Annotated in this window: 42 protein-coding genes and 2 pseudogenes (1 of these 44 cut by a window edge); 22 read left to right on the top strand and 22 right to left on the bottom strand. The window is 69.9% G+C overall.

Going from position 1 to position 55,783, the window contains the following annotated elements:
- On the bottom strand, positions 1-1,387 hold the 5' portion of the coding sequence (locus ACFYXH_RS12485; protein WP_389562042.1) for a penicillin acylase family protein. 1,052 nt of this gene lie to the left of the window's left edge; 1,387 of the gene's 2,439 nt are visible here — the first part of the coding sequence; the start codon lies at positions 1,385-1,387; its stop codon lies beyond the left edge, outside the window.
- Positions 1,388-1,471: 84 nt separating this feature from the next.
- On the opposite strand from ACFYXH_RS12485, the gene ACFYXH_RS12490 reads away from it, so the two are divergent.
- A complete protein-coding gene (locus ACFYXH_RS12490; RefSeq protein WP_389562043.1) occupies positions 1,472-2,974 on the top strand; it encodes an acyl-CoA synthetase in 1,503 nt (500 codons plus the stop codon).
- Here the strand turns inward: ACFYXH_RS12490 and paaK are convergent.
- A complete protein-coding gene (gene paaK / locus ACFYXH_RS12495; RefSeq protein WP_389562044.1) occupies positions 2,961-4,247 on the bottom strand; it encodes a phenylacetate--CoA ligase PaaK in 1,287 nt (428 codons plus the stop codon). The two genes, ACFYXH_RS12490 and paaK, sit on opposite strands and share 14 nt — an antisense overlap.
- Positions 4,248-4,572: 325 nt before the next feature.
- On the opposite strand from paaK, the gene ACFYXH_RS12500 reads away from it, so the two are divergent.
- Positions 4,573-5,109 carry a VOC family protein gene (locus ACFYXH_RS12500; RefSeq protein ID WP_389562045.1) on the top strand — a complete coding sequence of 179 codons (537 nt, stop codon included), beginning with the start codon at positions 4,573-4,575 and terminating at the stop codon, positions 5,107-5,109.
- Between the two features lie 89 nt (positions 5,110-5,198).
- On the opposite strand, the gene ACFYXH_RS12505 is transcribed toward ACFYXH_RS12500, so the two are convergent.
- Together ACFYXH_RS12505 and ACFYXH_RS12510 are read right to left on the bottom strand one after the other, a co-directional pair.
- A complete protein-coding gene (locus tag ACFYXH_RS12505; RefSeq protein ID WP_389562046.1) occupies positions 5,199-6,584 on the bottom strand; it encodes an FAD-binding oxidoreductase in 1,386 nt (461 codons plus the stop codon).
- 150 nt (positions 6,585-6,734) lie between these two features.
- Positions 6,735-8,414 carry a LuxR C-terminal-related transcriptional regulator gene (locus ACFYXH_RS12510; RefSeq protein WP_389562047.1) on the bottom strand — a complete coding sequence of 560 codons (1,680 nt, stop codon included), beginning with the start codon at positions 8,412-8,414 and terminating at the stop codon, positions 6,735-6,737.
- A gap of 236 nt (positions 8,415-8,650) precedes the next feature.
- On the opposite strand from ACFYXH_RS12510, the gene ACFYXH_RS12515 reads away from it, so the two are divergent.
- Positions 8,651-9,250: a chorismate mutase gene (locus tag ACFYXH_RS12515; RefSeq protein ID WP_389562048.1), complete on the top strand. Its 600-nt coding sequence runs from the start codon at positions 8,651-8,653 to the stop codon at positions 9,248-9,250.
- A gap of 52 nt (positions 9,251-9,302) precedes the next feature.
- On the opposite strand, the gene ACFYXH_RS12520 is transcribed toward ACFYXH_RS12515, so the two are convergent.
- Positions 9,303-10,925, bottom strand: coding sequence for an acyl-CoA synthetase (locus ACFYXH_RS12520; protein WP_389562049.1), 1,623 nt, complete (start codon positions 10,923-10,925; stop codon positions 9,303-9,305).
- A 178-nt stretch (positions 10,926-11,103) separates the two neighbouring features.
- Between ACFYXH_RS12520 and ACFYXH_RS12525 the strand changes: the two genes are divergently transcribed.
- The 5 genes from ACFYXH_RS12525 (at position 11,104) to ACFYXH_RS12545 (ending at position 15,491) form a co-directional block, all read left to right on the top strand.
- Positions 11,104-11,928, top strand: a complete 825-nt coding sequence (locus tag ACFYXH_RS12525) for a crotonase/enoyl-CoA hydratase family protein (RefSeq protein ID WP_385301050.1) — start codon at positions 11,104-11,106, stop codon at positions 11,926-11,928.
- A gap of 16 nt (positions 11,929-11,944) precedes the next feature.
- Positions 11,945-12,898 (top strand): Zn-ribbon domain-containing OB-fold protein, encoded by a 954-nt coding sequence (locus ACFYXH_RS12530; protein WP_389562050.1) that lies wholly within the window; start codon positions 11,945-11,947, stop codon positions 12,896-12,898.
- On the top strand, positions 12,898-13,950 hold the full coding sequence (locus ACFYXH_RS12535) for a thiolase domain-containing protein (protein WP_389562051.1): 1,053 nt from the start codon (positions 12,898-12,900) through the stop codon (positions 13,948-13,950). The genes ACFYXH_RS12530 and ACFYXH_RS12535 overlap by 1 nt, the downstream gene beginning before the upstream one ends.
- A complete protein-coding gene (locus ACFYXH_RS12540) occupies positions 13,947-15,128 on the top strand; it encodes a thiolase domain-containing protein (RefSeq protein ID WP_389562052.1) in 1,182 nt (393 codons plus the stop codon). The genes ACFYXH_RS12535 and ACFYXH_RS12540 overlap by 4 nt, the downstream gene beginning before the upstream one ends.
- A 132-nt stretch (positions 15,129-15,260) precedes the next feature.
- Positions 15,261-15,491: a DUF397 domain-containing protein gene (locus ACFYXH_RS12545; RefSeq protein ID WP_362685183.1), complete on the top strand. Its 231-nt coding sequence runs from the start codon at positions 15,261-15,263 to the stop codon at positions 15,489-15,491.
- A 3-nt stretch (positions 15,492-15,494) separates the two neighbouring features.
- Here ACFYXH_RS12545 and ACFYXH_RS12550 read toward each other — a convergent pair whose 3' ends face one another.
- Positions 15,495-16,067: a hypothetical protein gene (locus ACFYXH_RS12550; protein ID WP_389562053.1), complete on the bottom strand. Its 573-nt coding sequence runs from the start codon at positions 16,065-16,067 to the stop codon at positions 15,495-15,497.
- A gap of 276 nt (positions 16,068-16,343) precedes the next feature.
- On the opposite strand from ACFYXH_RS12550, the gene ACFYXH_RS12555 reads away from it, so the two are divergent.
- The 3 genes from ACFYXH_RS12555 (at position 16,344) to ACFYXH_RS12565 (ending at position 20,321) form a co-directional block, all read left to right on the top strand.
- Positions 16,344-16,691 (top strand): hypothetical protein, encoded by a 348-nt coding sequence (locus tag ACFYXH_RS12555; RefSeq protein ID WP_389562054.1) that lies wholly within the window; start codon positions 16,344-16,346, stop codon positions 16,689-16,691.
- Between the two features lie 146 nt (positions 16,692-16,837).
- Complete coding sequence (locus tag ACFYXH_RS12560; protein ID WP_389562055.1) at positions 16,838-19,753, top strand: ATP-binding protein; 2,916 nt, start codon at positions 16,838-16,840, stop codon at positions 19,751-19,753.
- A 67-nt stretch (positions 19,754-19,820) separates the two neighbouring features.
- Positions 19,821-20,321 carry a hypothetical protein gene (locus tag ACFYXH_RS12565; RefSeq protein ID WP_327321566.1) on the top strand — a complete coding sequence of 167 codons (501 nt, stop codon included), beginning with the start codon at positions 19,821-19,823 and terminating at the stop codon, positions 20,319-20,321.
- A gap of 138 nt (positions 20,322-20,459) precedes the next feature.
- On the opposite strand, the gene ACFYXH_RS12570 is transcribed toward ACFYXH_RS12565, so the two are convergent.
- The 3 genes from ACFYXH_RS12570 to ACFYXH_RS12580 all read right to left on the bottom strand — a co-directional run bounded on the left by ACFYXH_RS12570 (position 20,460) and on the right by ACFYXH_RS12580 (position 26,331).
- Positions 20,460-22,682, bottom strand: a complete 2,223-nt coding sequence (locus ACFYXH_RS12570; protein ID WP_389562056.1) for a germacradienol/geosmin synthase — start codon at positions 22,680-22,682, stop codon at positions 20,460-20,462.
- Between the two features lie 171 nt (positions 22,683-22,853).
- The gene (locus tag ACFYXH_RS12575; protein WP_389562057.1) at positions 22,854-24,779 is read right to left on the bottom strand and encodes an N-acetylmuramoyl-L-alanine amidase; all 1,926 of its coding nucleotides are present in this window, start codon (positions 24,777-24,779) and stop codon (positions 22,854-22,856) included.
- Positions 24,780-25,206: 427 nt separating this feature from the next.
- Positions 25,207-26,331: an aminoglycoside phosphotransferase family protein gene (locus ACFYXH_RS12580; protein ID WP_327321563.1), complete on the bottom strand. Its 1,125-nt coding sequence runs from the start codon at positions 26,329-26,331 to the stop codon at positions 25,207-25,209.
- Between the two features lie 233 nt (positions 26,332-26,564).
- On the opposite strand from ACFYXH_RS12580, the gene ACFYXH_RS12585 reads away from it, so the two are divergent.
- Positions 26,565-28,058: a hypothetical protein gene (locus ACFYXH_RS12585; protein WP_389562058.1), complete on the top strand. Its 1,494-nt coding sequence runs from the start codon at positions 26,565-26,567 to the stop codon at positions 28,056-28,058.
- A 119-nt stretch (positions 28,059-28,177) separates the two neighbouring features.
- Here ACFYXH_RS12585 and ACFYXH_RS12590 read toward each other — a convergent pair whose 3' ends face one another.
- Together ACFYXH_RS12590 and ACFYXH_RS12595 are read right to left on the bottom strand one after the other, a co-directional pair.
- Positions 28,178-29,614 carry a PP2C family protein-serine/threonine phosphatase gene (locus ACFYXH_RS12590; protein WP_389562059.1) on the bottom strand — a complete coding sequence of 479 codons (1,437 nt, stop codon included), beginning with the start codon at positions 29,612-29,614 and terminating at the stop codon, positions 28,178-28,180.
- 368 nt (positions 29,615-29,982) lie between these two features.
- On the bottom strand, positions 29,983-30,555 hold the full coding sequence (locus ACFYXH_RS12595; protein WP_389562060.1) for a DM13 domain-containing protein: 573 nt from the start codon (positions 30,553-30,555) through the stop codon (positions 29,983-29,985).
- Positions 30,556-30,758: 203 nt separating this feature from the next.
- Between ACFYXH_RS12595 and ACFYXH_RS12600 the strand changes: the two genes are divergently transcribed.
- The 3 genes from ACFYXH_RS12600 to ACFYXH_RS12610 all read left to right on the top strand — a co-directional run bounded on the left by ACFYXH_RS12600 (position 30,759) and on the right by ACFYXH_RS12610 (position 33,869).
- On the top strand, positions 30,759-31,319 hold the full coding sequence (locus ACFYXH_RS12600) for a GNAT family N-acetyltransferase (RefSeq protein ID WP_389562061.1): 561 nt from the start codon (positions 30,759-30,761) through the stop codon (positions 31,317-31,319).
- Between the two features lie 346 nt (positions 31,320-31,665).
- Complete coding sequence (locus tag ACFYXH_RS12605) at positions 31,666-32,316, top strand: TMEM175 family protein (protein ID WP_389562062.1); 651 nt, start codon at positions 31,666-31,668, stop codon at positions 32,314-32,316.
- A gap of 329 nt (positions 32,317-32,645) precedes the next feature.
- The gene (locus ACFYXH_RS12610; RefSeq protein WP_389562063.1) at positions 32,646-33,869 is read left to right on the top strand and encodes an alpha/beta hydrolase family protein; all 1,224 of its coding nucleotides are present in this window, start codon (positions 32,646-32,648) and stop codon (positions 33,867-33,869) included.
- A 25-nt stretch (positions 33,870-33,894) separates the two neighbouring features.
- Here ACFYXH_RS12610 and ACFYXH_RS12615 read toward each other — a convergent pair whose 3' ends face one another.
- Positions 33,895-34,890 carry an NAD(P)-dependent alcohol dehydrogenase gene (locus tag ACFYXH_RS12615; protein WP_389562064.1) on the bottom strand — a complete coding sequence of 332 codons (996 nt, stop codon included), beginning with the start codon at positions 34,888-34,890 and terminating at the stop codon, positions 33,895-33,897.
- A gap of 243 nt (positions 34,891-35,133) precedes the next feature.
- On the opposite strand from ACFYXH_RS12615, the gene ligA reads away from it, so the two are divergent.
- On the top strand, positions 35,134-37,266 hold the full coding sequence (gene ligA / locus ACFYXH_RS12620) for an NAD-dependent DNA ligase LigA (RefSeq protein WP_389562065.1): 2,133 nt from the start codon (positions 35,134-35,136) through the stop codon (positions 37,264-37,266).
- Between the two features lie 21 nt (positions 37,267-37,287).
- Here the strand turns inward: ligA and ACFYXH_RS12625 are convergent.
- A pseudogene (locus ACFYXH_RS12625) lies at positions 37,288-37,497 on the bottom strand (GNAT family N-acetyltransferase); the annotation flags it as partial.
- A 122-nt stretch (positions 37,498-37,619) separates the two neighbouring features.
- Here ACFYXH_RS12625 and ACFYXH_RS12630 point away from each other — a divergent pair.
- The gene (locus ACFYXH_RS12630) at positions 37,620-38,345 is read left to right on the top strand and encodes a siderophore-interacting protein (RefSeq protein WP_389562066.1); all 726 of its coding nucleotides are present in this window, start codon (positions 37,620-37,622) and stop codon (positions 38,343-38,345) included.
- 170 nt (positions 38,346-38,515) lie between these two features.
- On the opposite strand, the gene ACFYXH_RS12635 is transcribed toward ACFYXH_RS12630, so the two are convergent.
- Positions 38,516-39,250: a TioE family transcriptional regulator gene (locus tag ACFYXH_RS12635; protein ID WP_389562067.1), complete on the bottom strand. Its 735-nt coding sequence runs from the start codon at positions 39,248-39,250 to the stop codon at positions 38,516-38,518.
- Between the two features lie 58 nt (positions 39,251-39,308).
- Here ACFYXH_RS12635 and ACFYXH_RS12640 point away from each other — a divergent pair, with 58 nt between their 5' ends.
- Positions 39,309-40,529, top strand: coding sequence for an erythromycin esterase family protein (locus ACFYXH_RS12640; protein WP_389562068.1), 1,221 nt, complete (start codon positions 39,309-39,311; stop codon positions 40,527-40,529).
- A gap of 87 nt (positions 40,530-40,616) precedes the next feature.
- On the opposite strand, the pseudogene ACFYXH_RS12645 reads toward ACFYXH_RS12640, so the two are convergent.
- The 4 genes and pseudogenes from ACFYXH_RS12645 to ACFYXH_RS12660 form a co-directional block, all read right to left on the bottom strand.
- Positions 40,617-41,040 (bottom strand): annotated as a pseudogene (locus tag ACFYXH_RS12645) (site-specific integrase); the annotation flags it as partial.
- Positions 41,004-42,899: a Xaa-Pro dipeptidyl-peptidase gene (locus ACFYXH_RS12650; protein ID WP_389562069.1), complete on the bottom strand. Its 1,896-nt coding sequence runs from the start codon at positions 42,897-42,899 to the stop codon at positions 41,004-41,006. The gene ACFYXH_RS12650 and the pseudogene ACFYXH_RS12645, both read right to left, overlap by 37 nt.
- Before the next feature lie 158 nt (positions 42,900-43,057).
- Complete coding sequence (locus ACFYXH_RS12655; RefSeq protein ID WP_389562070.1) at positions 43,058-44,650, bottom strand: multicopper oxidase family protein; 1,593 nt, start codon at positions 44,648-44,650, stop codon at positions 43,058-43,060.
- Positions 44,651-44,816: 166 nt separating this feature from the next.
- Entirely contained in the window at positions 44,817-45,266 is a 450-nt protein-coding gene (locus ACFYXH_RS12660) for an SgcJ/EcaC family oxidoreductase (protein WP_389562071.1), read from the bottom strand.
- Positions 45,267-45,453: 187 nt separating this feature from the next.
- Between ACFYXH_RS12660 and ACFYXH_RS12665 the strand changes: the two genes are divergently transcribed.
- From ACFYXH_RS12665 to ACFYXH_RS12680, 4 genes are all read left to right on the top strand, one after another.
- Positions 45,454-45,630, top strand: a complete 177-nt coding sequence (locus tag ACFYXH_RS12665; RefSeq protein ID WP_389562072.1) for a VOC family protein — start codon at positions 45,454-45,456, stop codon at positions 45,628-45,630.
- Between the two features lie 5 nt (positions 45,631-45,635).
- Complete coding sequence (locus tag ACFYXH_RS12670) at positions 45,636-46,103, top strand: GNAT family N-acetyltransferase (RefSeq protein ID WP_389562073.1); 468 nt, start codon at positions 45,636-45,638, stop codon at positions 46,101-46,103.
- Between the two features lie 292 nt (positions 46,104-46,395).
- Entirely contained in the window at positions 46,396-47,997 is a 1,602-nt protein-coding gene (locus tag ACFYXH_RS12675) for an adenosine deaminase (protein WP_389562074.1), read from the top strand.
- Positions 47,998-48,042: 45 nt separating this feature from the next.
- Entirely contained in the window at positions 48,043-49,005 is a 963-nt protein-coding gene (locus ACFYXH_RS12680; RefSeq protein ID WP_389562075.1) for an alpha/beta fold hydrolase, read from the top strand.
- A gap of 65 nt (positions 49,006-49,070) precedes the next feature.
- Here ACFYXH_RS12680 and ACFYXH_RS12685 read toward each other — a convergent pair whose 3' ends face one another.
- The 4 genes from ACFYXH_RS12685 to ACFYXH_RS12700 form a co-directional block, all read right to left on the bottom strand.
- Positions 49,071-52,790 (bottom strand): hypothetical protein, encoded by a 3,720-nt coding sequence (locus ACFYXH_RS12685; RefSeq protein WP_389562076.1) that lies wholly within the window; start codon positions 52,788-52,790, stop codon positions 49,071-49,073.
- Complete coding sequence (locus ACFYXH_RS12690) at positions 52,787-53,359, bottom strand: hypothetical protein (RefSeq protein ID WP_389562077.1); 573 nt, start codon at positions 53,357-53,359, stop codon at positions 52,787-52,789. Before ACFYXH_RS12690 ends, ACFYXH_RS12685 begins: the two co-directional genes overlap by 4 nt.
- Positions 53,360-53,849: 490 nt before the next feature.
- A complete protein-coding gene (locus ACFYXH_RS12695) occupies positions 53,850-54,314 on the bottom strand; it encodes a hypothetical protein (RefSeq protein WP_389562078.1) in 465 nt (154 codons plus the stop codon).
- Between the two features lie 173 nt (positions 54,315-54,487).
- Positions 54,488-55,438, bottom strand: coding sequence for an NAD-dependent epimerase/dehydratase family protein (locus ACFYXH_RS12700; RefSeq protein WP_389562079.1), 951 nt, complete (start codon positions 55,436-55,438; stop codon positions 54,488-54,490).
- Between the last annotated feature and the right edge of the window lie 345 nt (positions 55,439-55,783).

Raw genomic sequence — 55,783 nt, forward strand, 5'->3', positions numbered from 1 at the left:
TGATCCGGGGCAGCACCTGCGACTGCGAGAAGAGCGTGTGTCCCTTCGAGTCGGCGGCGATCGTGTTCACCCACGGCAGACCCTGGGTGCGCTTCAGCGCCTTCACCATGTCGTCCGTGGAGCGCGCCTTGCCGAAGGCCAGGGCGGTGTCGGAGCCGCGCAGATTGGTGGCGTTGGGGTCGTTGAGCGCGTACGCGGTCGTGGCGGACCAGGGCAGCGGCAGCGTCGGACCGAGCGAGGTGACGACCGGTCCGTACCGCGTCCACCACTGCGTACGGGTCACGGGTGCGCCGTCCTTGACCGGGACGCTCACGGTCCGCTTCGTCATCCGCTCGGGCTTCCCGTCCACCAGATACGCGGTCGGATCGGCCGGATCCAGCGTCAGCTGATGCAGATTCAGCGTGACACCGGTCGCGACAGTATGGCTCCAGGCGACCTTGTCGTTGAAGCCGATGTTGACCACGGCGGTGCCGAGCAGCGAGCTGCCGGAGACATTCAGCTCACCGGGGATGGTCTGCTGCGACTGCCAGAAGCGGCGGCCGCCCTGCCACGGGTAGTGCGGATTGCCGATCAGCAGTCCTCGACCGTTGGCGGTTGTACTGCCGCTGAACGCGACGGCGTTGGAGCCCATGTCGGCGTTCCCGGCGGCGAACAGCTCCCGCGCGGCCTTGGCCGTCCCGGCGGCGTCGGGTGCGCCGACCGGGGTCGTACCGGGCGGCTGCGCCGCGGTGATGCCGTCGATGCCGCGCCCCTGCCCGCCGAGTACCGATACGGCGAAGCCGCGCCGGGCCACGTCGAGCGTGGTCACCGGCCGGACCCAGTCGGCGTTCCTGCAGGCCGGATCGGTGATGCGATTCTGCTTCAGCCAGGCGTTGTAACCGGCCGCCCAGCCCCGCATCAGTTCCTTGACCTGTCTGCCGGCACCGGCCGGAGCCGGAGTGGCGAGCAGCTTCTCGACGGTGCCCGCGTCCCGTACACCGCGGAAGTAGAGATCGCTGGAGAGGTTCTTCGTCGCCGAGGAGAGCGAGCCGTCCGGGGCCCCGTCCGGGCCGAAGTGGCGCGAGCGCTCGCCTCGTACGGTGAGGAAGCCGTCGGCGAGTACGCACACCTGGTCGGCGGCCTGCGCCCAGCCGCTGCCGAAGCCAAGACTCGCGTAGTCCCTGGCGACAATGTGTGGAATGCCGTGCTCGGTGTAGCGGATGACGGCGGACAGACCGCCGCCGGAAGGATGCCGGCCGGGCCGGTCACGGGAATCGGCGGCCGCGGTCGGCGGCAGCGCGGCGGCTGCGGTCACCAGGGCTGTGCAGGTGAGTGCGAGCCGTCTCAGGCGGGTGCGGAAGAGCAACGTGCCTCCCAACGTGACTGCGGTGAAAGCTGGTTGGTCCATGCAGTCAGCCGGGGCAGGCGGTGTCAACATCCCGTTCGGTATCCAACACTTGACCGGCCGGTCGCCGCCGCCCAGGATCGCGCCATGACAGCTGTACGCAGCAACACAGTCGACGCCGGTGTGCGAAGCAGCGCACGGCGCACCCCCGACCGCACCGCCGTGCGCTACGCGGACCGGACCTGGAGCTATGCCGAACTCGACGCCGCCGTCACCACGGCGGCGGCCGTCCTGACCGGCCATGGCCTGCGACCGGGGGAGCGGGTCGCCTCCTACGGCCACAACTCCGACGCGTATCTCATCGGCTTCCTCGGCTGCGCCCGTGCGGGGCTCGTTCATGTCCCGGTCAACCAGAACCTCACCGGCGACGACCTCGCGTACATCATCGAGCAGTCGGGCAGCGCTCTCGTCCTCGCCGACCCCGACCTCGCGCCGCGGCTGCCGGCCGGACTGCCCGTCAGGCCGCTGCGCGACACGGACGACTCGCTGCTGACCGAGCTGCGTACGCCCCGCAGTTTCACACCCGAGCGCGAGCCGGGGACCGAGGACCTGGTCCAGCTGCTCTACACCTCCGGCACCACCGCCCTGCCCAAGGGCGCGATGATGACCCACCGGGCGCTCGTCCACGAGTACGTCAGCGCCGTTGCCGCCCTCGATCTGCGGGAGACCGACCGGCCCGTCCACTCGCTGCCGCTCTATCACTCCGCCCAGATGCATGTCTTTTTGCTGCCGTACCTCGCGGTCGGCGCGGAGAACACCATCCTGGACGCGCCCGACGCGACGCGGATCTTCGACCTCGTCGAAGCAGGCCGTGCCGACAGTCTCTTCGCACCGCCCACCGTATGGATCGGCCTGTCGAACCACCCGGAGTTCGCCACCCGCGACCTCGGCGCCCTGCGCAAGGCGTACTACGGCGCGTCGATCATGCCTGTGCCCGTGCTCGAGAGGCTCCGCGAGCGGCTGCCCGGTCTCGGCTTCTACAACTGCTTCGGGCAGAGCGAGATCGGCCCGCTCGCCACCGTTCTCGGCCCGGACGAGCACGAGGGCCGGATGGACTCCTGCGGACGGACCGTCCTTTTCGTCGAGGCGAAGGTCGTCGACGAGAGCGGCAAGGAGGTCGCCGACGGCACGGCCGGTGAGATCGTCTACCGCTCCCCGCAGCTCTGTGAGGGCTACTGGGACAAGCCGGAGGAGACCGAAGAGGCCTTCCGTGACGGCTGGTTCCACTCCGGTGACCTCGCGGTCCGGGACGCCGAGGGGTACTTCACGGTCGTCGACCGGGTGAAGGACGTCATCAACTCCGGGGGAGTACTGGTCGCTTCGCGACAGGTCGAGGACGTCCTCTACACCCATCCCGCCGTCGCGGAGACCGCGGTCATCGGCCTGCCCGACGAACGCTGGATCGAGGCCGTCACCGCCGTTGTCGTCGCGCGCGGTGAGGTGACGGAAGCCGAACTCATCGACCACGCACGTGAGAAGCTCGCCCACTTCAAGGCCCCGAAGAAGGTCCTGTTCGTGGACGAGCTGCCGCGCAACGCGAGCGGAAAGATCCTCAAGCGCGAGCTGAGGGACCGCTTCAATTCGTCCTGAGATCCACGATCCGCTTGATCTTGCCGACCGAACGCTCCAGCGTCCCGGGGTCGACCACCTCGACGTCGACCGACACTCCGATGCCGTCCTTCACGGCCGCCGCGACCGCCCGCGCGGCGGCCGCACGCTGCTCGGACGTCGCCTCCGGCCGCGACTCGGCCCGTACGGTCAGCGCGTCGAGACGGCCCTCGCGGGTCAGCCGCAGTTGGAAATGCGGGGCGACATGCGGCGTACGCAGCACGATCTCCTCGATCTGGGTCGGGAAGAGGTTCACTCCGCGCAGGATCACCATGTCGTCGCTGCGCCCGGTCACCTTCTCCATCCGCCGGAAGACCCGGGCCGTACCCGGCAGCAGCCGCGTCAGGTCCCGCGTCCGGTACCGGATCACCGGCATGGCCTCCTTGGTGAGCGAGGTGAAGACCAGCTCACCGGAGTCTCCGTCCGGCAGCACCTCACCGGTGAAGGGATCGACGACCTCCGGGTAGAAATGGTCCTCCCAGATGTGCAGCCCGTCCTTGGTCTCCACGCACTCCTGCGCCACGCCCGGCCCCATCACCTCCGACAGGCCGTATATGTCGACGGCGTCGATAGCGAACCGCTCCTCGATCTCGCGCCGCATCTCCTCCGTCCACGGCTCCGCGCCGAAGATCCCGACCTTGAGAGAGGTGGTACGCGGATCGACGCCCTGCCGCTGGAACTCGTCGAGGATCGTGAGCATGTACGAAGGGGTGACCATGATGATCTCGGGCCGGAAGTCCTGGATCAGCTGCACCTGGCGCGAGGTCATGCCGCCGGAGGCCGGGATGACCGTGCAGCCGAGGCGTTCGGCGCCGTAGTGCGCGCCTAGGCCGCCGGTGAACAGCCCGTATCCGTACGCCACATGGACCTTGTGGCCGGGCCGGCCACCTGCGGCGCGGATCGAACGGGCCACCACGTCCGCCCAGGTGTCCAGATCGCGCTCGGTGTACCCGACGACCGTCGGACGGCCCGTCGTCCCGCTGGAGGCATGGATCCGCCGCACCTCGGACTGCTCCACCGCGAACATCCCGAACGGATAGTTGTCCCGCAGATCGGTCTTGGCGGTGAACGGGAAGCGGGACAGATCGGCGAGCGTGCGGCAGTCCTCGGGACGAAGCCCCGCCTTGTCGAAGGCCGACCGGTAGAAGCCGACGTTTTCGTACGCATGGCGCAAGGTCGCCCGCAGCCGCTCGAGCTGCAGCGCCTCGAGCTCCTCGCGACTGAGCCGCTCCGCCGCATCCAGCAGGTCCGTCATTCGGATACTCCCGTCCCAAACCGGACGACCGATCATTCGGTCGTGCTGTTCCGGGATCAGTAATCCAGCCCGTCCCGTCTCCTCGCAAGGGGTTGATTCCCAGAAATCTCGGGCCCCGCACGATGCGCTCCGGGTGTAGGCCCATCGCTGGGGCGTTGATCCAGGTCGTCGTTCAGCCGGGTGGCGGCCACTTCCCCCGGCTCGACGATCCGGACTGGTGCGTACGGACGGTTGTCGGCTTCCTGTCGCGGTGAGCCGCTGGTGAGGGGGAAGATGCCGGGGTAGTAGTTGAAACCCGCAAACAACCGCCGAGAAGGAGACCATGATGCCTCAGCCCGAGGGCGCCGAGCTCGACGCCGTACTCGCCCGCAGGGAGAAGCTGCGGCAGCGCTATCTGCGCCCGATCACCGACCGGCCCCCGACCACCGCCCGCGGCATCCACCACGTGGCCTTCATCTGTCGCGACGTCGAGAAGACCATCCGCTTCTACCAGGAGTTCCTGGGCTTCCCGCTGGTCGAGATCGTGGAGAACCGCGACTACCGCGGCTCCACCCATTTCTTCTTCGACATCGGCCACGGCAATCTGCTGGGCTTCTTCGACTTCCCCGGCCACGCACACCCGCCCCTCAAGGAGACCATCGGCGGGGTGCAGCATCTCGCCCTGTCGGTGAGCGCGGCGCAGTACGACGCGGCCCGCGAGGCGATGGACGGGGCGGGCATCGAGTATCTCGGCCCCGACCGCGGGGTCGAGGACAGCCTGTACATCCGCGACCCCAACGGCGTGCCGCTGGAGCTGTTCCGGGAGCAGCTCGGCGTCTTCAACGGCGAGCGCATCCTCGGCCCGGCCGACGACGAGAGCTGACGCCGAGGGCCGGCTCGGATCAGGACCCGTACGGAGCGGTCCGGAGGCGGGCGATGCGATGTCCGCCCGTGGCGGGCTGCGGTCGCTTGTCAGGGCGCGATGTTGTGGTTCAAGCGGAACAGGTTGCCCGGGTCGTAGCGCCGTTTGATCGCCGTCAGACGGTCGTAGTTCTGCCGGTAGTTGGTCCGGACGCGGTCCTGGTCGTCGTGGTCCATGAAGTTCACGTAGCCGCCCTCCGCGGAGTACGGCTGGAGCGCCGTGAAGAAGCCGCGTACCCAGTCCTTCTGCACCTCGCAGTCTTCGCGGGTGGTGAGGGTCGGGCTGAGCGCGGTTGAGAAGTCGACGTCCCGGTAGGAGAACGCGGTCTCCTCGGGTCCGATCCTGTGGCAGGCGCCGTCGATGGGGAACACCACCGTCGCGCTCTGGATGGAGGGGGTCGTGGCGCCGTGCTCGACGTATGCGTCGATGGCCCCGTCCGGCAGGCCCCGGCTGAAGGTGCCCTTCCAGTAGTGGAAGAGACCCGCGGGCACCAGTTCGTCGAAGAGGGTGTTGATCACTGGGTAGGGCATGCGCCCCACGTGCTGCCCCACCACCGGTCCGAGCCCGGCGAGACGGGCACGGACCTGGTCGTCCTGGTCTTCCGGCCCGGTCCAGCAGGTGATCACCCCGCAGAGCGGCCGCCCGTGCCAGCGCTCGGGCAGGAACGGGAGCGGCGGGCCCAGCCCGACGACGAGCAAGGCGCCGAGCTCCTCGTCGGAGTCGGCGATCAGCTCCCGGTACCGGCGGATCACGTCGCCGTCGAGCGGATAGAACGTCGGCCCGCCGAGGATGTCGGCCACGGGGTGCAGCCGGTACGCGAAGGACGTGACGACTCCGAAGTTTCCGCCGCCACCGCGCACCGCCCACATCAGGTCGGCGTTGTGCTCCTCCGTGCAGGTCAGGAAGGATCCGTCGGCCGTGATCACGTCGACCGAGATCAGGTTGTCGCAGGCCAGGCCACAGCGGCGGGCCAGATAGCCCATGCCCCCGCCCGTGGTCAGACCGCCGACGCCGGTGGTGGAGACGATCCCGCCCGTGGTGGCCAGACCGAAGGCGTGGGTGGCGTGGTTGACGTCGGCCCAGGTGCAGCCGCCCTCGGCCCTTGCCGTACGTGCCTCGGCATCGACTCGAGTACCGCGCATCCGTCCCAGGTCGAGTACGACACCGTCGTCGCAGGTCCCGTAGCCGGGGACGCTGTGGCTGCCGCCGCGAACCGCAAGCGGCAGCCGCTGCTCGCGAGCGAAGTCGACGGTGGCGATGACATCGCCCGCGTCGACGGCCCTGACGATGATCGCCGGCCGCTTGTCGTGCATGGCGTTGTAGACCTTGCGGGCGTCGTCATAGCCGGGGTCGCCGGGTTCGACGATGTCGCCGTGCACGGCTCCGCGCAGCCGCTCCAACAGCTGCACGTCCAGTGCTGATGTGTGGGTGGTCATGATCGCCACCGGCTTTCCGCGACTTCGGGGAAACGGGTACAGGACCGTTGTAGGCACGCGGTCGGGCGGTACTCATCGTCGGAACCGCTCATTTCGCCGGAGCGGGCATGGGCAGAACAGCCCATACGTACCCGGAGCGGGTACGCGGGATCACGCGAGGCCGTGCGTGTATGCGTACGCCGTGGCCGCGGCCCGTGAGGACACGTCGAGCTTGGCGAAGATGTTGTTGAGGTGCCGGGCGACGGTGTGCTCGCTGATCAACAGTTCTGCGGCGACGGAGCGGTTCGTCCCGCCCGCGGCGACCAGCCGCAGCACCTGGATCTCCCGCTCGGTGAGCTCGCCCGGCTGCCGGTGGTACACGCTGCTGAGCAGGGCCGCCGCCCGACGCGCGTCCGGCGTGGCGCCCAGCCGTTCGAAGGCTGCCCGTGCGGCCCGCAGCTCCAGCCGGGCACTCTCGTCGTCGCCCGCGGCCCGGTCGGCGGCGGCCAGGGTCATCCGGACCTGAGCCGCCTCGTACGGGACGCCCAGTTCCAGCCACAGCGACAGCGACCGGCGCAGAAGGGGAAGCGCACGTTCGAGGTCACGGTCGGCGAATGCCACCGCACCGCCCGCCGCCGCGGCGATCGCATGCAGCATGGTGGTCGTGGACTGGCGCCGCTGCTGCCACTCGCGCGCGATGGACTCCAGTTCGTCCGCCGCCGCACGGGCCTGGTCGAACTGTCTGAGGGCGAGCGAGACCTCGACCTGGCCCGCGAGCAGCCGGCAGCGCCCGAGACGGTCGGGCCGCCCATTGCCACCGTCCTCGTCCGCCAGCGCCAGCCGCAGGGCTGCGGCGGAGGAGTCGGCCTTGCCCTGGGCCAGGCGCAGCAGCGCGAGGCCCGGCTGCGGGTCACGGCCGAGCTCGTGCGCGCGGGCGTACGATGCCTCGGCCGCGGCCAGGTCGCCGCGCCGACGATGGATACCTCCGGCCAGGTAGAACGCCTCCGCAGCCGTCCGGCCCTCGTAGGGCAGCAGCTCTCTGCAGGTCAGGGCGGCCTCGGTTTCGGCCTGGGGCCAGTCACCGCACAGCTCGAGCACCTCCACCCGGTGCACCCGGCACAGACCCCGGAAGTTGTTCTCCTCGGGCATCGACGCACACCAGGCCATTGCCGCGTCGGTCCACTCGACGGCCCGTTCCAGGTCGGCGGAGTACATGCACTGCTGAAGGCCCAGGCAGTAGATCCACCCGGTGAACAACGAGCTGAGCTCGCCCGCCATGGTCGAGCACATGGCGTCATCGAGCAGTGCGAGCCCGTCGGCGATCCGTCCCTGCGCCAGCAGCACGCCCGCCTGCGCCTGGGTGCTCATGGCGAGGAGATCCGGGCTGCCGCAGCGCTGCGCGATACCGCCCATGCGGCGGGCACAGGCCATGGCCTCGTCGAACGCGCCACGCTGCTTTGCCTCCTCCGACTCGACCCAGGCGAGATAGCAGTGCTCGACGCACTCGGGCTCGCCTCTGAGGTGCTGCCGCGCCCGGCTCAGCCAGCCCGCGGCCGCGGCTGTTCGCCCCGCCAGCTGATACTCGTAGAAGAGCATCCATGCGGTGAATCCGGCCTGCCGTGCGGTGCCCGCCGCCACGTAGCCGGAGTAGGCCTTGATCCTGGCTGCGATCGATTCCTCGACGCGGCTGGTCCACCAGGCGGCGTCGGCGAGTACGGCGAGATCGTCGGGGGCCATGCGGCCGGGGTCGAGGTCGCGCAGGGCGCCATACACGTCGGCCCACGCCTCGCGGGCGGCGGCGTCCCTCGCCTGCTTGATCGCTCGATCGGTACCGGTGATCTGCTCAGCCACGCGGCGGCTCCCTTCCCGCTCTCCGCGAGCCGGACCGCCCCCTCACCAGAATAGGAGCGAGCGGCTCCGGTGGGCGCGGCAGATATGCCGCATCGATTGAGGGCCCCGGCTTCGGCACGCCGGGGCACCTTTGCGCGCGCCTGCTCCGGCAGCCGGCCCCGCCTCGTACGATCAACGCCGATGCATCGATCCGAGAAGGGGAGCGCGTGCAACTGAGTATGTCCATAAGGTGTTTGATGGCCGCGGGTGCCGCCATGACCGTGCTGCTCACGGGAGCGGGCACGGCCTCCGCCGCCCCGGCCGCGCCTCAGCCGTCGGCCTCGGTCCCTGCGGCCGCTGCAGGTTCCAACTCGTACGCAGGCCTGCACACGATCGCTGATCTCTCCGCGCAGCGGCTCACCACCGCCGATCTGGTCGCCGCGGCCAAATACGGCACAGGCAGCCCCATCGACGACCCGGCCCGGGAGAAGCAGGTCCTCGACGGCGTGGCGCAGCAGGCCCGCGATCTCGGTGCCGACCCCGAGGCGACGGTACGGATCTTCCGTGACCAGATCGAGGCCAACAAGCTTGTCCAACGAGCCCTGTTCCACCGCTGGGACGCGGATTCTTCGCGGGCCCCGACGGAACGGCCCGACCTCGCGGAGGTACGCAAGGAGATCAACCGCATCAATGCCGCTCTCGTCCGGAGCATCGCCGATTCCGCCTCGGCCCGGCCGGCTCCGTACTGCGACGGCCAGCTGATCGCCTCGGCAGCACACGTACGGCACGAGCGGCAGCTCGACGCGCTCCATTCGATCGCGCTGGCCCGCTCACTGCGTTCCGTCTGCGGCGACTGACCCTGGGTTCGCGCGTCCGGCAGCCCCGGGCGAGCGACGGCGGGCCGGAAGGTCATTGCGCGGCCGACTCCACCGCCACCGTCCGGGCCCAGCGGTAGTCCGCCTTGCCGCTCGGCGAACGCTGTATCTCCGGTGCGATCACCAGCTGCCGCGGGATCTTGTAGCCGGCGAGCCGGGTGCGGCAGTGCGACTGGATGTCGTCCAGCGTCGGTGTGAGCGCGCCGTCGCGGACCTGCACCACGGCCGCCACATGGTTGCCCCACCTGGTGTCCGGCACCCCGGCGACCAACGCGTCGTACACGTCCGGATGCGACTTGAGCGCCTGCTCGACCTCCTCCGGATACACCTTCTCGCCACCGGTGTTGATGCACTGCGAGCCGCGGCCGAGAACGGTGACGACGCCCTCCTCGTCGACCGTCGCCATGTCGCCGAGCAGCACCCACCGCTCGTTGCCGCGCTGGAAGAAGGTCTCGGCGGTCTTCTCCGGGTCGTTGTAGTAGCCGAGCGGGACGTGTCCGCGCTGGGCGACGCGGCCCGGCTCGCCCGGCTTCACCGGTTCGTACGTGGCCGGGTCGACCACCGCCGTACGGGCGTTGACCCGCAGTCTGAAGCCCTTCTCCGGTCCTGAGTCGTCGGTTGCGGTGCCGTTGAAGCCGGACTCCGACGAGCCGAAGTTGTTCAGCAGCATCACATGCGGCACCAGCGCGGTGAACTGCGCACGCACCGTATCGGACATGATCGCCCCGGAGCTCGAGACGCTGAACACCGAGGAGCAGTCGGTGCCCTTGAGCGGCCCGGACAGCGCGTCGATCAACGGCCGCAGCATCGCGTCGCCGACCAGCGACACGCTGGTGACCTTCTCCTTCTCGATCGTGCGGAGCACTTCTTCCGGCACGAACTTGCGGTGGATGACGATCCGTTGGCCGAAGTTGAAGGCGATGAACGCGGTGAGGGTGGAAGTGCCGTGCATCAGCGGCGGAGTGGGGAAGAAGGTGATGCCGTCGCCGCCCGCGGCCACCCGCTCGGCGAGCTCCTCGGGTGCGCCAACCGGCTCGCCCGTCGGTGCGCCGCCGCCGAGCCCGGCGAAGAACAGGTCCTCCTGGCGCCACATCACGCCCTTGGGCATACCGGTGGTGCCGCCGGTGTAGATGATGAACTGGTCGTCGGCGGAGCGTGCCCCAAAGCCGCGCTCGGGTGAGGCGGCAGCCTCGGCCTCCGTGAAGGCGACGGCGGACAGCCGCGGCGCGTCGTCCGGCGGCGTACCCACGCGCACCAGATGCCTCAGTTTCCGCGTCTGCGGGAACGTGGCCGCGACCCGTTCGGTGAACTCCGCGTCGAAGACGAGCGCGGCGAGATCGGCGTCGCGGTAGAGGTAGACCAACTCCTCCTCCACATACCGGTAGTTGACGTTGACCGGCACGATCCGTGCCTTGAGGCAGCCGAGCACGGTCTGCAGATACTCGATGCCGTTGTAGAGATGCAGGCCGAGATGCTCGCCGGGCTCGATGCCCGCATCGATCAGATGGTGTGCGACGCGATTGGCCGCCGCGTCGAGTTCCGCGTAGCTGAGCCTGCGCTCGGCGCCCGTACCGGGATGGTCGATGTACACGAGCGCCTCGCGGTCCGGCACCACATCGACGACCGATTCGAACAGGTCGGCAAGGTTGTACTCCACCGTTCCTCCTGACCCCCGGCGACACCCGGCGAACTTCGGCTCGGCGGTCATTAGAGCGCCGGTCGGCACAACTGGGAAGGGGTGCCGCAGAAGAAATCTGACTGTCTGTCAGAAAACTATTGAACTGGGCCCCGGCCTACTGCAACCTGTTCTAGGTCTTGAGACGGGAGGTCTGCACATGGGACAACACGGTGGTACCGAACACGGTGGTACCGAACACCTCACCGTGCAGCGCGAAGGCGCCACGCTGGTGCTCACCTTGAACAGGCCCGAGGCGAAGAACGCGCTCTCGATGCCGATGCTGGTCGGGCTGCACGACGGCTGGCTGGAGGCGGACGAGGACGACGCGATCCGCTCCATCGTGCTGACGGGTGCGGGCGGCTCCTTCTGCGCCGGCATGGATCTGAAGGCCCTCGCGGGCAAGGGGATGGAAGGAGAGCACTACCGGGACCGGATGAACGCCGACCCGGATCTGCACTGGAAGGCGATGCTGCGCCACCACCGTCCCCGTAAACCGGTGATCGCCGCCGTCGAGGGGTACTGCGTCGCCGGCGGCACCGAGATCCTTCAGGGCACCGACATCCGGGTCGCGGGCGAGAGCGCCACCTTCGGTCTCTTCGAGGTCAAGCGGGGCCTCTTCCCGATCGGTGGCTCGACCGTACGGCTTCAGCGCCAGATCCCACGGACACACGCCCTGGAAATGCTGCTCACCGGCCGCCCGTACAGCGCGCAAGAAGCGCAGCGGATCGGGCTCATCGGCCATGTCGTCCCCGACGGCACGGCGCTGGAGAAGGCCCTCGCCATCGCCGAGCAGATCAACGCCTGCGGACCGCTCGCCGTCGAGGCCGTGAAGGCGTCGGTCTACGAGACCGCCGAGCTGACCGAGACCGAGGGCCTGGCCGCCGAGCTGAAACGCGGCTGGCCGATTTTCGACACCGCCGACGCCAAGGAAGGCTCCCGCGCCTTCGCCGAGAAGCGCCCGCCGGTCTTCCGGCGCGCCTGACCGAGGGAGATGCCAGATGCCCGAGCTCCTCAGTGCACCGCTGGTCGTCGAGTTCCCGTTCACCCGCTCCCTCGGCCCCGTACAGAGCGCCTTCCTCACCGGACTGCGCGAGCGCACCGTACTCGGCGTGCGGACCAGTGACGGCAAGGTCCTCGTACCACCCGTCGAGTACGACCCCGCCACCGCCGAGGAGATCCGCGATCTGGTCGAGGTCGGCGCCACCGGAACCGTCACCACCTGGGCCTGGAACCCCAGCCCGCGCCGCGGCCAACCGCTGATGACGCCCTTCGCCTGGGTGCTGGTGAAGCTCGACGGCGCCGACACCTCGCTCCTCCATGTCCTCGACGCACCGGGCCCCGACGACATGCGCAGCGGAATGCGCGTCCGTATCCGCTGGGCCGAGGAGCGCACCGGAGCCATCACCGACATCGCCTGCTTCGAGCCGGCCGACAGCGAGCCGGCCGCTCACGTCACCGGGCACAGCGGCGTGTTCGACGACGCGGTCACCGCCATCGTGACTCCCGCCCGGCTCGACTACACCTACTCGCCGGGCCGCGCCCAGTCCGGCTACATCAACGCCCTCGCGGGACGCAGGACCGTCGGCGAGCGCTGCCCGTCCTGCCGGAAGGTGTACGTCCCGCCCCGTGGCGCCTGCCCCACCTGCGGCGTCGCCACCACCGAGCAGGTCGAGGTCGGGCCGAGCGGCACCGTCACCACCTACTGCATCGTCAACATCAAGGCTGCGCATACGGCGAATCTCGACATCGAAGTGCCGTACGTCTACGCGCACATCGCCCTCGACGGCGCCGACCTCGCCCTGCACGGACGCATCGGCGGCATCCCGTACGACCAGGTGCGCATGGGCCTGCGCGTCGAACCGGTGTGGACGTCAAGCAGCCGCCACCCCGACCACTACCGGCCCACCGGCGAGCCGGACGCCGACTACGACCAGTACAAGGAGCTGCTCTGATGCGATACGCCAGGGACGTGGCCATCGTCGCCTTCGCGCAGACGGACACGCTGCGGCGCACCGACGAGCTCTCCGAGGTCGAGATGGTGATGCCGGTGCTGCACGACGTGCTGCGGCAGACCGGACTGCAGACCAGCGACATCGGCTTCACCTGCTCCGGCTCCACCGACTATCTCGCCGGCCGGGCCTTCTCCTTCACCATGGCCCTCGACGGCGTCGGCGCCTGGCCGCCGATCTCGGAGTCCCATGTGGAGATGGACGGCGCCTGGGCGCTCTACGAGGCCTGGGTGAAGATCCTCACCGGCGAGGCGGACACCGCCCTCGTCTACGCCTACGGCAAGTCCTCACCGGGCGAGGTGCGCGATGTACTGACCCGCCAGCTCGACCCGTACTACGTCGCGCCGCTCTGGCCCGACTCGATCGCGCTCGCCGCACTCCAGGCACAGGCGCTGATCGACGCCGGCGCGGCGGACGAGCCCGCGCTCGCCGCCGTCGCGGCCCGCAGCCGCACCGACGCCTCGGACAACCCGCACGCTCAACTGAAGGGTCCGGTTCCGTCGGGCGAGTACCTCGTCCGGCCGTTGCGGACCGGGGACTGCCCGCCCATCGGCGACGGCGCGGCCGCGGTGATCCTCGCGGCCGGGGACCGGGCCCGCGGGCTGTGCGAGCGCCCCGCCTGGATCCGCGGCATGGACCACCGCATCGAGCCGCACAGCCTCGGCGTACGCGACCTCACCGACTCGCCGTCCACCCGCATCGCCGCCGAACACGCCGGAGCCTTCGAACGGCCGGTGGACACCGCCGAGCTGCATGCCCCCTTCAGCTCCCAGGAAGTCGTCCTGCGCCGCACCCTCAAGCTCAACGACAGCGTGAGGGTCAACCCGTCCGGCGGAGCGCTCGCCGCCAACCCGGTCATGGCCGCGGGCCTCATCCGCCTCGGCGAGGCCGCCGCCGGTATTCACCGCGGCGAGTCCGACCGGGCGCTCGCCCACGCCACCTCCGGCCCCTGCCTCCAGCAGAACCTGGTCGCCGTACTCGAGGGAGAGTCATGAGCAAGGCTGCGACATCCAAAGAGTGCGTGGCCGTCGTCGGTATCGGTCAGACCAAGCACGTCGCCGCCCGCCGGGACGTCTCCATCGCCGGTCTCGTACGCGAAGCGGCCCGGCAGGCCCTGGATGACGCCCAGCTGACCTGGGCGGACATCGACGCCGTCGTCATCGGCAAGGCCCCCGACTTCTTCGAGGGCCTGATGATGCCGGAGCTCTATCTCGCCGATGCGCTCGGTGCGGTCGGCAAGCCCATGCTGCGCGTCCACACCGCGGGCTCGGTCGGCGGCTCCACCGCGCTCGTCGCGTCCAACCTGGTGGCCTCCCGCGTGCACAGCACCGTGCTCACCCTCGCCTTCGAGAAGCAGTCCGAGTCCAACGCCATGTGGGGCCTGTCCCTGCCGATCCCCTTCCAGCAGCCGCTGCTGGCGGGCGCGGGCGGCTTCTTCGCCCCGCACGTACGGGCGTACATGCGCCGCACCGGTGCCCCCGACACGGTCGGCTCCCTCGTCGCGTACAAGGACCGCCGCAACGCCCTGAAGAATCCGTACGCCCATCTCCATGAGCACGACATCACGCTGGAGAAGGTCCAGGCGTCCCCGATGCTCTGGGACCCGATCCGCTACTCCGAGACCTGCCCGTCCTCCGACGGCGCGTGCGCGATGATCCTCACCGATCGCGCGGGCGCGGCCCGTTCACCGCGGCCGCCCGCGTGGATGCACGGCGGCGCGATGCGCAGCGAACCCACGATGTTCGCGGGCAAGGACTTCGTGTCGCCGCAGGCCGGCAAGGACTGCGCGGCCGATGTCTACCGGCAGGCAGGGATCGCCGACCCGCGCCGTGAGATCGACGCCGTCGAGATGTACGTCCCCTTCTCCTGGTACGAGCCGATGTGGCTGGAGAACCTGGGCTTCGCCGCTGAGGGCGAGGGCTGGAAACTCACCGAGTCCGGCGTCACCGAACTCGATGGCGATCTGCCCGTCAACCCGTCGGGCGGGGTGCTGTCCACCAACCCCATCGGTGCCTCCGGCATGATCCGTTTCGCCGAGGCAGCCCTCCAGGTGCGCGGCCGGGCCGGCGAGCACCAGGTCGAGGGAGCCCGTAAAGCACTGGGACACGCCTACGGCGGCGGAGCACAGTTCTTCTCCATGTGGCTGGTCGGCGCCGAACCGCCCACGACATGACCGTCCCCCTGCGGCGGCGCGTCACGTCGGACAGGCCGCGGTCCTTCTTCCGTGGCCTGTCCGTGACCGGAGACGGTCGCTAGTCTGAGGCCCGGACGACGAACCGGGAGGAGCACGGACGTGGCCGAGAGCATGACCACCACGCAGATGTTTTCGGGCTGGGACAAGCCCGAACTCGACCTCAGCAATGCCGACTGGCAGTCGAGCAGCCAGGGAACGGGGGACGTCCAGATCGCCTTCGTCGAGGGATTCATTGCCATGCGCAACGGTGGCCGGCCGGAGAGCCCGTCGCTGATCTTCAGCCCGGCCGAGTGGCGCGCCTTCGTCATCAACGCCCGCGACGGGGAGTTCGACCTCACGTGACGGTCATGTGACCGTCTGAGCCGCCCTCTCCGTCCTCTTTGCGCGGGCGTCGACGACGGCGTACGGCAGACCGGGCAGCAACAGCACAAGCGTGCCCCACAGAGGCAGGTCGAACAGCGGCTCGTCGCCGGCCAGCCGGTCGGTGATCACCATGACCGGCAGGCCGACCACGAAGGCGAGCAGCCAGCCCTTGCGTATGCCGAGGCTGCCGCGGCGCAGCTCCCAGGCGACGGTGACCGCCGCGACGGCGGCGTAGAAGGCGATACGGCTGGGGAGCACGGGCAGCACCGTGCTCCACCGGAGCAGGTGCCCGAGCAGCAGCACCACGCCGAGAACGAAGGAAACCGTCGCGGCCATCCGCAGCAGCCGGTACGGCAGCGGGCGGTGGGCCCGGGCCCGGGACGCGGCGAACGCCGTGATGTCCTGGCCGACGACGTCCTTCGGGGTGCGCCCGGCCGCCTCGGCGTCCGCGAGTTCCTTGGCGAGATTTTTGAGCAACTCCCGTACGGAGGCCTCGTCGAGGCCCCGGTACTCCCAGTTGCTGCGGCACACCGCCAGCACATCGTCGTTCGTCATTCCGCGATTCCCCCCGTGGTCCGGTGTCGAGCATCCCGACGATACTTGTGCGGTCCGTACTGCTTCAGTGCGGCGCTGCTGTTTCGCCATGACCGCGCGGGCCGCTCGGCCGGGACTGCCCAGGCCCGCCGACGGGTTCGGCGCCGCAGCTCGCGACATGCGCACCGGGATTTGAACATGATGAGGGAGTTTCCCGTATCTCTCTGCGCGCACCGGAAACCGGGGTGCGCAGCTTTCCCGCGAGGAATCCGTTCCGAGACTGTGAGGGATCAGCCCATGAATGAGCCCGTCAATCCTCCTCTCCAAGCTCTCCCGGACGGTGAGGCCGAACTCCGCCTGGTGGTCCGTCTGCAGTGGGAGGACGTTGCGGCGCTGGGGCAGGAGGCCGGCCGGCTGGCTGCTCAGATGCAACGTCCGGTGAGTCTCGACGAGGCTGCCAGCCATCGGCTGCGTACGCGGTCGGCAACCCACGCGCGACCCGCACCGGAGCGGACTCAGCACGGTGCACCCTCCTCGGTGTCGTCCCTCACGGCTCGCACACCCGGTGAGCACGCCCGGCAGGCCATAGAGAAGATCAACGGGTCTGTCGCCACCGGGCTCGGCCCCACCCAGACCTCGGCCTGACGGGCCGGCGGAGTACTCCGCACAACCGCGTTTTGCAAGGCCGGTCCGCGCACGGCCTCGCGGGCGTACTCTGAGGTGCCTCGAGGACGTACGTCCGGCAGCCCCCTTGCCGCGCCGGACGCACGCCCCGGCCGTGGGGGTGCACCATGACGCGACGCGCCGGCAGAAACAGGCGTCGGCTCTTCGAGCGCGAAGCCGAACTGGCCGCTGTTGACGAAGCATTGAGCGAGCTGGTCGGCCTCCATCCGGACGACGCGGAACTTCCCGAGCGCCCGCGTGGCGCACTGCTCGCCTTTGCGGGCCACGCGGGCCTCGGTAAGACGACCCTCCTGACCGAGGTCCGCCGCCGCGCTGCCGCAAAGGGCTGCACCGTGCTCTCCGCGCGCGGCGGCGACCAGGAACAGCGCGTCGCCTTCCATGTCGCACGCCAGCTCATCCAGCCGCAGCTCGCCGGCTCCTCCGACACCGCACTCCGACTGCGGCTGGGGAGTTGGTACGCCATCGTCGGCCCCGCACTCGGCCTGTGCACCGCGGAGGCGGGCGCCCCGCCCGACCCGCAGGGTCTGCGCGACGGCCTCGACTGGGTCCTCACGCATCTCGCCGTTCAGCGCGCCCCGCTCGTCCTCGTCCTCGACGACGCACACTGGGCCGACCCGGAGTCGCTGAGCTGGCTCGCCGCCTTCGCGCCGCGCGCCGAAGAACTGCCGATGCTGCTCGTCGTCGCCTACCGACCCGAGGAACTCCCCGACCACGCCCAGCAGTTCCGCGGACTCCCCGGCCGGGCCGGACACCGTCCCATCGACCTCGAACCCCTCACGGCACCGGCCGTCGGCCGGCTCGTACGTGACCGGCTCGGCGCCCACGCCGACGACGCGTTCTGCCGCGAATGCTGGGCCGTCACCGCGGGCAACCCCTTTGAAGCCGTCGAACTCACGGCCAAAGTCCACGACGGGGGACTCGAACCCAACGAGGCCGGCGCCCACCTCCTGCGCGACCTCGCCGCCGCCGTCAAAGGCAGCGGACTCGTCACCCGCCTGGAGCGCCTCGGCACCTCCACCGTGCGTCTCGCCTGGGCCGGCGCCGTACTCGGCACCGAAATCCCGCCCGCCCTCGCCGCCGCCGTCGCGGGCCTCGGCAGCGAAACGGCCGCCGACGCCGCCGACCGGCTGCGCGACGCCCGCATCCTCACCGGCTCCGACACCCTCGAATTCGTCCACCCTCTGATCGCCACCGCCGTCTACCGCGCCATCCCCGATGCCGTGCGTGTCGCCCTGCACGGCCAGGCCGCCTGGTCCGTCGTCGACGCCGGACTCGGCTCCACCGCAGCAGCCCGGCACCTCATGGAGACCCACCCCGAAGGCGACCCCTGGGTCGTCCACCATCTGCGCCGGGCCGCCCGCGAGACCCTGCGCGCCGGAGCCCCCGACGCCGCCCGCCGCCATCTCGCCCGCGCCCTGCGCGAACCCCCGCCCTTCGAGGACCGGGCCGCCGTCCTGTACGAACTCGGCTGCGCCTCCCTGCTCACCGAACCCGCCACCACCGTCAACCATCTGCGAGCGGCCCTCGAAGAGCCCATCGCCGACCCCGCCCTGCGCCAGGGCATCGTCTACCGCCTCTCCCAGGTCCTCGCCCACAGCGACCGTCTCGGCGAAGCCTCCGACACCCTGGCCCGCGAAGCCCGCCTCACCACCGACCCGCGCGCCCGGCTGCGTATGCAGGCAGAGAAGTTCATGTGGGACGCCTTCCGCGCCGACGAGCCCGACTCGCCCGCCCGCTCCAGGCGGCTGGCCCGCCTCGCCGACCGGCTCACCGGACGAGACCTCACCGAGCGCTACATCATCGGCCTCCGCGGCTGGGACGCCATGCTGCGCGCCGAACCCGCCTCCGTCGCCCTCCGCCACGCCGAACGCGCCCTCGACGGCGGACTGGGCTGGGCCGCCGAGGACCGCGGCTTCGAAGTTCCCGTCCTGGTCGCCCTCACCTTTCTCTACGCCGACCGCCCGGGCCGTGCCGAGGAGTTGTTCGCGGTCGGCACCGCGGAGTTCGAACGCCAGGGCTGGCGCGGCGCGCACCTCTCGTTTGCGTACACCCTCCTCGCCTACATCCGCTTCCGGCGCGGACGTTTGGCGGAGGCGGAGGACTTCGTACGGGCCGGGCTGCGGCTCGCCGAACGGGTTGGTCCCCGTACACCCGTCGAGTGGTATGCGCTCGGCACGCTCGTCGAGATCCTGCTCGCCCGAGGACGTACCGACGAGGCCGTACGGGTCGCACAGGACCACGGCTTCGGCGAACCCTTTCCCGCGGCTGTGACCTTCCCCGACTCCCAGACCGTGTACGGCGAACTGCTGCTCGCCTGCGGCCGCCCGAAGGAGGCGGCCGTGGAACTCGCCGCGGCCGGCCGACGGCTCGACCCGCGTGGAATGCGCAACCCCGCCTGGTGCCCCTGGCAGCTCCACCTCGCCCTCGCGGAGGCGCACGACGCTCCGGAACGTGCCCAGGAGACCGCCCTCGAAGCGGTGGACCGCGCCCGCAGGTTCGCCACGGCCTCGGCGATCGGCCAGGCGCTGCGCGTCGCCGCCGAAGTCTCCGGCGGCACCGAACGCACCGCCCTCCTCGAAGAGGCCGTGTTCCGGCTGGAGCGCTCACCCGCCGCGTATGAACTGGCCCGCGCCCTCGTCGACCTCGGTACGCACCTGCGCCGTACCGGTCGTCCGCAGGAAGCCGCCGAGCACCTCTACCGGGGTCTCGATGCGGCCGGGCAGTGTGGCGCGGACGGGCTCGCGGACACGGCCCGTGACGAACTCGCCGCCGCCGGGTTGCGGCCGCGGCAGCTGCGTGCCATCGAGACCGACGCCCTCACCGCCCGCGAACGGACCGCGGCCGTGCTGACGGTCAAGGGACGCGACACCGCCGCCGTGGCGGCCACCCTCCACGTTGACGAGCAGGCCGTGACCAGGTTGCTCTCCGCCGTCTACCGCAAGGTGGGCACCGATGCGGCGGGCCTGGCGGAGGCCCTCGGCGACACTCTCGCCGACACCCTGGACGGCTCTCGTGCACGGTGACAGACGGCGTCCAAGAGGCACCGGGCCCCGGCTCGGCCGGGCCCGCCCGGACACGTACCATGGCGGTATGTCCTTCCTCCGCCGCCGCAGCGCCGCCACCCCCGCGGGCCCGGACTTCGATGTCCTGGCCATGGACCCGGGGGACTGGCCCGGCAATCTCGGCGCCGGGCTTCTTCCCGCTCCCGACGGCACCTGCCAGGGCGTCTTCCTGCGGTACGACCTGTTCGGCGGGCGCGGCCCCGCGATGATCATCGGCAATCTGCCGGAGGGCTCGCCGGCCCGCGACATCGAAGAGGGCGAGATCCCCTTCGAGGTGGCGCAGCTGCTGCTCGCGCTGGAGAACGACGAGCCCGTCGATGTGGTGGACGTCGAGGACATGCCGGTGATGCAGGGCGACAACCTGCTGATCGTGCGGCGTCTCAAGCTCTCCGAAAGCCGTATCTCCTGCGTCCAGTTCGACCGCAGCGACAATGTCCTGGTCACCATCGCCAGCTGGGACCGGCCGATCACGGACGATCTGTACGCACTGCTCAAGCCACTGCCCGCGGAGCTGTTCCAGCAGGGCTGAGAACCCCAGGCCGCCCCCGGTCCGGCGGCACGGCCCGCCGCGATCGTCCGCACGATGGGCCGCAACGGCCGGTGCTGTGTTCTGACGGTGCCGTGTTCTGGCCATGCTGTGTTCCGACCCCGCTCTGTGCTGTACGCGCTACGTCCTGACGGCAGGCATCCGGGCGAACAGCGTCAGGGCACGGGCCGCCGAAGTGCCCGGTCCGGAGGGGCCGTTCAGCCGCCACGGAACGGCATGTCCGGCCCGCAGATCCTCCTCGCGATAGCGCCTGCAGCAGCGGTGCCAGGTCAGGATCCCGGACATCCAGTTCTCCAGCTCGTGGACATAGCCGTCCAGGATCTCCCGGGTCTCGTCGTCCAGGCCGCGGTCGTCGTAGAGCTGGGGCAGCTCGTGCGCGGCGACGTGCTGGAACTGCCGCATCCGCGAGTTCATCAGATCGGCGACGATCGACACTCCCGTCGGGTAGTCGACGCCGAAGAAGTTCTGCACGACCAGGACCGCGTTGTGCACCTCGCCCTCGTACTCGATCTCCTTCTGGTAAGAGAAGAGATCGTTGACGAGCGTGGCCTGGTCCATGGCGGCGTTCTCCAGCGAGCGGACGGGACCGCTGAGATAGATCTCCTCGGGCACCCGTTCGCCGTGCCGGATCCGGCACAGCCTCGTCGTCATCTCGGCGCCGAAGGTGTGACGTCGCATCTCGATGTAGTCCACCGGATCCGGGATGCGGTGCTGTGCCTGATTGGCCAGCTCCCACAGCCAGGACGCCGTCATGATCTCCACAGACGCGCGGAAGGTGCGGCGGTCCTTCGCCGACATCGGGCCCGCCGTGCGCTGCCACAGATCGTCCAGACCGCGTTCCATCGCGCTGGAGGGCTCCGGTGCCGGTGAGCCGTCCACCGGCATGAACAACGACAGCCGCTCGTTGGCGGCCCGCGCACCGGCCAGATCGCGGGAGCGTCCGTACCCCGCGGGGAAGAGATCGTCCCCGTACGTGCCCCAGGTCAGCCACGCCGACGACAGATCGAGCTCTTCGGGCGTCGCTTCCGGGTGGATCCCCGCCGCGCAGAGCGGGAAGTCGAAGCCCGCCACCTTCCGCTCGTCCCAGACGTGCGAACCGGGCAGCCCCGGCTGAGCCTCCAGCATGCCCATCCGACGGGCCCACTCGACCGTCCGGACCCGTGAGCCCTCCAGATGAGGACTGAGCGTCGTCTTGAACGGCATAAGGAATTCCGGCAGTTGGGACGGCCCCACCCGCTGGTGCGGCAGATGGGTGAGGCTGCGCCACCGGGCGGCCTCCGCGCGCGGAGTGAGCCGGATGGAAGCCGCGGCCATCCCGAAGGCGCCCCCCGGGAGCCCTGGGCCGGTGTGTGCGTCCTCGTTCATATAGCGGCTGGAGCGCATGTGCCACTCATGGCCGCCGGACTGCCAGTCCTGCAGACCCTTCACATAGGCCAGCACAGCGGCGGTCCCCGCCGGATCGAGGCCCTTCTCGGCGCAGAGCGGCCCCAGTTCGGTGAAGAAGGTGTTCTCGAACTGCTGCAGCCGTGAGGTCAGCAGATCATTGACCGCCCCGGCCGCCTCCTGGGTCGTACAGCCCAGAAAGGTCTCCAGTACCAGTACGCCATTGCTGTTCTCGCCCTCGGCCTCGACCTCGCGCTGGTACGAGAAGAGGTCGTTGCGCAGATGCACACCGTCCGAGAAGGCGTCCCGCAGGACCCGCAGCGGCCGGGAGTCCGCGACGGACTCCGGGACCTCGGCCCGCGCCACGTACTCCACTAGACATGCCGACCAGGGAGCGCCACCCACCTTGCGGCGCATCTCGATGTACTCGACGGGGTTGGCGATGCGCCCCTCGTTGATGTTGGACAGTTCCCAGAGGGATTCGTTCAGCAGATTCTCGGTGGCCTCGGCGAACCGGACCCGCCAGCCGTCGGACATGCTGGGCACGGTCCGCGCCCACAGATCGGCGAGACCCGCCTCGACCGGGTTGGTGGGTTCGGGCGTACCCGCCGAAAGATCCATCGGCATGAAGGCCGGCAGCCGGTCCAGATATGCCTTCCCACCGTCGCGGTCCTGGCTGCGCTTGAAGATCTCCAGGAAGTGGTCGTCGAAGAAGAAGACCCACACATACCAGTCGGTCACCAGGGAGAGCGCGTCGGCGTCGCAGTCGGGATGGGTGTACGAGCACAGCAGGGCGTAGTCGTGCCCGTCGAGGTCGCTCTCCTCCCAGATGCCGGAACCCTCCAGCATCGTCATCCGATGCGCCCACTCCTTGGTGTGCCGTCGTGCCGCCTCGAGATGCGGATTGAGCCGCGCCGGGTACGGAACGTAGAAGTCCGGCAGTACGAAGGGCTGTGCCATGTGCGCCAGGGCCTTTCGGTGAGCATCCGCGCGCGAGAGCGCGGCCCGGAGGTGGACGGCCCAGCCCTACCCGTCGCCCGTACGGCCCACGCTCCACGGCAATTAGTCACACAAGCCCGCAGAAGAGAGGACGGTGCGCCACCGGACCCCACGAACGGTGGCGCACCGCGGCTACTTCAGTACGCGCACGTCGGACGCCTTCACAAAGGCGACCCGGTGCCCGAACTGGATCTCGTAGTACGCCTCCGTGCCGCGCACCACCCGGTGCCCGGCGGTGTCGAACGTCGTCGCGTACAGGTACTCGCCCAAAGTCCGGTCACCGACCACGTACCGCTGGCCGGTGAGAAGCTTGTACGGCAGCGGGGAGATCGGCTGCACGGGCACATCGGTGGGGTACGCCGTCGGCTCCGGATAGGCCCGTCCGTACACCGGAATCTCCGCCACGCCCTCCTTCGGCGTGAGCACCCAGCCCCGGGCGCCGACCGCCGTCGGCTGCTTGCGCGGGTTGTGGAACCAGGCCTGCTGGCCCAGGTACCAGATCGCCGTCCAGTCGCCCTGGCGCCCGGCGACCGCGTACTGCTGGCCGGTCGAGGCACGGGCGCCGGTGTCATTGACGTCGATCGTGGAGTCCTGTCCGTCCGGACGCAGACCGATGTCCTTGACGAGCGGGGCGTCCTCGGCGGGCGCGATGTGCAGCCGGACCGCGCCCGACCCGTGCGGCACACACGCCTGTCCGGCCTTCACGCAGCCCGTGTACACCGGCTGGTTGCTCAGGTAGTCGGGGCGGATGGTCACCACACCACTCGCCGGTCCGGCGGTCCGCCTGAAGGGGTTGCCGAGCAGCTGGAAGTAGTGGGACCAGTCCCAGTACGGGCCCGGGTCGGTGTGCATCCCACGGATGGTCGCGGCGGTCGTGCCCGGCACATTGTCGTGGCCGAGGATGTGCCGGCGGTCCAGCGGGATGTCGTACCGCTTCGACAGATACCTCACCAGCCGGGCGGATGAGCGGTACATCGCCTCCGTGTACCAGGCGTCCGGCGAAACCAGGAAGCCCTCGTGCTCCAGGCCCACCGACTTGGCGTTCACGTACCAGTTGCCGGCGTGCCAGGCCACGTCCTTGAGCGGCACGTGCTGGGCGACGTGCCCGTCCGAGGAGCGCAGGGTGTACTGCCAGGAGACATACGTCGGGTCCTGCACCAGCTTCAGAGTGGTGTCCCAGGAGCCCTCGGTGTCATGGATGACGATGTACTTCACCGACTGGGACGCGGGCCGGTCCGCCAGGTCGTGGTTGCCGTAGTCGCCGTCGCCGAACTCCTCGTACGGCGCGGGGATCCACTCGCAGGCCACCGTCCGAGGGCACTCGGTCTTCTTCGCGTCAGCCGTGCGCAGCCCGAGCCGGGCCGCCTGCGCAGGGTCGGGCGCCGTGGCCGGGTCGGCCGCGAGCGCGACCCGCTGCCCGCTGTCGGTGACGCGCGTCTGGCCCGTGCGGATCACGTCGAAGACATCGTTGGCGTACGTCGTGGCGGTCGCAGTGTCGTCCGCGCCGGAGAACCGCGCCACCGCGCCGAACCAGTCGGCAGGGTTCCCGCTCAACGGCAGGCCCAGCTTCTTCTGCGCGTCGGCGAGCAGAGCCGCACCGCCGCGCACATTGGCGGCCGGACTGTCGCGCAGCTGCTCGGCGGAGATCCCGGAGAGCTCGACCGCACGGTCCAAGGTCCGCAGCCGGGCCGGGAGTTCGGACGCCTTGGGCAGAGCGGCCTCGGTGACCGTCCGGGCCGGACGCGCGTCGTCGCCGCGCGCGTCCTCAGTGCCGTGCGAATGGTGCGGCGCCTCGGCGAGCGCCGTCCTGGCGTCGGTCAGATGCATCGGACCGTAACCGCCGGTGACACTCGCCGCACCGCCGTGCGTATCCCAGCGGGACTGCAGATAGGAAACTCCCAGCAGCACGCTCTGCGGCACACCGTACTGGGCGGCCGCCGCGGCGAAGTCGTGCTGCAGCGCGCCGGACGAGGGCCGCTCCGCCGTGGCGGACGGTCCGGCCGAGACCAGTGGCAGCAGCAGGGCGGCGGAGGCCACCGCGCCCCCTGCCCTCAGCATGCGGCGACGGGCGCCTCTCGGTCGTGCGGGGGCGGATCCTTGCAAGGCAGCCTCCAGGGACGGATGGTGCGCGACGGGCCTGCGGGCTCGGACCCGACTACAGGGGTATCGGCTCCCGGACGATCCGTCAATCATGCTCAGCCGCAAGGATTTCGCACGTCAGCGCGGGTGCCGCGGAGTTTCGCGGTGAGGGGTCGCGGGCCTGCGGGGCGTCAGTGGCCTGGACCAATATCCGTATACGGAAGGAGAGTTCGACCATCCCGGCGTGGGGGTTACGAGAGCCGCCGCGCGCTCGCCCGTCGGGCAGACACCTGACGATTGCCACACCGTCCGGCCACGTTCCACAACCACCCGAGCAGCACAGTGCGCTACGCACCCAGTGTGTCGGCACTGGGCGCGTAGCGCACTTCCCCCTTGTGGTGGCCGGTCAGCGGGTGCCGACCGCAGCGCGCACAGCCCGCCGTGCCAGCGCGCAGTCATCGTGCAGCCGCCGCAGCAGCAGCCGCTGTTCCTCACCGGCCGACAGTCCACCGGGCGGCACATGACCGGCACCCGCAGGTGCCGCTTCGCGCATCGTCCGCTGCACAGCCGTCTCGTAGGTACGGATCTCCCGTGTCAGCACCAGCATCAGATTCACCAGGAACGCGTCCCGCGCAGCCGTTCCCGCCTGCTGTGCCAGCTGACTGATCTGCCGACGCGCTACCGGTGCATCACCCAGCACCGACCACAGCGTCGCCAGGTCGTAGCCGGGCAGATACCAGCCGGCGTGCTCCCAGTCGACCAGCACGGGACCCGCAGGCGACAGCAGGATGTTGGAGAGCAGCGCATCGCCGTGACAGAACTGCCCCATCCCCTGCCGTCCGCCCGCGTGCGCGAGACCGTGCAGGAGTTTCTGCAGATCGCCGAGGTCACGGTCGGTGAACAGGCCCAGCTCGTGATAGCGCGAGATCCGGGGCGCGTAGTCGAGCGGGGCGTCGAACATCCCGGCCGGCGGCCGCCAGGCGTTGAGGCGGGCGATCGCGCCGAGGGCGGCCCGTACATCGGCACGGGGCGGAGCCTCGGCCGGGTGCCGTGCAAGGGCCGCCGCCCGGCCCGGCATCCGCTCGATCACCAGTGTGCAGTTGTCGGGATCCGCGGCGATCAGCCGCGGGGCCCGCACCGGTGGGCGGTGCCGGACGAAGGCGCGATAGGCAGCTATTTCGTAACGGAACCGCTCGGCCCAGACGGGCGAGTGGTCCAGTAAGCATTTGGCAACGGCCGTGGTGCGTCCTGTGGTTCCGACGAGCAGTACGGAACGTCCGCTCCGGCGCAGCACCTGAACCGGATTGAACTCCGGGCAGATCCGGTGCACCGCCGCGATCGCCATCCGCAGCTGCGCGCCCTGAGGGCCGGACAAGTCGATTCTCCCGCTGAGGGGTTGGCTGACCATCCCCGCCGGCCGTTGAACCCGACCGGCGTGAGTGGGGTCGAGATACGGTCCGGTGCCGGCCGGGACAGCGGAGGAGCGCTGCGGCCGGGGCGGAGCGGACACGGAGGACGATGCTGTGTACATGCGGGTTACAGATCCCTTCGCGTGCCGACAAGTTGCGTACGCGGCCCCGCCCCGGCAACCGATCGGCACCCTGGGGAATGCGTCCGGCTGCCGGGCCGAGGTGGCGCGTTCCTACGTGACACCCGGTCGCGGGTGGCACACCATCTGGCGCACCCTGGCGAACCCTGGCGAATAGTCGCCAGGCATCTGACAGGGGGTTACTGTCAACTCAGCCGAGAACCTGGGGGCTTGACGTGACCGGAGAACCCAACACCCGCCTCTACGACTTGTTCGGCCTGGCCGGCTGGTCGAAGGGGGAGCTCGCGAGACTCGTGAACCGGCAGGCGGCGGCCATGGGCCACCCTCAGCTGGCGACCGACACCTCGCGCGTGCGGCGTTGGATCGACATGGGGGAGTCCCCGCGCGATCCCGTGCCGAGAGTGCTGGCAGCTCTGTTCACCGAGCGACTCGGTCGTGTCGTGACCATCGAGGACCTCGGGTTCGTACGGATCGGGCGAGCGGGTAGACGGCGGGACGTCCAGGGAGCTGACAACCCTGACGGCCTTCCGTGGGCGCCGGAACGGACGGCGGCGGTCCTCACCGAATTCACGGGAATGGACCTCATGCTCAACCGACGCGGCCTGGTGGGCGCGGGCGCCGCGCTCGCCGCAGGCTCCGCACTCAGCAGCGCCATGCACGACTGGCTGCACACCGACCCCGCACTCGCTCAGGACGCACCCCGTATCGACAGTCCCCTGCACGCCGACCCCGCTGGGTTCGACCGCTATGAGGCCGCCCCCATCGGGTCGCAGGAGATCGAGGCACTGGAGCGTTCCGTCGAAGTGTTCCGTGCCTGGGACGCCGCCCGTGGCGGCGGGCTCCAGCGCAAGGCCGTTGTGGGACAGCTCAACGAAGTGGGCGGCATGCTCGCCTACCGACACCCCGACCATCTCCAGCGGCGCCTGTGGGGCGTTGCCGCCAACCTTGCCGTACTCGCCGGCTGGATGTCCCACGACGTCGGCCTCGAACCCACCGCCCAGAAGTACTTCGTCATCGCCGCCCACGCGGCACGCGAGGGCGGCGACCGCCCGCGCGCCGGCGAAGCGCTCTCCAGGGCCGCCCGCCAGATGGTCCACCTGGGCCGTCCTGACGACGCCCTGGACCTGATGAAGCTCGCCAAGTCCGGCTCCGGGGAACAGACCCTGCCGCGCACCCAGGCGATGCTGCACACCATCGAAGCCTGGGCTCAGGCCTCCATGGGCCGCGGTCAGGCCATGCGCCGCACCCTCGGCGAGGCGGAGGACCTGTTCGTATCCGACAAGGGCGATGTACCGCCCCCCAGTTGGATGCAGATGTTCGACGAGGCGGATCTGCACGGCATGGAGGCACTGGCGTACCGCACCCTCGCCGAGCACGATCCGACTGCGGCGAACACCGCGCAGAACCACGCCAAACAGGCGCTGGAGCTGCGCGAGGGCGGCCGCCAGCGCTCAAAGATCTTCGACTACATCTCGTTGGCGTCGGCGTGCTTCATCGCCGACGACCCCGAACAGGCCGACCGTTACGCCAGGTTGGCGCTCGTCTCGATGGGGGAGACCTCCTCGCACCGGACGTGGGACAGGCTGCGGGAGATGTACCGGCTGACAGGGCACTACGCGGGCTACCCGAGGATCCAGGACCTGCGCGAGGAAATCCAGCTGGCCCTGCCCAACAGCCCCTCGAAGAGGTCGAGGAGCGTCGAGATCTAGAGAACGACTTCCAGCGAACCACCATAGATCCAGCAGCCTGGGTCGGTTCAGGCGATCCAAGCGATCCAGGCGCGCCCAACCACCAGGAAGCAGTTCCGCCGAGCGCCGGAAGGCGCGTTCTACGCGCCGATCCTCGCGACCATCACACAGGCGTCGTGCTCGCGGTCGTTCTCACCGAACTCCTCGACGACCGTCCGTACGCACCCCTGTGCGTCACGGGCCCCGCTGAACCGCGGTGCCAGCGCGAGCAGCCGGTCCGTGTCGCCCTCCTCGGCAGCGCTCGTGCGCGTCAGCCCGTCGGTGTGCAGGATCAGCAGATCGCCGGGGAGCAGCTGCACCTCGGCCTGCTCGTACGTGGCGGCGGACGTCGCTCCGAGCAGCACCCCGTCGGGCGGCGTCAGCGCACGCCCCGTCCCGTTGCGGAACAGCAGCGGGGCGGGGTGTCCTGCCTGCGCCCAGGTGAGGGTCCGTCCGGCCGGGTTGTAGCGGCAGCACACCGCACTGCCCAGGGCGGGCTGGACCGATGTCTCCAGCAGGTGATTGAGATGCGCCATCAGCGGCCCGGGCCGGATCCCGGCCACGGCCATTCCGCGCAGGGCGCCGAGCAGCATCGCCGTCGTCGAGGTCGCGGTCACGCCGTGCCCGGTGAGGTCGCCGACGCTCAACAGCGAATCGCCGCCCGGCAGTTGGAGCGCGTCGTACCAGTCGCCGCCGATCAGCGCGCTGTTCGTGGACGGCAGATAGTGCGCGGAGACGTCCAGCGCGATGGGTCCGTCGAGCGGGAACTGCAGGGAACCGCGCCAGGGCGGAAGCACAGCTTCCTGCAGTTCGACCGCGAGCCGGCGCTCGGTCTGTACGAAGTGCTGCCGACGCTGCAGCGAGTCACGGGTCTCACTCACCGCGCGCTGGCTGCGGCGCAGCTCGCTCACGTCCCGGAGCACGGCCCACATGGAGGCGGTGGAGCCGTCGGCGTCCAGTACGGGCTCGCCCATCATGTGCACCGTACGGACCCGCCCGTCGGCCCGGACCATGCGGAACTCGCCGTCGATGGGCCGGCCGTCGACGAGGCAGTCCGTCACCAGCGCGGTCAGCAGCGCCTGGTCCTCCGCGAACACGATGGCCGGCAGTTCGTCCAGGGACATGGGGCCGCTCTCCGGGGAGCGGCCGAGGATCTGGTAGAGCTCGTCGGACCAGTTGACCTCGTCGGTCAGGAGATTCCACTCGGCGCTGCCGACGCGGCTGAGCAGCGAACCGGTGCGCTGGGCGTGGTCCGCCTCGTATTCGGCGAGCTCGTCCTCGAAGGCGTCGACGGCTTCCTCCGGCAGCCCTTCCTTGAGCTGTCCCAGGTGGGTGCCGAGATCGTCGAGATGGTGCACCGCCAGGTCGCACAGGGCCCGCTGCCACCGCCCCTGCGGGTCGCCATCGTCCACCACGGCGTCCCGTCGCACGGCGTCCACGTCGCCACGCAGCCGGCGCGTCTGAGAGATCAGCGCGTCGACGGTGCCGCGCTCGGGCGGCTGCGGGGCGGGACGGTCCGCGAACACATGGGACGGCATGTCGTACTCCGATACAGGCGCGGCCACTGCCAGGTCCGAATGAGTGGACCTGTTACGACTGTTGCACAGGGAGCGAGGGCCCGTAAGGGATTTGGCAACACTCGATACGGTGGTGCCTCTGTCATATGTCACGGGCCGTCCGATTGCCCCGGGCCGCCGCGCACACCGTTGTATCACCGTTGTATCCCGGCCCGAGCAAGGCTGGAGCCTGTTGTGCAACGCTGCGACCTGAGAGGTGAGTGCGATGGTCAAGGCTCCGCAGATCAGAGTCCGCAAACCGGTGCGGAGCAAGCCCGCCCGCGATCTCGACCTGCGGACCCCGTCGGGGAGAGTGCTTCCGTTCTGAGGGGCGCCTGTACGGAGCAAAATCAGGTACGTGCGAGCGCGGCAGCGCCGAAGGAGACGTCGAACCGGTCGCACCAGATGCTGACGCTGGTGTACTGCTTCAGATCCAGATCGGCGGGCAGGGCGTAGTTCTGGTCCCCCTTGTTTCCCTTGAGCTTGCCCAGGCTGACGTACTTCCCGTCGTCGAAGACGCGCCAGCCGGCGGTGCCGTCCTTCACCGCGGCATCGGTGATCCACACCCGCAGATCGGGGCCGTTGCTCGTATCGAGGTTCTCCAGCCTGAGCGTGCGCGTCCCATCGGCCAGCTGCAGTACCTTCACCGAGCCACGCGTACGGTGCTCATGGCTGATCAGCTCGCCGGAGGCCAGTGTCCGCGGCGTCGCAGGCGCCGGGGCCTTGGTCACTCCGGCCGTGGGCTCGGCCGGGTCCGCCGGGCCCAGGGTGCCGGACGCCGTGGGGATCGGGTCCTTCACGGTCTCGTCCACCCACAGTTTCCACGGCTGGAACCAGTACAGCCCCACACCGGCCACTGCCAGACCGACGACCAGCGCTGCCACACCCCACGGTCTGCCGAGCCACTTCCGTATGCGCCCCACTGTCGTCTCCTGTCATCGCCGGTCCTGACCGGGCCCGCCCAGGGCCCCCGCCTCAATTCAACGTCAGGACGAGCCGGCCGGAAGGGCTGAGCACGATGACGAAAGTCTTACGTCGTCCGGACCGGGCTCGGTGCGGCATCGCTCTGCGTGACCAGGACCGCTGAGGGATGATCAGGCGCAGACCGTACGAGGGGGAGACTTCGATGACCGTTGCCCTGCGCGTGCCCGCCACGTCATCCGCACCCGCCATGCTCATACGCCCATGGCACGAAGAGGACTTGGCGGCACTGCTCGAGGCATACCGCGATCCCGCCCTGCGGAGGTTCACCAGGGTGCCGGTGGAGAGTCACGATGACGCCCTGCGGTGGCTGGACGTCCGACAGCGGGGCTGGGACGCGGGGGACCATCTCGGCTTCGCCGTGCTCGAGGAACGGGACGACGGCGACAGTGGCGAAGGCAGACTCGTGGCCAATGTGGCGGTCAAACGACCCGATCGCGCCGAGTCGTCCGGCGAAGTCGGCTACTGGACCGTGGCCGAAGCCCGGGGCCGCGGTGTGGCCCCGCGCGCCCTCGAGGCGGTCACGGTCTGGGCCTTCGACACCTTCGCCGACGACGGGCTCCAGCACCTGGAACTGCTCCATCAGGTGGACAACGCCGCCTCCTGCCGCGTCGCCGAGAAATGTGGATACGTCTACCAGTCGACGCTGCCGCCATACCCCCCGTTCCCCCTCGACGGCCATCTGCACATCCGGATCGCGCAGTAAGCATGTCCCCGGCGCACACAGCACCGCGTCCGCCGGCTCGCGGAAGAGCATCAGGCGGACTCACCCTCACCGCCATCGTCGTGGGCACGTGCACCTTGGTCGGAGCACATGATCAGACGAAGGCGGTTCGTCGGGCCGGTATGGGCGCAAAAGCGGAGATCGAGCGGGTGCGTGCGAAGCCCTGCACCGGCCCGAACAGGTCACCGCGTCCACCGACCTCCCCAGCGGCAGCGGATCACCGCACTCCCGGCAGTGCCGCCCAGGCTACGAAGTCCGGCGGGCGGCTCAGCACGTTCAAGGGATCAATCGGGGCATTCCGGAGCATTCGACCCTAGGGTGGGCGGTTGTGAACGGCCACCAGCGAGTGCGGGACGACGAGGGGAGCGCGGCCCGACTCCTCGCGCTGTCGGACGGCGTGTTCGCCATCGCGATGACCCTGCTGGCGCTGGACATCACGCTGCCCGCCGGGCTGGACCCCGCCGGTTTCGAGCACGCGCTGGGGCATGTGATGCCCAACGTGTGGGCGTACGCCCTCAGCTTTCTGGTCATCTCGGCGTTCTGGCGGGGCCACCACCAGATCTTCCGGTACACGCGGGAAGTGGATGGGACGGTCATCAGGCTCGGGCTGCTGAGCCTGGGGCTGGTCGCTCTGATGCCCTTCCCCACCACCCTGCTGGCCGAGTACGGGGACCTGTCGCAGTCGGTGGCCGTCTACTCCGGCGCCGTCGCGGCCATGGGGGCCACACAGCTCGCGCTGACCGTCGCAGTGTGGAAGCGCCCGTGGCTGGGCAGCGCGGCGCTGCCCGATCCCGTCGCGCGCAACGATGTGGCCGATATGGCGGCGACGGTGCTGGTCTTCGCCGTCGCCGTGCCGCTCGCCTTCGTCTCGCCGGCGGGCGCGAAGCTGTGGTGGCTGGTGCTGATCCCGGTCAAGTCGGTGACGGGCAGGCGGGGCAAGCGCCTGCGCGCGGCCGCCCAGCAGTTCGGCGCCCGGTAGGACTCCGTCAGGTCGGCGTGGGGCTGGGGCACCTGCCTCCGCGCCGTTGAGGCACCCAGGGACTGTGTGAAGCGCCGTTCGGGGTAACGGCGGGTGTCGCGGAGAGTGGCCGGGAGGCGCGGGTCGTACGTTCGGCCGGCATGACGAACGTATCGAGTGATCGAGCATCCGGCCCCACCCGCCGCACCGCTCTTGCAGGGCTCGCCGGTGGGGCCGGGACCGTGCTTGCCGCTGGGTGCACCTCGTCGGGCGCGTCGCCCGCGAACGCGGGCACTCCAAGTCGCCCGGCGTCGGCCTCCGCCCCGGCGGGCGGTCCCACGCCCGGGGTGATGACGCTCTTCAAGGACCCGGCCCTCAACTTCAACGGGCTCCTCGCGCTCGGCGCGTCCGGTTACGGCGCCGGTGAGGTGGGCGAGGTGCTCACCGCCGTGAACGCGATCAACAAGGCCGGCCTCTCCGCGCAGACGTACACCGAGACCTTCAAGAAACTCGGCGATCAGCTGATGGAGGCGCCCCAGGGCAGCAAGCCCGGGACGGAGACCACACGCTTCCGCGCGTTGCGGGCCGCGCAGTACTACGGCCAGGCACTGTTCTTCGTCCTCGGCTCCGACGACCCCGGCAGCGAGGAGCAGCTGTACAAAGCCGGGCGCGGCGCCTGGGACAAGTTCTGCGAGCTGTGCGACCCGGCACCAGTGACGGCGAACGTCCCGTACGGGAAGACCCCGCTGCCTGTGTGGCTCTTCCGGCCGGACGACTCCGGCGGGCGGCGCCCCACCGTGATCCTCACGAACGGCAGCGACGGACAGAACGTCGACATGTGGACCTACGGCGTCGCGGCCGCTCTGGAGCGCGGCTGGAACGCACTCGTGTACGACGGGCCCGGCCAGGGGCAGTTGCTCTTCGTCGACCAGGTGGTCTTCACGCCGCGCTGGGAGACCGTGGTCACGCCGCTCGTCGACTGGCTGGCCGCCCGCTCGGACGTGGACACGGGCAGGATCGCCCTGACCGGGCTGAGCATGGCCGGGGATCTGGCCCCCCGGGCCGCGGCCTTCGAGAACAGGATCGCCGCTCTGGTGGCGATGCCCGGCGTGCTGGCGCCCTGGCTGGGCTTTCCTCCGGAGCTCCGCAAGATCCTCACCCCGGACAAGGAGGAGACCAACAGCATCTGGAACAAGGAGGTCGTCCCCGAGCTGCCTCCGTCCGCGGCCGCGACGATGAAGAAGCGCATCGAGCCCTTCTCCGTGCCGGCGATGCTCGACGCCCGTAAGGGCAAGATGTTCACCGACTTCTACACCCCCGCCAAACTCATCGAGTCGCTGGACATCACGAACGTCGTGGCCCGCATCAAGATGCCCACGCTTGTCCTCGACTACGACTACGAGCAGTTCTATCCCGGCCAGCCGCGCCAGATGTTCGACAAGCTGACGGCTCCCAAGGACTACGTGAAGCTCACCACGGCCACCGGCGCGCAGCTGCACTGTTCCCCGATGGCCCCGCAGCAGCACTGCGAGGTCGTCTTCGACTGGCTGCAGGAGAAGCTGTCAGGCAGCTGACCTCTGCGGCATGACATCCATCGCCTCACACGGTGATGACGACCTTTGCGCGCGCGTGTTGCACTTCGAGGTACCGGATGGCCTCGGGTACCTGGCTCAACGGGTATGTCCGGTCGATGACCGGGGTGACCTTTCCCGACTCGGCGAGCTCCCTCAGCGCCGCCAGATTCTCCTTGCCCGGCGACTCCGTGAGTGCGAGCAGCCGATGGCGGACGAAGGGTGACAGCGCCTGCCCCCTGATGAGGAGACCCATCGGCCCGACAGGACTGCCGCCGCCGGACACGCCTCCGCCGGACATGACGAGCGTCCCCGCGGGCGTCAGCGCGCGTCTGCATTCGGTCAGTGAACGGTTCCCCACCAGGTCGAACACGACGTCGTACCGCCGTCCGTTCCGGGCGAAGTCCTCCTGTGTGTAGTCGATGACGTGGTCCGCACCGAGCGACCGGACCAGGTCCACGTTTCTGGTGCTGCACACGCCGGTCACTTCCGTGCCGAACGACTTGGCGATCTGTACGGCGAACGTACCCACGCCTCCTGACGCGCCGTTGACCAGGACGTGCTGTCCCGGTTGTACTCGCCCGACGTCGCGCAGGCCCATGAGGGCGGTGTTGCCCGCCAGCGGCATCGCAGCCGCCTGCTCGAAGGTCAGGTTGGCCGGTTTCGGCTCCACCATCTCGTCCGGGGCGCACACGTACTCGGCAAATGCTCCGTCGGCGTTGCCGAGGTCGCCGTACACCTCATCACCAGGACGGAACCGTGTCACGTCTGCGCCGACCGCTTCCACCCGGCCCGCGAAGTCCCTGCCTCGTATCTGTCTCTTGGGTCCGCCGAACCCGAACACGGAGGGGAGCATCAGTCGCGCGATGTACGGGTCGCCGCGCATGACGTGCCAGTCGCGCGCGTTGACCGCCGCCGCGTGGACCCGTACGAGAACCTCTCTGGCGGCGGGCACCGGCTTGTCGGCCTCCCCGAGTTCCAAGACGTCAGGTGAGCCGTACCGGTCCTGGACGATTGCCTTCATCGGGTTCTCCGTAACGAACGAGTTCGGTGCGGAAGGGCCGGCCGGCCGGAAAGCTCCGCACTACTCGCGACCGTAGACGAACGCCCTCGGCGCGGGCATCGGGGACCATCCCTAGGTGACGCACGGATCTCCCGCGGCCGACAGCCGCGGAACCGCCTCACGGCAATCGAGGCGAAGTCGCCCGGGCGCCGCCGAACGCGCGGGCCGGGGCCATTGTCAGTGGTGGGCGGCACTATGAGAGCCATGACGACTTCACCTGCCGCTCAGGCCGCTGCCGCCACTCTCGCCGACGCCGCCGCGTACACAGAGGCGGTTGGGACCGCCACCAAGGCCGCCGCCGCCTACTACGCGACAGGCGAGAGCACCCTGGACGACGACGCGTACGACCGTCTGGTGCGCGGCATCGCCGCCTACGAAGAGACTCATCCCGACGAGATATCGGCGGCCTCGCCGACCGGGAAGGTCGCCGGCGGAGCGGCGGTCGGGGATGTGCCGCACACGGTGCCGATGCTGTCGCTGGACAACGTCTTCTCCGCCGAACAGCTGCTGTCCTGGACCGCCTCGGTGGAGCGCCGGATCGGCCGGCCGGTCGAGCAGTGGAGTGTCGAGGCCAAGCTGGACGGCCTCGCGATAGCCGCCCGCTATGAGAACGGCCGGCTCGCCCGGCTGATCACCCGCGGCGACGGGAGCGCGGGAGAGGACGTCTCGCACGCGATCGGCACCATCATCGGCCTGCCCGACCGGCTCGCCGAGCCGGTCACGCTCGAGGTGCGCGGCGAAGTCCTCATGACCACCGAGCAGTTCGAGCATGCCAATACGGTACGCACGGAGCACGGCGGAGCCCCGTTCGCCAATCCGCGCAACGGCGCGGCCGGCACACTGCGCGCCAAGGACCGCCAATACACAGTGGAGATGACGTTCTTCGGCTACGGCGTGCTGCCCCTGCCGACCTCCGACGCGGACCTCGCCGAGCGGATGGGGGAGTGGCCGCACAGCGAGCTCATGACCTACGTCGCGGACCTCGGCGTGCACACCGCCGAGACCACCGCCGTCGCGCCCCGCACACTGAAGACGGTCGACGAGGTCCAGGCGCGCATCGACGAGATCGCCGCACTCCGCCCGGAGCTGCCGTTCGGTATCGATGGCATCGTCATCAAGGCGGACCGCGCCGCCGACCAGGCAGCGGCAGGCTCCGGCTCCCGGGCGCCGCGGTGGGCCATCGCGTACAAGCTGCCGGCGGTGGAGAAGGTCACCACCCTGCTCGGCGTCGAGTGGAATGTGGGGCGCACCGGGGTCATCGCGCCACGCGCCGTACTGCGGCCGGTGGAGATCGACGGATCGACCGTCAGCTACGCCACCCTTCACAACCCCGCCGACATCACCCGCCGCGGCCTGCGCATCGGCGACCAGGTGATGGTCTACAAGGCGGGCGACATCATCCCCCGCATCGAGGCGCCCGTCGCCCATCTGCGCACGGGTGACGAGCAGCCGATCGTCTTCCCCGAGGTGTGCCCGCAGTGCGGCTCCGACATCGACACCTCCGAGCAGCGCTGGCGGTGTGTGCGGGGCCGCAACTGCCGTCTGGTGGCCTCCGTCTCGTACGCCGCAGGACGCGACCAGCTCGATATCGAGGGCCTCGGCGCCACCCGCGTCGTCCAGCTCGTCGAGGCGGGTCTCGTCGCCGACTTCGCCGATCTGTTCACGCTGACCCGCGGTCAGCTGCTGGACCTGGACCGGATGGGGGAGACCAGCACCGACAATCTCCTGGCGGCCATCGACGGAGCGAGGACGCGACCGCTGTCGCGGGTGTTCTGCGCGCTCGGCGTACGCGGCACGGGCCGCTCCATGTCCCGCCGTATCTCCCGCCACTTCGCGACCATGGAACACATACGAGCCGCCGACGCCGAAGCCCTGCAGCAGGTCGAGGGCATCGGCGTGGAGAAGGCCAAGGTGGTTGTGGCCGAGCTTGCCGAACTGGCTCCGCTCATCGACCGCCTCACTGCCGCGGGTGTCAATATGACCGAACCCGGCGCGACTCCGCCTGCCGACGCCGCCGACGCCTCCGATACCGAAGGCGGGGAAGCCGGCGGTCAGGCCGCGCCCGCCGCGGACGCGGGCCCGCTGGACGGTATGACCGTCGTGGTCACCGGCGCCATGACCGGAGCCCTGGAGAAGCTCTCCCGCAACCAGATGAACGAACTCATCGAGCGGGCCGGCGGCAAGTGCTCCTCCAGCGTCTCCAAGCGCACCTCACTCCTCGTGGCCGGTGAGAACGCCGGATCCAAGCGGGAGAAGGCCGGGCAGCTGGGCACCCGGATCGTCGCTCCGGACGAGTTCGCCGACCTGGTGGCCGACTTCCTCGACGAGACCGGCTGACCGGCCGGCGGTATGGAGGACTCAGCCGCGGCGCCCGACCGCGTCGCGGCTGAGAAAGGCCGGCCGCGCCCGTTTCTCCGGCTTGTCGATCTCGGGCCCGAGCACAAAACCCGCCCGGACCATCCGCTCGATGGCCTTCTCGTTGCGGGCGTCCGGCTCGACGACAATCCGCCGGTGCTCGGGGTCGGCCAGCGCGTGGCCGATGAGCATGTTGAGGAGGCCGCCGGTGAAGCCGCGCTCCGTGCCGCCGTCGGCGGGCTCACCCCGCTCCTCGACTCCATTAGGTTAGGCTGACCTAACTTGATGGAGGGATGTTCGGGAGACAATCCCGGGCCTGTGGGGAGGAGTACGTGGTGGGTCATGGCTGGGAGGGCGTCGTCCTCAAGTTGATGCGCGGCAAGGACTTCGAGTTCACCGTGACCGGGGCAGAGGAGATCACTGAGCATTTCCGACGGGTGCACTTCACCGACGGCGGAATGCTCGCACTGACCGGCGTGCACCCCACCATGTGGGTCCGCGTCTGGTTCGACAACGGCGGCAAGCCGCATCAGCGCGCGTACACCCTGGTGGATCCCGACCCCGCCGCCGGGACCTTCAGCCTGGAGTTCGCCCTGCACGACGGTTGCGCGAGCGGCTGGGCGCGCAAGGCCCAGCCGGGCGACACGATCGAAGCGACACTCCAGGGCACTGGCTTCGCCACGCCCGACCCACGGCCGACGCGTCTCCTCGTCGTCGGCGACCCGGCCTCGCTCCCCGCGATCAACTCCCTGCTCGACGCGCTTCCGCAGGTGCCCGCGACGATCTGGTTCGAGACGACGCACGAATCGGACCACAACCTGCCGCTACGGCTGGACCCCGCCCACCACGAACTGCTCAGGATCCCCCGCCGCGACGCCGGCGCCCACCTGGTCGAGGAGGTGAAGACCGCTCTGCCGGGCCTGCTCCATGACACGGCCGACGCTTACGTCTGGATCGCCTGCGACACAACGACAACCCGGGCCCTCACCACGTATGTACGCAAGGACCTGGGCCTGCCGAAGGACCGTGTCAATGCCCTCGGATACTGGCGCACCGCCTGAGTGCCGGCTCAGCAGCGGCCGCTGGGAGCCGTCACCTTCCCCTGCGTGATCCGGCTGCGGTCGATGAGGAGTAAGGCTCAGCCCAGGACCAGGAGGCCGACATCGGCGGACGGGTCAGCCGAGACGGAACCGTTGGTGCCCCTTGTTCTCTTCGGTCGGCGGCCGAAGTCTCATCCGCGCTCGCGGAGGTACACCTCCAGCTCGGCGGCCCCGGTCAGCATCGCCCGCCCGCGGGCGGACAGTCGGCCGCGCCAGTCGCACAGTGCGGCCTCCAGCGGTTCCAGCCCGCCGGCCGCCCGCACCTGGGCGATCAGCGGGGCGATCTGCTCCAGCAAGTAGCCGCCCCGCCTGAGCTGGTGGGCCAGCCGGGCGTCCCGTACGTCGGCCTCGTCGTAGACGCGGTACCCGGTCAGCGGGTCGCGGCGCGGGCGCACCAGCCCGGCGCGCTCCCATTTGCGCAGCGTCGCGGGCCGGATTCCGAGCTCCCCTGCCAGCGGCCCGATGAACGTGCCGCCGGGCCCGGACACCGCCGCGTCGGGTTCGGACGCCGTGGTGGGCGCCAGGTCGCGGAGAGCGTTCTCCACGGCCTGGAGTGTCCGCCGGTCGTCGAGTAGTTGGGCGTGGCTCTCGTCGATGAGGCGGAACGCCTCATCGACCGCGCCCTGGTTCACGGCCCGCATGATCGACGTCGCCGTCTGGTGGCTGTGGCCGGGCACCAGGGCGAGGAACGCGCCCAGAGCCCGCGCGTGCAGCGAGGTATAGGTGCGGTAGCCGTGGGGTGTGCGATCGGCGGCCGGAAGGATGCCGGCCTCCTCGTAGTTCCTGATCGCCTGCGTGGACAGACCGTGCCCGCGCGCCAGATCAACCGGCCTGAGTCGCTCGCTGTTTTGAAGGTTTCGTCCCACGGGCCTGACGATATCGCGGAAAAGTCTCAACCGAAGGTTCAGCGATACCGTTGAAGGCATGGCTACTGACATCAAGGACACCGCCCATGCCGTCGAGGCCGCCGCCGTCATGAGGCTGCTCCCGGCCCGGCCTCGGCTGCTCGCCCTGGGCGAGCCCACCCACGGCGAGGACGCTCTGCTCGATCTGCGCAACGAGCTCTTCCGGCAGCTTGTCGAGCAGGAGGGCTACCGGACGATCGCGATCGAGAGCGACTGCATGATGGGCCTGGTCGTGGACGACTACGTCACCTCGGGCACGGGCACTCTCGACGAGGTCATGGAGCAGGGAATCAGCCACGGCTGGGGCACCTCCGCGGCCAACCGCGAGCTCGTGCGCTGGATGCGCGCCTACAACGGCCGCGCCGACAGGGACGGCCGGCCCGCGTCCGAGCGGCTCCGCTTCGCCGGTTTCGACGGCCCGCTGGAGATCACCCACGCCGCGAGCCCCCGGCAGGCCCTCACCGCACTCCACGACTACCTCGCGTCGGCCCGGGTGGACGCGGACCTGCTCCCCTGCACCGCGGACACACTCGACCGCCTGCTCGGCGCCGACGACCGGTGGACCAATCCCGCCGCGATGATGGACCCGTCCCAGTCCACGGGGCAGTCGGCCGAAGCCGGCCAACTGCGGCTGCTCGCCGACGATCTGGTGGCACTGCTCGACCAGCAGACGCCGCACCTGCTCGTGACGACCTCGCGGGACGACTGGGACCGGGCGCGCCTGTACGGGCGCACCGCGACCGGCCTGCTGCGCTACCACCACTGGATGGCCGACACCTCACCGGTCCGCATGACCCGGCTGGTGGGCGTCCGGGACCAGATGATGGCCCACAACCTCCTCGCCGTCGCCGAACGGGGCCCGGCACTGGTCCACGCCCAGAACGCCCATCTCCAACGGGCCAAGAGCTCGATGCGGATGGGCGGGATGCCGCTGGAGTGGTGGTGCGCCGGTGCACTGGTGAGCGCCCAGCTCGGCGAGGAATACGCCTTCGTGGCCACGGCCCTCGGCACGATCCGGCACCAGGGAGTGGACACGCCGCCGCCGGACACCGTCGAAGGACTCCTGTACGCGCTCCCGGAGGACCGCTGCGTCGTCGACGCCCCGCGGCTGGCCACCGTCTTCGGCGATACGCGGCCCGCGCCCCGCGTATCCCCCTGGTTCGGCTACGCCCCGCTTGACCCGGCCCACCTGGCGGACAGCGACGGCATCGTGTTCGTCAAGGACGTCCCGCAGAGCTAGGGCCACCATCAGCAGTCCGGCCAGTCGGGGCGCCTCGGAGGCGCGGGCGGCGTTCCGGCCGTCAACGGCGAATACGACCGCTAAGGGCCGGGCGCCCCCGGGTGCCGGCAGGCTGGTGACCTCCGCGATGGCCTCCGGTGACGGCTTGAAGTACCGCTTCACGTTTCCGGCTTGCGTGCCTCGACTCGGCCATGAGCATCAGCAGGCTCGCTCCGGCCTTCCCGAGGTGGGTCAGGCCGGAGTGCCTCCACTCGTGCGGCTCCCAGCCGGTGCCCTGCCCGGCTGACGCGATGTGCCGGTCCAGCAGCTCGCGGGCCTGCCCGTACGACAGCCGGGCCGGCCCGGTGTCCGGGCACACATCGAGCGGCGAGACGACCTTGCCGGGGCCAGGGCGGCGGTGGGTGACGAACACCGGGCCGCGGCGGCGAGCCGGGCGCTCTCGGCCGGCCCGCCGCCGCGAGGCCCCAGCGGCTGCTACCGCGCGACCGGCAAGGTCACGCTGCTGACCCCGGTCCGTACCGTCATCCGGGTCCCGGCCGGGTAGCGGAGCGTGTAGTCGTAGTCCGTCGAGATCAGCACCACACCCAGCCGGTGCCCCTTCTTGAAGACGTAGTCCTGCGGCTGCATTCCCCACTCCAGCCGGTACTCGCGTCCCTCCACCACCTTGTCCTGGTGTGCGATGGAGTCGCGGTTGCGGGCGTCCAGCCAGCCGCGCGACACGATCTTGAAATCGGCGGTCTCGGTACGGTGCTTCGTCCGGTACGCGCAGCCCGTGTCGCCAGGGATCCCCTCGCCGTAACAGACCTCCTGCGACGTGTCCGTGAGCGTCCCGGCCGTAGCGCGGGTGTCGGTGCCGTAGTCGACGAGCAGCGCCGTCACATAGGGCGATGTGCCGTCCAGCGAGGCGCGCACTGACACCTCGGGCACCCCGTTGACCCGCACATCCCTCACCAGTGGGCCGGTGGCGTACGCGAGACGGTTCGCGTTCTTCCCGTCCGGATCGGTGACGAGTTGCTCCGCCGTGACCGTACGACCCGCGTCCGACAACGACTGCTTCACCGGCCAACTCGGCAGCGGCGACAGGCCGTCCGCGTTCAGCCGCAGCGTCACATCACGCGTGCCGCGCGCCGGCCAGTCGGACTGTTGGCGCCAGCTGAAGTCCGCCTGCTCGACGTCGACCGGCGGCGCGTCCAGCGCACCGTTGTCCAGGCCGTAGAGCCAGTGGTCGAACCACTGGTGCATCTGGCTCAGCCACTCCTCCATCCGCAGCGGCATCGGATTGATGTGACCCCCTTGGTGCAGCCACAACTTGCGTGGCACATGGTTCTTCTTCAGCGCCTCCCACAGCTGCCCGGCGTTCTTGGTCTTCACATTCCAGTCGTTGAGGCCGTGCACGACGAAGACCCCGGCTTTGATCCTCCCGATGTCCTTGAGGTAGTCACGCTCTTGCCAGAACGGGCTCCAGTCACCGGTCACCCGGTCCTGTTCCGCCGTCAGCCGGTCCAGGACCGGCTTGCAGATTTCGCGGTCGGCGCGGCTGTACACGTACTTGGCGAGTACATCGGTGTCCTCTCCCTGGTAGCCGCCCGGCGCCAAGACGCCGCCGTTGGCCCGGTAGTAGTCGTACCAGGAGGAGATCCCGGAGATCGGCACGATCGCCTTCAAACCCTCAACGCCGGTGGTCGCCACGGCCGTTGGCAGCGTGCCGTTGTACGAGATGCCCATCATCGCCGCATTGCCCGTCGACCAGGCCGCGCCGACCGGCTGTCCATTCAGGTCCCAGCCCTTCGCGCGGCCGTTCAGCCAGTCGACGGCAGCTTTCGCGCCGAGCGTCTCGTTGCGCCCGCCGGAGGTCGGGCAGCCGGTCGAGCCGCCGGTGCCGACGCTGTCGAGCTGCGCGACCGCGTAGCCGCGCGGCAGGAAGTAGTTGTCGTAGTACCCGCCCCAGGGCACCGAGGGCCCGGTCAGCGCCGGCCGGTTCGGGTACGGCCGGAGCGCTGCGGCGACCGGCAGCCCGTCCTCGTCGAGATCGACGCCGTGATTGGGTACGTCGTTGCCGCCCGCCCAGTACGGGCTCGCCTCGATGATCGTGGCGACCTTGAGCCACGCATCGGTCTCCTTGGGCCGCAGGATCCGCATCCGGACGGTGTCGCGCCTGCCGTCACCGTCGCTGTCCGTCGCCGTCTCGATGTCCACCTGCTGTAACACCGCGTCGGCGCGGGAGAAGACGGGCTGCGTCCGGTTGTCGACGATCCTCAGCGCCGGGTCGTCCGCCTGCGCGACGGGGGCGGGCAGCGCCGCCAGCAACGAGGCGGCGATGGCCGTGACGCCCAGCCTCCGTACCGTACGGACAACAGTGGGTCTCGCCATCGTGCCTCCAGGGCCCGGGAAGTGACGATCACGCGGGAAGCGCGCGCACATTCCACCGCGTGCGCGCGCCCGGCGCCAGACCCCCTCCCGTCACGCGCGGCCCGCGTGTCGCGCGGCCCGCGCGGTCCTGGGTTCCAGGTCGCAGGCGGCCTCGTGGGTCATCGCGGAGACTCCTCCTCCTGGGGGCCGTGCGCGTGGTGCGAGGCGGAGCCGCCGGTGAGGGTGGTGCTGACGTTGCCCTCCTCGCCCGGCTCGACGACCAGGAACTGGCCCATCATGCCCTGGTCTTCATGGCGCAGGACATGGCAGTGGTACATGTACGGCGTCTTGTCGTCGGTGAGGGTGTCGAACCGGACCGCGAGCTTGATCGTGCCCGTGACCGGCAGGAACGCGGTGTCCTTGGGGCCCCGCATATGGGCGGGCGGTTCCCGGCCGTTCACCTCGAGTACGTTGAACGTGGCGCCGTGCAGATGGAAGGCGTGCAGCCAGCCGTCACCGCGCTCGATCTCCCAGATCTCGGTGGCTCCGGCAGCCACCACTTCGTCGACCCGGTTCATGTCCATGGTCTTGCCGTTGATCTGGATACCGACGAACGTGAACTTCCTCTTCTTGGCGGAGCCAGGGACCTCGATCGCCGCCGGCGCACCCGCGATCTGCGTGGGCAGCGGGGGGGAGTCCTTCAGGGTGGCGGCGGCGCGTAGCGCGATGATGTCGAAGGTGTCGTCTCCGCCCACGAAGCGCCTGTCGGGGAAGCCGATGCCCAGATCCGGCTTGAAGCTGTGCAGCACGGCCTCCTCACCGGGCTTGAACTCGACGACGATCTCGGCCCGTTCGCCGGGGGCGAGCCGCAGTCGGGTGAGCGCCTGCGGGCGTTTGAGTACGCCGTTGTCGGTGGCGACGAGATGGAAGCTCCGGTCGCCGGGGAAACCGAGCTGGTAGATCCGCGCATTGGAGCCGTTGAGCAGCCGGAGGCGTACGCGGCGTGTGGTGACCTCGAAGTACGGATCGTAGGTGCCGTTGACCAGGATGGTGTCGCCGAGCACGCCCATGTTGTCGACGGCGGCGATGTCGTCGCTGAGGCTGGTCTCGCTGAAGTCGAGTGATCCGTCGTCGTGGAAGTTCTTGTCCTGGATCACCAGGGGTATGTCGTCGATTCCGTACGCGGACGGGAGGCCGTTACGGTCCGACTCCTCGTCGTCGAGGATGATCATCCCGGCGACGCCGCGGTACACGTGCGAGCCGGTGGAGCCGTGCGGGTGCGGGTGGTACCAGAGGGTGGAGGCAGGCTGCCGCACGGTCCACCGAGGCCGCCAGGTCGCGCCGGCGTTGATCGTCTGGTGCGGGCCGCCGTCCGTCGAGGCGGGCAGATGCATGCCGTGCCAATGCAGGGTGGTGGGCTCGGGCAGGTTGTTGCGTACGTTCATGGTCACCTTGTCGCCGCGGCGGGCGCGCAAGGTGGGGGCGAGGTAACTGCCGTTCGCTCCCCAGGTGTCGGTCTTCTTCCCGGGGAGGAGTTCGGTGCGGCCGGGGGCGAGTGTGAGGTCGTACCGCTTGCTCCCGTCGCCGGACGGGGACGGGTCGAGGAGCGGGGGGATCTTCAGCCGGCGTGTGAAGTCGAGCGTGCCGGCATTGCTGAGTTCGTGTCTGTTGTACGCCACAAGCCAGTTGGTGGCCCAGCCCGCGCCGGCCAGCAGTGCCGCACCCCCCACGCTCAGCAACAGGCGACGACGACCGAATCGTGCAGCGGACATGGTGAGCATTCCCCCGTATCGAATGGACAGCGTGGTGTGAGCTGGTCGGTGGAGCTCATGGGCATGCCGGTGGAGCCGGGGCGGCTTACGTGCCGCCCGCCATGGCGATCAGGAGTCTGCACCAGGCCGGTCGGGGCGTCCTCGTGCGCCGCCTGCTGCTCGGCGCTCACTGCTGGGCAGCGGGCACGAGCCCGGGGGCGACCTTGAAGGAGATGTTCTCCATGAGCGGTTTGGACTTGGTGTTGTGGAAGGCGGCGATACGCCACCGGCCGTCTGCCTCACGGACCATGGTGTATGTCTGGACCTTGCTGAGCTTCTTCGGCTGCTTGCCCCTGTAGGTGTCGCCGCGGCCGGTGACCACGGCGGTGTCGGGCCCGAAGAAGCGGATGTCCAGGATCTCGTCGGCGAGCCTGGTGCCCTTGACGAAGCCGGAGAACAGGGTGCGGTGGCTTTCGGTGATGTCGCTGCGGCCCCGGTAGTGGGTGCCGAGGTACGTGGTGTAGGTCGCGTCGGCGGTGAACAGCTCGCCGTAGGCGTCGGCGTCGTGCAGGCGCCAGGCCTCGACGAGGGCGGCGATGACGGTGGAGATCGCGTGCTGGTCGTTGGTGGTGTCCATCAGATACTCCAGGTGGTTGCGCTCCGCTGAAGATTGCGCGACTGCAATATATGCACGAATGCATATGTGCGCAACGGGGTTCCCTGAACATGGGTGAAATCTGCAGGTGGGCGGCGTGACCGGGGCGCCGCGAACCCTGGTGGTGACAGGGTGAGGCTCACGCCCGGCGGCCGATTACCGTGGTGGCATGACCACGAACAGCCGACCGGGCGACTGTCTGCGGGCCCGGCGCGACCTCGTGCGGCCTCAGGACATCCACGCGGCCGCCGCAGGCGCGAGCCCGGCCGAAGTCCAGCCGCAGGACGACGCGCGCGTTCTCCTGGACCCGGCGGGCCACCCCTTCCGCCTGTTCATCCAGGGGTGACCGGAATGGGCAGCCGGGCAGTCAGAGAGGTCGTACTGATCAGGCGGGCAACCGCCCGGGACGCGAAGCGGCTTACGCGGCTGGTGCGTAACTCCCGTGCGTACGAGGGTCCGTACGCGCCGATGATCGCCGGATACCGGGTGGGACCCGACTACATCGAGACCCATCGGGTATTCCTCGCCGTCGGCGATGACGAGAGAGTGCTCGGCTTCTACGCCCTCGTACTGTCCCCGTCGGAACTCGACCTGATGTTCGTCGCCGATGCCGCACAGGGACTGGGTATCGGCAGGCAGCTGATCGAGCACATGGTCGGCGAAGCGCGCAGCGCCGGGCTCTCCAGTGTCCGTATCGTCTCGCATCCGCCGGCGGAGGGCTTCTATCGCAGTGTGGGAGCGAACCGGATCGGCACGGTGAGCGCGAATCCACCCGCGGTGATGTGGGACCGGCCTGAAATGGTCCTGCCGATCTCCTGACCGCCGCCTGCGGGAACTGCAGTCCGCGGCACGCCCGGTGGGGTCACGCGCACGGCTGGCCGTACACGGCCGCTGCCCCTTTCGGCTGTGAGCCGGGTGGGTGGAAGGGACTTGAATCCGCCAAGGACTTCTGACGTATGAACTGCCGGTCTCCGGGCGCGGCACGTACCGGCAGGCCCCGGCCGCGCCTGAGTGACCATCAGCCCTCGTTCGACCGACCGACTTTCGTTCTTTCAGGTGATCACGGCCTGTCACTGCATCTGATGGAGGCGGGGCTGGCCACGATGCCAGCATGATCAACGGGATGTGCCATGTCGCGCTGCAGCGCCGCGCCTCAGTTCTGCTGCCCCTGGCGGCGGCCCTGCTCGCCGCACAGCCTGCGGCCGAGGCCGCTGCCGACGCCGCTGCTGTTGACGCCGGCGGGTACCCGTCCTCGGTGGCCGAGCGGCGCGTGTCGGTGTATCTGGACAGCATCCGTGACCGGCCGGAGGAGCTGGCTTCGTTCTTCCGTGCACTGCCCAAGGGCGGCGATCTGCACAGCCATCTGTCCGGTGCGGCATCGACCGAGCTGCTGATGGACCTGGCCGTGGCGGATGGTCTGTGCATCGAGATCGTCACTCAGCGGGCTCTGCCCCCGCCGTGCCCGGCAAACAGTCGGCCCGCCGCCGAGATGGGTACCGATGCGGGATTCCGGCAGCAGGTCCTGCGCGCCTGGTCGATGCAGGACTTCACGCCGGGCGAGGAGTCCGGGCACGACCATTTCTTCGCCACCTTCGGCAAGTTCGGCGAGGCGACCTGGCGGCATCCCGGGAAGCTGCTGGCCGAGGTGTCGAACACGGTGGCCAAGCAGAACCAGTTCTACCAAGAGCTGATGATCACTCCGAACAGTCAGGGCGCCAGGGAGCTCGCCGACCGGGTCGGCTACGACGCAAACCTGTCGCGGCTGCACGAGAAGCTGCTGGCCGACGCCGCCATGGACCGGGTCGTGCGGCAGGCGCAGACCGAAGCCGACCAGGGCCTCGCGGAGTTCCGCGCCACCGCCCACTGCGACAGTGCGAAGCCGGATCCGGGCTGCGCGGTGCCGTTCCGGTTCATCTCCCAGGTCTCGCGGAACAGCGCTCCCGAGCGGGTTTTCACGCAGATGGTGCTGGCCATGGAACTGGCCGAACGCGACCCGCGGTTCGCCGCCGTGAACCTGGTGCAGCCGGAGGACGGGGCCGTATCGCTGCGGGACTACAGCCTGCACATGCGCATGCTCGGCCATCTGCACCGTGTCTATCCCCGGGCGCACATCACCCTGCACGCAGGTGAACTGGCGCCCGGTCTGGTCAAGCCCGAAGACCTGCGCTTCCATATCGCCGAGGCGGTGAACGTCGCCCATGCGGAGCGCATCGGCCACGGTGTGGACGTACGGCACGAGGACAGGGCCGACGAACTGCTGCAGACGATGGCAGCCCGTCGTGTCGCCGTGGAGGTCCCGCTCAGCAGCAACGACCAGATCCTCGGGGTCTCGGGTCCCGAACATCCCTTCCCGCTCTACCGGCAGCGCGGCGTCCCGGTCGTGCTGGCTACGGATGACGCGGGCGTCTCCCGGATCACCATCAGCGACGAGTACCTGCGCGCGGCCCGCTCGTACGACCTGTCCTACCGGGAACTGAAGGACCTGGCGCGCGCCTCGCTCGACTACGCGTTCCTGCCGGGCCGCAGTCTGTGGCGCACGACGGACCGCTACCGCCCCGTGCGCGAGTGCGTCGCGGATCGTCCCGGGCTGCGCGCACCGGGACCGGGGTGTGCGGCGTTCCTCGCGGCGAACGCGAAGGCAGCGGTGGAATGGCGGCAGGAGGCGGCGTTCAAGGCCTTCGAGCGCCGGATTCTCGCGCCCGTCCGCAACTAAGCATTCCCGCCGGGCTTGGCAGCCACATTGACGCTGGAGTGTTTGATGCGCACTTTCCTACCGGTCTTCACCATTGCGTTGGCTGCGGCAGCACTGATGGCATTGTCGGGGTGTGACGGCACCCCGGTCGAGACGAGCGCCGTACCCGCCCGCGCCCCTACGCCGTCGGCCAAGGAGTTTTCCGGTCAGGTCGATGTAGGCGGCGGTCGCAAAATCTATCTGCACTGCAAGGGAAGCGGAAGCCCCACGGTCATTCTGGAATCCGGGTTCCACGACTCGTCGGACACCTGGAACATGACCGATACACGGCCGCCCGTACCGAAGTCCCCGGCGGTCTTCCCCGGTGTCGCAATGTTCACCCGTGTTTGTGAATACGACCGGCCCGGAACCATCCGGTACACGGAGCCCCCCACTCTCACCGCCCGCAGCACGCCCGTGACCGGGGCGCGCTCCTTGACCGGCATGGTCAGTGATCTCAACAAGCTGCTGACAGCGGCGAAAGTCCCCGGCCCGTACCTGCTCGTCGGTCACTCCTTCGGAGGAATGGTCACGCGGTTGTACGCCCAGATCCATCCGAAGCAGACAGCCGGACTTGTTTTCGTCGATGCCTTCGGAACGAACATGAAGCCGTTCTTTGGCAAGGACTGGACTGCCTACCTGGAGTTGCTCAACCATCCAGGTACAGCCTTCGACGCAAAACGTGGCTTCGAGACCATTGACGTCGACGGCGCAATTGAAGCAGTTACCGGAGCGCAGCCGATGCCGGATGTACCCCTCGCGGTTCTCAGCAAGGCGAAGCCCTTCGCCGTTCCGCCCCGCACCCCGAAGTCTCTCCTGACAAGTCTTGAGCGGGCCTGGCCGAAAGTTCAGCAGACTCTGGTGGATCTGGGGCCGCAGACCCCTCATTTCCTGGCCACGGGAAGCGATCACTATGTGCAGATGCATGATCCTGACCTGACGATCAGCGCGATCAGGCTTGTCGTCGGCCGAGTCAAGGCCGGGTCGTAGCGCCGGGACCGGTCGATGACCTGAAGGTCGTGTTGTCGTCGGGGGGTTCCTCACTGCTGGGCCGGTCAGTGGCTACTGCTCGCCGCACATTGGTCCATGTCACGTGCCTTGTGGCCCGGTGCGTACTCCGCTGCCAGCGCGGGCGTCAGCGAGCCGCCGGAGAAGGCGCAGGCCAGGGCTGACCATGCGCTCGGCGCGAAGGGCCAGCGGACCGTGAGGTTGGCGTTGGCGGCGACCAGGTCGGCGCCGTCCCGGGAGGCGGAGAGTGTCGTGACCGCGGTGTCGGAGTAGCGGAGGGGGTTGCCGATCCGGGAGCCCGTCGCGCGGTCCCAGAGGCGGACGGTGCCGTCCTCTCCGCTCGACGCCAGCAGGCTGTTTGCGGCCCAGGCCAGCGCCGTGACGGTGTCGTCGTGGCCGGGCAGTGTCCCGTTACGGCGGCCGTCGGCGGTGTCCCAGAGGCGTATCGATCGGTCGTCGCTGCCACTGGCCAGGGTGCGGCCGTCCGGGGAGAAGGCGAGCGCGGACACGAACAGGGTGTGGCCGGTGAGCGTGCGCGGCGTATCGGTCACCCGTCCGTTCGGCCAGTGCAGGATCCGTGGCTCGGCGTTCTTGCCGATGCCGACGGCCACTTCACGGTGCGGACCGACCGCCAGAGCGGTTACTTCTCCGCCGGTCACGCCCTTGGCCAGGTGCTCCCGGCCATCCGGGGCCCGTAGTAGCACCCGGCCGTCCTTCCACGCGACAACCGCTGTGCCGTCAGGGGCGGTTCGGACCGCGGCGAGCTCCGCCTCGCGGGGAGCCAGGACCCGCGCGCGGGTGCCGCGAGCCAGGTCGACGCCGTGCAGTGCGCCGTCGTCGGTGGCGGCCAGCAGCGTCGAGGCGGACGTCCAGGCCAGGTCGGTCACCCCGCCGCCGCCGAGGCGGATCTCGTGGCTGTTGCCGGAGAGCCGGACGACGCCCACGCCGTCCCCGGTGGCGAGGGTGCCGTCGGGTCCGTGGGCGAGCGCGGTGACCGTGAGGTCCGAGATCCGCTGAGGCGTGGCGGCCGGTGAGCGGCGGTCGGACAGATCCCATACGACGAGCCGCCTGGCCCGGGTGAAGCTCATGAGCAGACGCCCGTCCGTGGCGAGCGCGACGACCGGGTCGGCCGGTGGCCCGATGAGTACTTCGCCCTTCGGCTGAGGTGCCGCGCCGGAGGACCATACGCGGATACGGCCGGACGCGTCGCCCGTGTACACGGTCCGCGAACCCGGATCGCTGGCCACAGCGGTGGTGTTCGGAGCCGGCGCGGTGCCGGGCGGCCGGGTCGGCGGTCCCGGCCAGCTGCTCAGCCGGGCGCCGTCGACGGCGGTGAGTTCGCCGTCACCGGCGCGCGCGGCGATGCCGGGCCGGCCCTTCTCGGGCGGAGCCTGCAGCACCTGGTCGGTGCCGGGCACCGCGGCGGCGCCAGGTGCGGTGGGGATCTCCACGACGTGCCCGTTCCCGGTGATCACTGCCGCCGCCCGTCCAGGCCTGTGCACGGCGATCCCGGCGAGTTCCCGCGACACCTTGACCGGCGCCAGTCCGTCGAGCGCCGAGGCGGCTGCCGACGGCCGGGGCAGGCGCCACCGTGACACCACCCCGTCCGTGCCCGCAGCGAGGACCACTCCGGTCCGCTCGTCGACCGCCATCCCGGCGATCCGGGTCGGAACGGCCGTACGCACCACAAGCGCCGCGGCGTCGGGGCCCTTGGTGCGCTGTACGACCACACCACCTCTGACGTCCCCGGACACCAGCAGACCGTCTTCCGTCAGCGCCACCGCCGAGACGGCGTCGGTGTTCCGGCCTTCCAGTAACCGTTGCTGACGACCAGTCACCGCGTCCAGCAGCCGGATCGTCCCGTCGGGGCAGCCGAGTACGACCGTGCCGTCCGTGCCCGGGGCTTCCGCGGCCGGCGCGGTGGTGACAACGTTCGGCGCCACGGTGCCACAGCGTGGTTCGTAGAGGGCCAGCGGGCCGCCGGTCCCGGCGAGGATGTCCACCAGCGCCGCCCGCGTGGCGGGCGCGTCATGTGTCCGTACGGCCCCCAGCGCGAGCAGCGCTGCGACGTCCCGGCGTTCCTCCGCGGCCGAGCGGGCCTGCGCGGCCAGCTGCAGCGCCTCGGCCTCCGTCTTCGCCTCCTCCGTACGCATCTGCTGCCAATAGGTGAACGCGCTCAGCAGTAGCGCGAGCACCAGGCCGACGGCGGTGACCAGCAGGCGCCTGCGCAGCCTGCGGGCGCGCCGGCGCGTCGCATGGACGCGCTCCTCGGCGAGCCGGGAGGCATCGACGAACCGGCGCTCCTGCTCATTGAGCGACCACTGCTCCTCGTCGAGACCGTCGAGCAGGCGCAGTTGGCCGACCGGCAGAAGGAAACCCGCGTCCTCGCTCTGCTCCTGCCAGCGCGCGGTCTGCGCGGCGACCTCGTCCTGGAGCTCTTTGGCCCTCGGATCCTTCGTCAGCCACGCCCGCAGCTGCTGCCAGGCCTCCAGCAGCACCTCGTGGGCGACCTCGACGGTCGGCTCGCTGCCGCCGCGAGGCATGCCGACACTCAGCAGCCGGGCTTCGACGAATGGGCGAACGACCTCCAGAATGCCGCGCTCGTCGTCGACTTCGGTGATCAGATCCCGGGCGAGGACCGTACGCCGGGTCGGACGCTCTCCGGAGCCCACATAGGCGAGCCGGAGCAACATCCGCCGGGCGGTGGCGCGTTGAGGTGCTTCGAGTCGCTCCCAGGTGCGCTGGGCGCTCTCGTTCAGCGCCGCCGCGATGCCGCCGATCTCCTGATAGCCGGCGAGGGTCAGCTCGTCCGTGGCGCGGCGCTTCCAGAGCCGCTCCAGCGCGTACGCGATCAGCGGCAGGCTGCCGGCCCCGGCCCCGGCGTCCGCCACGATACGTTCGACGAGCTGCTCCTCAATACGCAGACCCACCTGTTCGGCCGGTCTGCGTACGGCTTCGCGCAGGCTGTCACCGGCGAGCGGCAGGAGCCAGAACTGGTGGGCGGCGACGAGGGTGGCCAGCTCCGAGCTGTCCTCCAGCCGGTGGTACAGATCGGTGCGGATGGCGATCACGACATGAACCGCGCCCGCTTCCGCGTCGCACACGGAGAGCACGGCGCGCACCAGGAAGTCCCGGTCGGCCTGCGGAAGTTCGGGAGCGAGCAGCGCCTCGAACTGGTCGATCAGCCAGACGACCCGGCCGCCGGTGCGGTGGGCAAGCCGCGCCGAGAGCCGCCCGAAGAGCGCGGGATCCGCCCGGAGTCCAGCCGCGGTCGGCAGTACGACTCCGTTCTCTTCACGCTCCGGGGGCCCGTACGCGGTCCGCAGCGTGGCACACATCTGCTCCGCCAGGAGCGGGGTCGGTCCCAGCCGGAGTACGGACCAGTTGCCCGGCAGGGTGCCGGTGCGGAGCGCGTTGGCAACACCAGCGGCGAGCAGTGAGGACTTCCCGCTGCCGGAAGAGCCGACGACGGCGCTGACCGGGGTCCGTACGAGCAGCGAGAGCACCTGTCCGGTCTCTCGCTCGCGCCCGTGGAAGAAGTCTTCCCACCCCTCCTCGAAGGCATCGAGGCCGGGATACGGACGGCGGTCGCCGTCCCTTCGGACGGCCCGCTCCCGCTGGACGATGTACTGGAAGAGAGGGCCGACGTGGACCTTGTTGACGTCGCGGCCCGCAGCGTCGCCGCCGTGGGCGGTGATGGTCACCTCGCCGTGGTCGAACGCGACCGGTCCGGTGTCCTGGAACCCACCGGGCGGCGGATCGGTCATGCCGGGTTCACCTGGTAGGTGCGGGAGTCCAGGAAGGTGCTGTCACTGTGGTCGGAGATGAGTACCCCGTCGAGCTTGCAGGAGCCTGCCTTTTTGGTGATGACAGGGACGCGGAAGACCGATTCGCCGTTCACGTAGAAGACCTTCTCCTGCGTGGCTTCGGTGCCGACACCGCAGTCGCCGGCGGCCGTCATGCGCAGCATGCCCGCGAACGGGTCGGGGCTGTCGATTTTGATCCTTACCGAAGTGGTGCCGGGATACCGCAGCGGGCGCCTCGCATCGGCCCAAGAGATGCTGACCGGCTGCCTGCCGACGGCGAAGTCGCCGATGACCGGTCCGGCGGCGGCCCAGGTCGCGTCGCCCTGCTGGGTGGCGGTGACGCGGCAGCGGCCGGTGTTGGCGTCCTTGAGGGTGACAGTGGGCTTGCCGTCGCGGGTGCCGAGGACGCAGCTCCCTCTGTCCTCGCTGGAGGCGAAGGCGTAGCTCACCGGCAGGCCCGAAGTGGCGCAGCCCCGAAGGACGGTGGTGCGGTTCGGGTACGTGTGGTCCGTGCCCGGGGACGGGAACACCAGGGTCTGGGCCCGCCGGCCGCCCTCCGTGCCGCTGGGTTCGGGCAGGCCGCAGCGCTTGGGCCCGCTCGGGCGACTGGGGCCACTGTGGCCGGATGTGGTTGAGCCGGAGCCGGATGTGCCGCCTGGTCTGCTGGAGGGGCCGGAAGTCGCCGATCCGGAGGCGGAGTTGCCGCCGCCGGTGGGTGTTCCGGGGCCGCCCGACGCTCTGGTGGAGGCGGGGCCGGTGGCTCCCGGGGTTCCCGTACTCCCTGTGGTCCCGGTCGTCGTTCCGGTAGTCCCCGTACTGCTGCCGGAGTTGGTACTCCCGGTTGTTGCCGTCGCACCGGCCGACGTGGTGGCGCCGCCGGACCAGGTCTCGAGCGGACGCTCGTCGACTCCCGTACTGTCGGCGTCCGACCGGCCTTTCGACCCGGGCTTCCCGCACCCGGCGAGCAGCACGCAGACCGCAGCCGCCGTGGCGGCCGCCCGTAGTAACGCACGCACGGCCTCAGCTGCCTTCCGACGAGGAATCGGGTGCAGGGGTGTGCGGCCCGCGCACCGACAGGTCCCGTCCGGCGGCCATGTTTCCGCCGCGGATGTCGATCTTGGCACCGCCGGCCGCAACCGGCCCCGACTGCTCGACGCGGAGGTCGTACGATCCGCCGTCAGGCTTGTCCTCCACCGTGCGGACCAGCGCCGCCAGCCGCTGCGCGAACTCGGGGTCCGTGTCGAGGAGTTCCTGCAGATGATCCTCGACCGCACCACGCCGGTTGGCGTTGTCGGGCTGCTCCTCCAGCCGCCGTAGTGCGCCCTCGGCCTGCGGTTCGCTCCGGAAGCGGTCCGTCACCGCGTCCCACAGTCCGCGCAGACGATCGGCGGCGAGTGTGTCGATGACACTGCCGGCGACACCGGCCAGATGACTCGCGTAACTGGCGATCAGCGCCACGACAGCGCTCGCAGCGATCGGCTCCATCCCGTTCCCCCGTTTTGCCGCTCGGCACCGGGCGGTACCGACGTGATGACAGCTGGTCACGACCAGTGTCACGAGTCGCGCAGGCCACAGTCACAAAAAGTGAGGGAACTCCTCTGGCTCTACGCTTTTCGCTGCATCCGGCGGACGCCGTTCGGCGCATGTGCCTACGGCGGTCACTGTCGGGTGAGCCACTCGCTGTACCACGCGAGGGTGGCGTCCAGTGCCTCGGTGAGCGGTGTGTGGTGCACGCCGAAGGTCTCCTCGAAGGCCGACGAGTCCACGATCTGGGGCTCGGTGTGCTGATAGAACATCTCGGCGTACTCGGCCATGAACGCCTCGTCGAAGGGGCCGAAGGGGCGGGCCTCGTCGAGGATCATTGCACTCAAGGGCCGCTCGACGCGCTCTTCGATCATGGCGTGGATCTGGCGGGTCGTGAGGGCGGGCGCGGTGGGCAGGTGCCAGACGCGGCCGTCGCCTTCCGGGCGTTCGCCCAGCGTGGCCAGGCCCGCGGCGACGTCATCGATGTACGTGTAGCTGTGCGGCAGATCGATGTCGCCCAGGCCCAGGATCTCGCCGCTGGTCAGCGCTCCGGGGAAGACGGCGCCGCCGAGGGTGGAGTTGACCACGCCGGGGCCCACGAAGTCGGCGGAGCGGCCCAGGACCACACGGGCGCGGCCGGCGCGGTGGGCGGCGAGGTACTTCTCGTCGAGGTCGGCGCGCATACGGCCCTTGCGGGTCGTCGCCTTCCACGGAGTGTCCTCGGTCATCACCGCGCCGCCGGTCTCGCCGTACGGGTAGAGGGTGTCGAGCACGACCAGCCGCGCGCCGCCGGCTTCCACCGCGCCCAGGACAGCTTCCTGGATGCGGGGCATCACCTCGACCTGCAGGTGATAGCCGACGTTGACGCAGTGGTAGACGACGGCGGCACCGGCGACGGCGGCCCTGGCTCCTTCGGCGGTGCTGACATCGGCGGCGTACCGCTCCACACCCGTGACCGCCGGTCCGTCGGCCTTGCGGTCGACGAGGCGAACCGCGTGACCGCGGCGCGCCAGCTCCTGGGCGAGCGCGGTGCCCGCAGGCCCTGAGCCGAGTACTGCGTGGAGGTCGTGTTCAGCAGCAGACATGGCGTTTTCCGTCTCTTCTGTGAGTTATTGTCACTCGCTACAGTTAGAGACTGTAACTCTAATGACGGCCTCTAGCAAGGGGATGTGTCGAGGCAGCCGGAAGGCTTGCGTCGTCACTGGTGAGAGACGAGCCGCTCGTGGCCGGCGGCGGCCGGAGCCTGAGGGGCCGCTACGGCGGGCAGACGTGCGCCGGCGGGCGTGCGCGGAAATCGCGGAAGGCGAGGCAGCGCGGCGTCCGGTCGTGCCGCGCCGCGGCCTGTGGCGCACTGCCGGCCGGGGGGCGGGCGGGGGGTGTGGGGGGGGGGCCGGGCGGGGGGGGCCGGCCCCCCATTACCCCCCGGCCGC

The organism is Streptomyces sp. NPDC002730, assembly GCF_042888805.1.
GTDB lineage: Bacteria > Actinomycetota > Actinomycetes > Streptomycetales > Streptomycetaceae > Streptomyces.

What these genes read in the sequence shown, in the direction of transcription:
- ACFYXH_RS12505 (WP_389562046.1), bottom strand. Translation starts at nt 6,584, where the DNA reads ATGACCACCCACACATCAGCACTGGACGTGCAGCTGTTGGAGCGGCTG.
- ACFYXH_RS12700 (WP_389562079.1), bottom strand. Translation starts at nt 55,438, where the DNA reads ATGTCTGCTGCTGAACACGACCTCCACGCAGTACTCGGCTCAGGGCCT.
- ACFYXH_RS12575 (WP_389562057.1), bottom strand. Translation starts at nt 24,779, where the DNA reads ATGCTGAGGGCAGGGGGCGCGGTGGCCTCCGCCGCCCTGCTGCTGCCA.
- paaK (WP_389562044.1), bottom strand. Translation starts at nt 4,247, where the DNA reads ATGACGGACCTGCTGGATGCGGCGGAGCGGCTCAGTCGCGAGGAGCTC.
- ACFYXH_RS12490 (WP_389562043.1), top strand. Translation starts at nt 1,472, where the DNA reads ATGACAGCTGTACGCAGCAACACAGTCGACGCCGGTGTGCGAAGCAGC.
- ACFYXH_RS12670 (WP_389562073.1), top strand. Translation starts at nt 45,636, where the DNA reads ATGGGCAGCCGGGCAGTCAGAGAGGTCGTACTGATCAGGCGGGCAACC.
- ACFYXH_RS12500 (WP_389562045.1), top strand. Translation starts at nt 4,573, where the DNA reads ATGCCTCAGCCCGAGGGCGCCGAGCTCGACGCCGTACTCGCCCGCAGG.
- ACFYXH_RS12555 (WP_389562054.1), top strand. Translation starts at nt 16,344, where the DNA reads ATGAATGAGCCCGTCAATCCTCCTCTCCAAGCTCTCCCGGACGGTGAG.
- ligA (WP_389562065.1), top strand. Translation starts at nt 35,134, where the DNA reads ATGACGACTTCACCTGCCGCTCAGGCCGCTGCCGCCACTCTCGCCGAC.
- ACFYXH_RS12590 (WP_389562059.1), bottom strand. Translation starts at nt 29,614, where the DNA reads ATGCCGTCCCATGTGTTCGCGGACCGTCCCGCCCCGCAGCCGCCCGAG.
- ACFYXH_RS12515 (WP_389562048.1), top strand. Translation starts at nt 8,651, where the DNA reads ATGGCCGCGGGTGCCGCCATGACCGTGCTGCTCACGGGAGCGGGCACG.
- ACFYXH_RS12675 (WP_389562074.1), top strand. Translation starts at nt 46,396, where the DNA reads ATGATCAACGGGATGTGCCATGTCGCGCTGCAGCGCCGCGCCTCAGTT.
- ACFYXH_RS12560 (WP_389562055.1), top strand. Translation starts at nt 16,838, where the DNA reads ATGACGCGACGCGCCGGCAGAAACAGGCGTCGGCTCTTCGAGCGCGAA.
- ACFYXH_RS12545 (WP_362685183.1), top strand. Translation starts at nt 15,261, where the DNA reads ATGACCACCACGCAGATGTTTTCGGGCTGGGACAAGCCCGAACTCGAC.
- ACFYXH_RS12530 (WP_389562050.1), top strand. Translation starts at nt 11,945, where the DNA reads ATGCCCGAGCTCCTCAGTGCACCGCTGGTCGTCGAGTTCCCGTTCACC.
- ACFYXH_RS12695 (WP_389562078.1), bottom strand. Translation starts at nt 54,314, where the DNA reads ATGGAGCCGATCGCTGCGAGCGCTGTCGTGGCGCTGATCGCCAGTTAC.
- ACFYXH_RS12615 (WP_389562064.1), bottom strand. Translation starts at nt 34,890, where the DNA reads ATGAAGGCAATCGTCCAGGACCGGTACGGCTCACCTGACGTCTTGGAA.
- ACFYXH_RS12570 (WP_389562056.1), bottom strand. Translation starts at nt 22,682, where the DNA reads ATGGCACAGCCCTTCGTACTGCCGGACTTCTACGTTCCGTACCCGGCG.
- ACFYXH_RS12525 (WP_385301050.1), top strand. Translation starts at nt 11,104, where the DNA reads ATGGGACAACACGGTGGTACCGAACACGGTGGTACCGAACACCTCACC.
- ACFYXH_RS12600 (WP_389562061.1), top strand. Translation starts at nt 30,759, where the DNA reads ATGACCGTTGCCCTGCGCGTGCCCGCCACGTCATCCGCACCCGCCATG.
- ACFYXH_RS12680 (WP_389562075.1), top strand. Translation starts at nt 48,043, where the DNA reads ATGCGCACTTTCCTACCGGTCTTCACCATTGCGTTGGCTGCGGCAGCA.
- ACFYXH_RS12650 (WP_389562069.1), bottom strand. Translation starts at nt 42,899, where the DNA reads ATGGCGAGACCCACTGTTGTCCGTACGGTACGGAGGCTGGGCGTCACG.
- ACFYXH_RS12565 (WP_327321566.1), top strand. Translation starts at nt 19,821, where the DNA reads ATGTCCTTCCTCCGCCGCCGCAGCGCCGCCACCCCCGCGGGCCCGGAC.
- ACFYXH_RS12580 (WP_327321563.1), bottom strand. Translation starts at nt 26,331, where the DNA reads ATGTACACAGCATCGTCCTCCGTGTCCGCTCCGCCCCGGCCGCAGCGC.
- ACFYXH_RS12550 (WP_389562053.1), bottom strand. Translation starts at nt 16,067, where the DNA reads ATGACGAACGACGATGTGCTGGCGGTGTGCCGCAGCAACTGGGAGTAC.
- ACFYXH_RS12685 (WP_389562076.1), bottom strand. Translation starts at nt 52,790, where the DNA reads ATGACCGATCCGCCGCCCGGTGGGTTCCAGGACACCGGACCGGTCGCG.
- ACFYXH_RS12665 (WP_389562072.1), top strand. Translation starts at nt 45,454, where the DNA reads ATGACCACGAACAGCCGACCGGGCGACTGTCTGCGGGCCCGGCGCGAC.
- ACFYXH_RS12660 (WP_389562071.1), bottom strand. Translation starts at nt 45,266, where the DNA reads ATGGACACCACCAACGACCAGCACGCGATCTCCACCGTCATCGCCGCC.
- ACFYXH_RS12640 (WP_389562068.1), top strand. Translation starts at nt 39,309, where the DNA reads ATGGCTACTGACATCAAGGACACCGCCCATGCCGTCGAGGCCGCCGCC.
- ACFYXH_RS12540 (WP_389562052.1), top strand. Translation starts at nt 13,947, where the DNA reads ATGAGCAAGGCTGCGACATCCAAAGAGTGCGTGGCCGTCGTCGGTATC.
- ACFYXH_RS12655 (WP_389562070.1), bottom strand. Translation starts at nt 44,650, where the DNA reads ATGTCCGCTGCACGATTCGGTCGTCGTCGCCTGTTGCTGAGCGTGGGG.
- ACFYXH_RS12535 (WP_389562051.1), top strand. Translation starts at nt 12,898, where the DNA reads ATGCGATACGCCAGGGACGTGGCCATCGTCGCCTTCGCGCAGACGGAC.
- ACFYXH_RS12610 (WP_389562063.1), top strand. Translation starts at nt 32,646, where the DNA reads ATGACGCTCTTCAAGGACCCGGCCCTCAACTTCAACGGGCTCCTCGCG.